Below are 57,671 nucleotides of genomic sequence, written 5' to 3'. Positions count from 1 at the left end.
ATTTCATAATTTCCGGAGCGCAGCCCTTGTGAAAAAGAATTTACACTATCCCAGAACAATTTTTTATGAGCACCAATAGTCTTAACAATATATTGTTTTCCACTGTCTGTATGCACCAGACTAAAGGTAATGGTTGAACCACCTCTATTTTTGGCAAAAATTTTAAGATGCCCGTATCCCGGATCTAATACAAAACGTGATACTGGGTCCTTTTTGTCGAAAATGTCCTCAAAAACATCTCTTGATTTTTGAGGAGTTATGACTTGGTCACTAATAGTTGATTTACCAGCATTTTTGGTCGCAATACTAGATGTATTTGCAGAATCAGACGCATCTGAACTTGCACAGATCACACTCGGCACAACAACAGCCCCCAACAAACTAATAGATAAGGCTGATGAAAAAATTTTTTTTTTTCTTTTTCACCAATATCATTTCTCCTTTGAGTTATAAACGAAGCAAGGAAAGCTTCAAACCGAATGGCCTGAAGCTTTCCTTGCTTCGTTGCAGTATAAGAAACTTCTCCAATCAAGCGAGCTACCAGTTAGCTTTTCTTATACAAAACTTTATAGCTTGGTTTAATTAAAGTTCATCTGGGTTAGTGGCTGATATAGCCCATGCTGAGGCGTCTACATAAGCTCCGCCGGCACGCCACTGTATTTCATATTTACCTGAGCGCAATCCGCTTGAAAACCCATCCGTGCTATACCAATTAAATGTATCACCAGCACCCACATACTTGGTAAAATAATCTTTCCCACTGTCGACATGCTTTAAGGTAAAAGTGAGCGTAGCTTTGGTGTTGTTTCTTACACGAATCTTAACATGACCATATCCAGGATCTATGGAGAACTCTGTTAATGGCGACTTGCCGTCAAGGTTCACATTAAAAAGATCTTTTGTTCTAAAAAGACTTATATCATGATTGCCAGGTGTTTTCACCTCATCGTGGGTCGCGTACGTCGATGTATTTGCGGAATTAGTTGCAGCATCTGAATCCGCAAAGATCGCACTGGGTACAGCAATAGCTCCTCCTAGCAAACCTAAAGATAAGGCTGACGCAATTAAATGTTTCTTCTTCATAATACTTCTATTCCTCCTTAATATATTAAACTACCACCTCATTCTACTAAAAGATTCCATGTTTCTAATTTCTTTTACAATAAAATCTTAATGTTGTTTAATAAATCCATATTTATGCATTAACTAACAAGATTATTATATGCTTTTACAACTCATCCTTTTGAAGCTTTATATCCAGCTCAATTAGACGATCCAAGTCCTGGACCGTCTGCATTTTTATATTTCCAGCTTGCAGGTCTTTGACCCACTGAGCTATGCCAGCCTTAACAATCTTCCGGTACTGCGCCTTGCTTTCAAGGATACCTTCTATGATTTCAATCTCGCGTTGTAATGCTGTGTTGTATTGTTCGTCTGCTGTTCCCATTGTCGTATCCCTCGGCTTTCCTATATACTGGAATGCGAGATAGCGGATGTCTGCAAAATGCCACGCGTGGCGGGCCGCTATCTCAGCCGGGGGATACCCTGGATTGGGGGGAGGACGTTAGCGCGTCCTCCTTTTTCCTATGCTACGGGTTTAGCCCGATGCAACAGGACTGGTTCAATACCAGTACTCTCCAGGAATCGTTTTTTAATTACATCGCAGAAGATCGGGTCCAGTTCCAATGTCCGGCATGTCCGGTCCATCTGCTCACATGTCATAAGCATGGAGCCGCTGCCGCCAAAGAAATCGACAACCTCGTCACCACGCTGGCTGCTATTCTTAATTGGAATGGCCAATAGATCAAGAGGCTTATGACTTTTCGAATGTAATGGGCATTGTGACTATTCTTACAAATCAGAATTTAACTCGAGGCGAGGTAGTAGACATCAATTCAGGTTTGATAAGTTCTCTTTCTAATAAAACTTCCGAAAACGAGAAGAAAATTACAAAGAATAATATTGAGTATAAAATTATGATAACCAAGTACGGAATTATTTTTAGAGCAAGCAGAGCTGAGTAATTCTAAATATAAGGAAAATTCTCAAACGTTTGGAATTTTTGTACAATAAAATTAGTTCAAATCATTCACAGCTAAAGCCCTTCTGGGCTTTTCTTTTCACTATTAAAGCGAACATTTGTACCTATATAAGGAGATAGAATGTATGGCATCCTTCACTAAAATTAAAGCAAACAACAAACAGGGCTATAAGTGGATTTGTACAGTAGACGGCCTACCTAAGCCTGTAACTGGTAAGAGAAATCAGATTGCACGTCGAGGTGATACTAAAAAGCAAGCTGAGGAGCGGGTACAGAAAGTCTTAGATGCCCAAAAAAATCATGGAATAGATACAAAAAAAATCAAGAAGCTAACGTTCGAACAGGTAGCCTGGGATTGGTTAAAAACTTATTCCAAGAGCAAAGTAAAGAAAAACACCGTGAGAGTTAGAGAAAAAGAGATTAAGATCCTACTAAGATATATTGCTAAGGTCATAATAGACAAATTTACACATAAACAGTATCAGAATATCTTAAACGATTTAGATGATAAAGAATATGCTAGGACAACCATTGAGGGCGTACATGTAACTGCAAATATGATTATGAAATATGCAATAAAAAACAAAATGAGATTGGATAATCCATGTTCGGGTGCAATTATTCCGGCGAAAATGCTGACGGTAGAGGCATTGAAAATAGTACAATCGAGGATGGTTACTTAGAAAAACATGAGCTGGCTGAATTTTTAAATGCAGTGAAAGAACACGGTTTACCTTGTGACATTGAAATCTTTCACTTGCTTGCCTTTTCAGGGATGCGATCTGGGGAACTCTGTGCTTTAAAAGATACGGATTTTAACTTTGAGTTAAATGAGTTACGAATAACCAAAACACTTTACAATCCTGATAATAACATGCGTAAATACACTCTAACTCCACCCAAATCTACAGGATCTATTCGTAAATTTAATGTAATTGATATTGTTATGAATTTGCTTCAAGAACACATTGTTAAACAGCGAACGCTCAGACTTGAATACAAAAAATTATTTACTGACTATCATGAAAACAACTTTGTTTTTGCTCACAAGAATGGCTACCCGCTCATTCAGAAAAATATATTAATCCGAATGGAACGCATTCTCAAGAAGACCTCCATTACAAAGAAAGCAACTCCTCACATTTTTCGGCACACCCATATATCAATGCTGACTGAAGCTGAAGTCGATCTCAAAACAATCATGAAGAGAGTTGGCCATGATGACGCAAAAACTACACTTAAAATCTACACACACGTCACAGAAAAAATGAAGAAAGATGCCAATGAAAAGATTAAAAATCACTTTTCCGACATCCTTCAAATCTGACTCCGTGCAGAGAATGTGATTTTTATGTGATTTTATAGAAAAGGGCTCCCTCTCGGGAGCCTTTTAAATAGCGGTATTACAGGGTTTTTCAAACCTATTACATCATTCCACCCATACCACCCATGCCGCCCATGTCAGGCATTGCAGCCTTTTCTGGTTCTGGCTTGTCAGCGATAACCGCTTCGGTAGTCAGGAACATTGCTGCTACGGAAGCAGCGTTTTGCAATGCATAGCGAGTTACTTTTGCAGGGTCAACGATACCAGCGTCGATCATGTTTACCCAGTCGCCAGTAGCTGCGTTAAAGCCTACGCCAACTTCTTCGCGTTTCAGACGCTCAACGATTACAGAGCCTTCTTCACCTGCATTAGCAGCGATGGTGCGGATTGGAGCTTCCAGAGCGCGCAACACGATGTTCACGCCTGTTTGCTCGTCGCCTTGCAGTTCAACAGCTGCAACTGCTTTGTATACGTTCAGGAGCGCTACACCACCACCGGATACGATACCTTCTTCAACCGCAGCACGGGTTGCGTTCAGGGCATCTTCGATGCGCAGTTTGCGTTCTTTCAATTCTGTTTCAGTTGCCGCACCGACTTTGATGACTGCTACGCCGCCGGACAATTTAGCCAGACGCTCTTGCAGTTTCTCTTTGTCGAACTCAGAAGTGGTTTCTTCCAGTTGCGTACGGATTTGGCTAACACGAGCATCGATGTCGGCTTTGTTTCCAGCACCGTCAACCACAATCGTATTTTCTTTTGTGATACGCACTTGACGTGCTGTACCCAGTTGGTCTACGGAAGCTGTTTTCAGGTCTAGACCCAGTTCTTCCGTGATCACTTGACCGCCTGTCAGGGCAGCGATATCTTGCAGCATTGCTTTACGACGGTCACCAAAGCCTGGAGCTTTAACAGCTACAGCGTTGAATGTACCACGCAGTTTGTTGACAACGAGCATAGCCAGCGCTTCGCCTTCGATGTCTTCAGCGATCAGAACGAGTGGCTTGCCTTGTTGTACGATTTTTTCAAGCAATGGCAGGATTTCTTGTGTGTTTGTGATTTTTTTGTCTGTGATCAGGATATATGGATTGTCCAGTACAGCTTCCATTTTGTCCGTATCTGTAATCATGTACGGGGAAATGTAGCCACGGTCAAATTGCATACCTTCAACCACTTCCAACTCTGTTGCAAAACCGCGGGATTCTTCAACCGTGATTACACCGTCTTTGCCCACTTTTTCCATAGCTTCAGCGATCAGTTCGCCTACTTCGTCATCAGCAGCGGAAATACCAGCTACTTGAGCAATGGATTGTTTGCTTTCGATTGGTTTGGAGATGGCTTGCAGTTCAGCAACAGCTGCTTTAACCGCTTTGTCAATCCCTTTACGGATACCGATTGGGCTTGCGCCCGCAGTTACGTTTTTCAGGCCTTCTGTGATGAGGGCTTGAGCCAAAACAGTAGCAGTAGTCGTACCATCACCAGCTACATCGTTCGTTTTGGTTGCTACTTCTTTAACCAGTTGAGCGCCCATGTTTTCAAACGCATCTTCCAGCTCGATTTCTTTTGCAATCGTTACACCGTCATTGGTGATGAGCGGGCTACCGAATTTTTTCTCCAGTACAACGTTACGGCCTTTCGGTCCGAGTGTTACTTTAACAGCATTAGCCAATGCGTCAACCCCGCGCAGCATAGAGCGACGAGCGTCTTCACTAAATTTAATATCTTTAGCCATTTGTGATAAACCTCCCTATGGATTATGAATGATTTGTTTCAATTCCTATATTCAGGTCTTGTCCGGGTTCCGGTTAACCGATGATCGCGTGAATATCGCTTTCTTTCATAATCAAATATTCTTTACCTTCATATTTGATTTCCGTTCCAGCGTATTTAGAGAAAATGACACGGTCGCCTTCTTTTACTTCCAGAGGAATACGGGCACCGTCTTTCAATGCGCCTGCGCCAACCGCGATAATTTTGCCTTCTTGCGGCTTTTCCTTGGCAGAGTCAGGAAGTACGATCCCGAAGGAAGTCGTTGTCTCTTGCTCAATTGCTTCCACCAATACGCGTTCACCCAAAGGTTTGATCATGAAAAAATAGCCTCCTTATTAAGTGTTTTATCCTGTAATTTGGTTGTTATGTTGTATGTATTAGCACTCGACAGTCGTCAGTGCTAACAACCAACTTTATGATACTCAACTTGAGATTGAATTTCAAGTCCCTAATGTATTTTTTATGGGAATTTTTATGGACAGCCCTTCTCGATTATTTCCATCTGACTTAAAAATAACCGCTGACCCAAGGCTAATGCTTATTTTTAGGGCAGCTAAGCTGCTGCTGTTCATACTCTGTAAATAGTTATGATATACAAATGCTATTCATCATGTGCAAGTTGCCATGTAGCGCGGACCCGAATAAATTGTTTACTGAGCCATTCAGGTCCTGCCTTTTTATTCCGAAGCTACACGCAACTGGGCCTCACGTTCCTCCTGCGCACGCAGCTGCCTGCGGTACACGACCGAAGATAAATACACGCTCACTTCATATAGCACCAGCAACGGAATCGCCACCAAAAAATCGGAAATAAAGTCCGGCGGGGTAATGACAACCGCGACGAACACAAGCAGAAAATAAGAAATCTTCCGCCATTTGCGAAGCCGCATTGGTGTTATAACATGAATCCCCGTCAGAAACATGATAAGCAGTGGGAGCTCAAACAACAGCGCTACAGGCAGTACAATATTAAACATAAAGGTGAAATATTGTGCGATCCCGTACGTTTCCTGTAATCCCATACTTTTGGTGACAGACGATGTAAACTGAATCGCCATTGGGAAAATAATGAAATAAGCAAAAGCTGCCCCAATGATGAACAAAAGCAGCACATAAGGCACATACCGCAAAGTCGCACTCCGTTCTTGCGGTCTTAAGCCCGGGCTGACAAACTTCCACAGTTGGTAGCAGGCAAACGGTAGCGCCACCGCAATCCCGATGATCATGGCGATCTTCATGTAGATACCAATCCCGTCCCAAAAGGAAAACGCGTTTAACTGAAAAGCTTGCGCCGAACCGGAGCGAATAAGCCAGTCATAGACAGAACCCGCCGCGAACAGACCACCAGCCAGTGCCAATACAAATACAATTAGCACATAAATAATTCTGCGGCGAAGCTCTCCCAGATGTTCCATTAACGGCATTTCATGCTCTGATGGGGTCAAGTCCATTCCTCCTTTCTGAACGGAACGCAGCAGCGCCTCCTAAAAAATAAAGCCCTTCACTGAAGAAGAGGCTCTTGTTTATTGTACAAGCATCAAGAATTATAACTAAATCTATGACAAGCGTTTATCCTCAGGCTGAGGTTGAACTTCTGAAGACGTCGTTTGTGATGCTTTGACCACACTATCTTTGCTGTCTTTACGCTCAGTCCGTTCATCTTCTGATAAAATATCGCGTGCCCCGTTTTTAAACTCACGGAATGTACGCCCTACAGCTCGACCCAGCTCAGGCAGCTTGTTCGGACCAAATAACAGCAGCGCCAGAATAATCAACAAAATATAACCCGGTGCTCCAATATTGGGCATGTGTAGTAATCCTCCTTATGATGACGGACAAAATAAGAATCTTTGCCCGTATACGGCCTTATAAATTCTTATAGGTATCATACCACACACGATGTGCTGCCTTCTACCGGAACTGGCCTGTCACCATAAGCAACGCTTCTGGAAGTTGGTCCATTATCGCCGCCAAATTTTCATGCACACCTTTGGGCGTTCCTGGCAAATTGACGATCAGTGTACGTCCGCGTATTCCCACGATTCCACGGAATAGCATAGCCGCTGGATTTTTCTGCATCACGATCATTCTCATGGCTTCCGCCATGCCTGGCACTTCCCGTTCCACAACCCGCCTAGTCGCCTCGGGTGTCACATCACGGATCGCCAGCTCAGTTCCGCCCGTAGTTAGTACCAGGTCTGCATGAAAATAATCGGTCATTTCGATTAAAGCTGCAATAATTTCATCCGGTTCATCGGGAACGATCCGGTATTCCACAATCTCTCCGCCCAGTTCTTCTTCGATGAGTTCCCGGATGACCTGTGCGCTTGTATCCTCACGCTCTCCCCTTGCCCCTTTATCACTGGCTGTTAGGATCGCCGTTTTCCACACCATAAGATCACCCTTCTCCTATCATGAAAGAATACTTTCTCTCCTGAAAATCAGAAACAGCCACGCTGCATCCTCCATCACATCACAGTACCCTCTCGGCGACAATGTTGTCTATGTCAAGGTTCCCGGTGGTCCTCCCTTTGAAAATCCCCATGCTTGCCACCTGTTTTGGATTGCAGCATGGTAGGGCCGATGATCATATCTTTTTGCAGCGCCTTGCACATATCATACACGGTTAACGCTGCGGCTGAAGCCGCTGTCAAAGCTTCCATTTCTACACCTGTCTTACCTTCGGTCTTCACTTCAACTTCAATATGAAGCACATCATGTTCATTATCGGAAAAAGTAATGTTCACGCCTGTCAGGGCCAGTGGATGACACATCGGTATCCAGTCTGACGTTTTTTTCGCACCTTGAATCCCTGCGACCTGGGCCACAGCAAGAACATCACCCTTGCCGATTCTTCCTTCTTTTACAGCCGTCAATGTAGCCGGATTCATCGTAATCTGAGTCACGGCAACTGCTGTACGAATCGTAGACGTTTTACCCGAAATATCCACCATCCGAGCCCGTCCCTGTTCGTTAAAATGAGTAAAGGAATCCACGACTCCCTCACAGCTCCTTTCACATACCCAACTTTACTTCATTCATCATTTGTCAATTTTGCATAATCACAATCTAAGCGTCCATCCAGAGTAAACAGCACGTCCACTCGCAAATCCCTTGGCTCCATAGGCACCTGTGTCAGCAATTGTCCCGGCAGCAGCAGCGAGACATAAAGCGGACCTACGTGACTGTTGTTACGCTTCTCTGCCTCTGCCTGTACGGTAAAGCGGTCATAATAGCCTCCGCCGTAGCCGATCCTGCCCCCACGACGATCAAAGGCCAAGCCAGGCACAACAACCCAGTCAATTCCCGCCCACATTTCAGGCGACCATTCCTTGCATGTCAAAGCAGGCTCAGGGATGTTCCAGATACCGGGTACAATATCTCCGTACTGATCCATCTCCCTCAGCTCCATAGTCCAGGTTACCGGATCCACTCTTGGGGCCAGGACACGATCTCCCTGTGACCAGCAATGCTCAATGAGGGGGGTCGTCGAAATCTCGCTGCCAAAAGAGAGATAACTAAATAATGTTAGCTTATCTCCGTTTCTGTCTATTCTAAGCTGCTCCCATGCCTCGATTGCATGCCGACAGGCCACAGCCGATGCCTTCTGCCTTGTCAGCGGGTCCATGGAGTCACGCGCTTCCCGTTGCTGCAAACGCAGCGCGTTCTTCACATCACAGACATCCATCACATCCGCCCTCCCGCACAATCGTCGATAATCTTTAAAACGTTGCTATTGTCCCATTTGTCAGTAAGTGTTGTACGTTGCAAGTTTTTTTCATTCTTTTTCACTTCTCGTTTAAGTTTATCATTGTTTATACAAATTGACTACACGCGGCTCAAGGGTTTACAGGGTGAAAGCAGTGCAATAGTGGGTAATTTCATGTAAACTGGAAGGAAGGTACCTGCGAAGAAAGCAGGTAGAACTGTGCAAAATGTAATGGAGGAACGATACGCTATGCTATTGCAAGTAACCGGAATTACTAAATCCTATGGAATTGAGCCCGTTCTGGACGGGATTAACCTTCAAATATTGGAACGTGAACGTATTGGACTCGTAGGTGTGAACGGTGCAGGCAAATCGACCCTGCTCAAAATCATTGCTGGTGAAATATCCTATGACAGTGGACAAATTTTCAAGGCGAAGGAGACCAGCATCGGTTATCTGGCGCAAAACAGCGGCTTGAATTCTGATCGTTCTATCTGGGGGGAAATGATGCTGGTGTTCACTCCCCTGATTGAAGCGGAACGGGAACTGCGGCAAATGGAACAGGACATCGCTGACCTGGCCAATGCTCAAAACGAAAAACGCTACGCAGATCTGCTGGAACGCTATGCACGTCGTTCAGACTGGTTCAAGGATCACGGTGGTTATGAAATGGAGACCCGTATTCGCAGCGTGCTGCACGGCATGGGCTTTGGTTCATTTGCACCTGAGACGCCTGTAGCTACTCTGAGCGGAGGACAGAAAACCCGGCTTGCGCTAGCGCGCATCCTACTGCTCGCCCCAGATGTCCTTATGCTCGATGAGCCTACCAACTATCTGGATATTCAAACACTGACCTGGTTGGAGGACTATTTGCGCGGCTACTCCGGTTCTCTGCTGGTTGTATCACATGACCGTTATTTTCTGGACCGACTGGTAACGACGATTATTGAAATCGAACGCCATCGTTCTACCCGATATACAGGCAACTACAGCCGCTACATGGAGTTGAAGGCTGCCGAGTACGAAACGAACCTGAAACATTACGAAAAGCAGCAAGGAGAAATTGCCCGTTTAGAAGCATTCGTACAACGTAATATCGTACGGGCTTCCACGACCAAACGCGCTCAAAGTCGGCGCAAGCAGTTAGATAAAATGGAGCGTATGGATCGGCCCATGGGAGACTTGAAAAAGGCTCATTTTTCCTTTGACACAGCCCATATGTCAGGTAAGGAAGTGCTGGAGGTACGTGACCTCTCTGTGGGGTATGAAGGTAAAAAGCCTTTATTCCAGCACGCATCGTTCGACTTAAAACGTGGAGATACCGTGGCACTGATTGGTCCGAACGGGATCGGAAAATCGACGTTGCTCAAATGTCTGACCGGATCACTTAAACCTGCTGCTGGCTCCATCCACTGGGGCACAAAAATCAAAATCGGCCTGTATGACCAGGAGCAGACGAACCTGAACCCCGCCAATACCGTACTGGAGGAGTTGTGGAGCGAATACCCTCATATGGAAGAAGCACGTATTCGTACAGTGCTGGGTAATTTCCTGTTTAGCGGTGACGATGTACTGAAAAAAGTAGCTGCATTAAGCGGAGGGGAAAAAGCCCGCGTTTCTCTGGCCAAGCTCATGCTGCGCGAAGCCAACGTATTAATTCTAGATGAGCCTACCAACCATCTGGATTTGTTTAGCAAGGAAGTGCTGGAAGCAGCTTTGATGGACTATGACGGTACACTGTTGTTCATTTCCCATGACCGTTATTTCCTGAACAAAATGGCGGAACGTGTCATCGAGCTGCATCCTGAAGGGATAGAACATTTCCTGGGGAATTATGATGACTATGTAGCCAAAAAGCAGGAGTTAGAGGAAATTGCGCTGGAAGCTCTGGAGGCAAATCAGGCCACACGCGGCAAAACATCGGCTGCCTCTGCATCCGTGACAGACGAGACCACGTCCAAATCACGCGCCGCCACCTATGCGGCGGACAAACAAGCCAAAAGCGAGGAACGCAGCCGTCAACGCAAGCTGGAGGCATTGGAAAACCAGATTAAAACGCTGGAAGAACAAATTTTAGGGCTGGAGGAACAAATGACCCTGCCTGAGATCTATCAGGATTACACAGCGCTTCAGAATATTCAGGCACAACTCGACACCCATAAACAGGAATTGACTGAAACCTATACCGCTTGGGAAGAGCTGTTAGAAGAATAAACACTACTGCATAAAATCTTAGCCTTAAAAAATTCACATTCTCCTCTTTTGTATTTTTGTACACAAGATTATCCACAGCTTATGTGTATGAATGAGATTGAAAAATGGCCTTTTGGGCCATTTTTTTATTGATAAAAAGCCGTTTTCAAATGAAAACCAAATTTATCCACCCTTTTATCCACATTATCCACAGATTTCACAAGAACTAAAGGTGTTACATATCCCCCAACTTGCTATCTCCAAAAAGTCTTATCCTGCTTGCTTCGGGCTCGGTTGTCCACATTCGAAGCGGTATATGTGGATAACTTTGTTCACAACTTGACAAATCACATCATTATTCGGGCAGTATCAAAATTCCAGATTTTTTTGATGAATCATGAAAAATCGTGAACAATTGTGACGAATAATGTGAGGGAATGAGATACTGCCATTCATTTGCTCAAACTCCTGTATTTTATCCTCTTGAATTTATATTTTTATGATAGTTATGGAACGGAACAAAAAAGACACGACTCAACTGTGCCGTGTCTTGCTCATTCTTCTTCAATTAAGTTTGGACAGACCATTCTTCCAGAGACAGTCCTGGATCAGCCTTCATATCCAATGAGGTAAATTCCCCGCGCTTCCATTTGGCGTAGGCCGCAGCGCCGATCATCGCTGCATTATCTGTGCAATATTTCATCGATGGTACAAGCAGCTCAATTCCTTCGCGCTCACAGCGCTCACGCAATGCTGTACGCAGTCCGCGATTAGCAGCCACACCGCCACAAAGCAGGAGCTGCTTCGCACCGTATTCACGCATGGCACGAATCGCCTTTTCCACCAGCACCTCGACGACCGACTCTTGAAAGCCTCTTGCGATCGCTCCGACATGAACAGTTTCTCCGCGCATTTTCGTCTGGTTAATTACATTCAGCACTGCAGATTTCAAACCGCTAAAGCTAAAATCATAAGAATCCGGCTCCAACCATGCACGCGGCAAAGTAACCACTTCCTCCGATTCATGAGCCACACGATCCACATGCGGACCGCCGGGATACGGAAATCCAATGGCTCTCGCTACTTTGTCGTAGGCTTCTCCAACCGCATCATCCCTTGTACGACCAATGAGTTGAAAATGACCTTCGGACTCCATCAGCACCAGCTCTGTATGTCCTCCTGACACAACGAGAGCAATGCACGGATATACGATATCATGCTCCAGCTGATTGGCATAAATATGTCCCGCGATATGATGCGTCCCGATTAATGGCTTGCCGAACGCCAAAGCAGCGCTCTTAGCGGCGACAATACCAACCAGCAATGCACCAACCAGTCCTGGTCCTTGTGTCACGGCAACCGCCGAAATCTCGCGTGGGGTAATTCCTGATGTTTGCATGGCCTCGTCCAGCATGTAGGTGATGCTCTCCACATGTTTGCGTGAAGCCACCTCTGGCACAACACCACCAAAGGCTTTGTGTGTTTCAATTTGACTGGAAATCAGATTCGAGAGCACCTCTGTGCCATTTTTCACGACAGAAACAGCCGTCTCATCACAACTCGTTTCCACTGCCAGTATATAGCAAGGCTCGCCGGAGGCGGAGCCTGTACCTGCTTTTTCCTCTTGCGTCATTGCTTCTGCACGCTTCCTTCCTGTTCACCGGATGCCCCATGCGCGGGAAGATCCGCCCACATGATCACAGCATCCTCGTTATTATCCGAATAATAGCCTTTGCGCACACCTGCGGGCTTAAAGCCTTTTTTCTCATACAAGCCTTGAGCGATCTGGTTCGTTACCCGCACCTCCAGCGTCATACGTTCCATCCCTAAATAAGAGGCGGTCTGCATCAGCTCATCCAACAGCTTGTCTCCAAGCTTACGTCCGCGATAAGCCTCACGAATCGCAATATTCGTAATATGGGCCTCATCCATAATCGTCCACATGCCTGCGTAACCAATGGCTTGTCCGTCTAGTTCCATAATCATATATTTAGCGAAATGATTCATCGTCAGCTCATTGCGGAATGCTTCCTCTGTCCACGGTAGCGTGAACGCTTCATGCTCAATCTCCAGCACATCGGGAATATCATTCAGTTGCATCAAGCGAAACTCAAGTTTCTCTTCCCGCTGTATGTTCTTTGCCATGTTGTTCACCGCTCTCTTCAGCGCTTGCGAAGCAGATTGGCTTCCGCCTCCGCCAGCTGGGTATAATTAGGAACCAGCGTATGTAGCTCGTCATGTTCTTGACGAAGCAGCTTATCCGCCCCAAGGCGGCCAACCCATCTTCCTTCCAGCTCATAAGGTACGATACGAAGCTCGCTCCATGCACGCAAGCGATCGGCTGTTTCGGCGTGAACCGTCGTTTCACCGACTAGCCAAATGACTGGAGGACGCTCTTCAGAGGGCAAAGACTCCAGCCGTTGCAGCAGGTCATCGGTCCAAGCAGTCATCAACCGGATTGCATCTGGCTCCAGCCGTTGCGGACTCTCGACGTCGTCAACTGTACTCACGGCGAACAGCCCCGTGTAAACCTGACCACGGCGCGCATCCAGTACGGGCACAATCCAGTCTGCTGCCTGTGCTCCGGACGAACCGTTATTCACAGACTCATTTTTACCTTCTTGCCCCTTCATCTCGATGCCGCGATTCCAACCACCCCACGCCAAAGCGTGCAAAGTGGATATGGACGTCACCGGGACACCCCAGGCCCAAGCGAGTGTTTTGGCTGCGGTCACGGCAATCCGGATACCAGTATAAGACCCCGGTCCAACACCAACTGCAATGCCGTCTACATCATCTCGTGTCAGCCCTTCTTCATTCAGCAGTCGCTCCAGCTCGGAAATCACATGCACGGAGTGATTACGTTCGCCATAGACGTTGCTTTCTCCCAGCAGTTCTCTTCCGTTCATCAGAGCGGCCGCCATCACGGTCGTCGCTGTATCTAACGTCAAAAACCGCTCACGCGGCTTTACATTCACATCTGTATGCTCTCTTTGCATGGTTCAAACTCCATTCTCCCGCAAACTGCGGCACCATTGTTCATAAGGCTCGCCGTACCCGGTCAGGTGAATCAAGCGCTCCCCGACATCCGTTGTTTCTATATACATGTGAAGCCGCTGCTCCGGCAATATATCCGGTATAATACTACCCCATTCCACCAGACATACTCCTGTCCCGTAAAAATATTCGTCCAGCCCGAGATCCTCTGCCTCGTCCTGGGAAATCCGGTACACATCCATATGATACAAAGGCAATCGGCCCTCGTACTCCTTAATGAGGGTAAAGGTTGGACTATTTACGATACCCGGCACACCTAAATGGCTGGCAAAAGCCTTGGAAAAAGCAGTTTTGCCCGCTCCCAGATCTCCATCCAGCACAATCACCGTTTCGGGGACCGCTTTGGCTGCCAAAAAACCTGCCAATGCCCCGGTCTGTGCCTCTGAGACAGAACGGAACATAAACTGCTCCTGCGAAATTGTCATATATTTTAATCACCTTTCGTCCGAATCGGACCGTTCCAACTTGTTCTTTATTATATAGTTCACCTTATGTCGCCGCAAGGCATGAAGACATGCTATTGTAAGTTAGATGATACACACAGGGAGGGATTGAAACGATGGGGCAAACCGTTTTACTCATGATTGATGTTCAGCAGGCTATGTTCATGTATGATGAGAAGCTGTATCGTGAACAGGAAGTTGTAGCGCATTTGCAGCAGCTTTTGGACAAAGCCAGAGCTACAGGTACACCGGTGATTTTTGTACAGCATACCGATGAAGCGGATGAGGATTTCCGGGAAAACAGTGTAGGCTGGGCCATCGCCGACGAGGTGCGTCCTCTTCCTCATGAACGAATTGTCCGTAAATCATCTTGGGACAGCTTCTACCAAACTGAATTGGGCCATGTGCTAAAGGAACTGGGGGCCGATCAACTCGTAATCGCGGGGATGCAGACCGAGTTTTGCCTCGACACAACTTGCCGAAGCGCCTATAGTCTGGGATACCAGAACAACGTGCTCGTATTAGATGCGCATAGTACATTTAATAGCAAGGTGCTGAGCAGTGAACAAATTGTAGCGCATCATAATGGGATGCTTGGCAATCGTTTTGTGCGTTTACTCGCGACAGCGGATGTACATTTTTCGTGAGTTGTTGAAGTTTTATGTTCCAAGCCGATTGCTTTCAAGCAAGTCGGCTTCTTTTATTGTTCATACGAAAAAACCGCCCTTTCAAGTGACACCGTTAACAAGAAGCAAGCTGGCACAATATAACGAAGATTATGAATATTGAAAGGCAAATCCGTCTTCAGAACATTCTGGAGGCTTTTTTTTATTTCCCAGCGATGAGTTAGATGATATTTGCGAGGAAAACTTTTTCACGTATGGATTGTAACTTTCATTTTTAACAGAAAATTCAATTTATGATCATGATTTTCAGAAAAATTAAGAAATTAACAGAAAACGTTAGAATGGCCTAATTATTGTGGCCTATATGGCTCTATAAACATCTGTACATAGATATGTGTATATTTTTGAACATTGAGCAAAATCTGCATTAGAACTATGATGAAACTGGTTTTAATTTCCAACGAGAGAAGGCGATCGAACCGTCACACTCACTGTCTTAGGCACCATGATATGCCCGCAAGCAAATGTATCTTGCAGTCGCTACATCTCGTAGGTTAAGAACGGAAATTACGAATTGAAGTGCAATCATGGATGTATTGTGTCTTGAACACAACGAAAGGAATGTGAGTTTTTAATGAAAAAAGTAGCTTTAGTAAGCCCGTTGAGAACAGCGGTCGGCTCTTTTAACAAAACCCTTGCGCCTCTAAGCGCTCCTGAACTGGGAGCAACTGTGATGACAGCATGCCTTCAGCAAAGTAAATTAGAGCCTTCTTTGATTGATCAAATTTATTTGGGAAATGTTCTTCAGGCGGGCAATGGCCAAAATCCTGCCAGACAGGCGGCACTAAAAGCCGGTATCCCTATTGATGTACCCGAAACAACGATAAACACAGTTTGCGGTTCAGGACTCCATGCCGTTGCTTTAGCTTACAATTCAATATTGGCGGAACAAGGCAACATCGTCTTGGCCGGAGGCATGGAGAGCATGTCGAATGCCCCTTACCTGCTAAGAAATGCAAGAAACGGCTACAAACTTGGCAACGGTGAGTTGGTAGACTCCCTGGTGGCCGACGGTCTTACGTGCCCGATCAACCATTACCATATGGGAATTACCGCAGAAAATGTTGCCGAGAAATATGGAATTTCAAGACTTGAGCAGGATGAATTTTCCTATCAAAGCCAGATAAAGGCCGTAGAAGCTAAAAACAAGGAGCTTTTTGAAGAGCAGATTGTTCCAGTCATGATTAAAAACAAAAAAGAAACTATTTCTTTCACGGAGGACGAACACATAAGAGGAAATACAACGAAAGAAAAACTTGCTCAATTAAAACCTGCGTTTAAGGAGAACGGAACAGTTACCGCCGGAAATGCTTCAGGAATCAATGATGGCGCAGCGGCTATGCTTGTAGTGTCGGAAGACAAATGTAAGGAACATGCGTTAAAGCCGTTGGCATATATCAAGGGTTATTCACTTGTTGGCGTTGACCCTGCATATATGGGAATGGGACCGGTGAAGGCCATTTCGTCACTTCTGAAGCAACAGGGAATGTCTATTGATGACATCGATCTTTTTGAAATTAATGAAGCGTTCGCCGCACAAGCACTAGCGGTATTGAAAGAGCTTGGAATCAATCCTGAGAAGGTGAATGTCAATGGCGGCGCGATCGCGATCGGGCATCCTGTCGGTGCAAGCGGTGCTAGGGTATTGGTTACGCTGGTTCATGAAATGGTGCGAAGATCTTCACGTTACGGCATCGCCTCGTTATGCATCGGAACGGGAATGGGAATAGCGATGCTAGTTGAAAATGCGCTCATTTAAAGTGCGAGTTCAGGATGACTTTTAGAACTACCTCTTAAAAGGAAGGGAGATCGCTATGAATCAAAAAGAAGTACTTTCACTCCAATCCATGCCTGCGGCTAGCGGCAGCTACGGGCGCCCACCATACCGCTTCATCAACCGGGAATTTTTTATCATTACCTACGAGACTGATCCCGCTGCGATTAGACAGGCGGTCCCGGAGCCTCTTCAGCCGGATGGAAGCAATACCGTTTCCTATGAATGGATCAAGATGCCCGATTCATCCGGGTTAGGAAGCTATGAGGAAAGCGGTATTGTCATTCCGTGTACTTTTCATGGAGAACCCTGTAATTTTGTTGCCCAAATGTATTTGGATAACGCGCCTGCTATTCTGGGAGGACGTGAAATCTGGGGATTTCCGAAAAAATGGGCGAAGCCTCGCTTGATCGTTGAGGAGACGGAAACGCTGACGGGTACATTGCATTACAACAACGTCCTGGTGGCCACGGGAACCATGCCTTTCAAATATAACATTCTTGATGAAAAGGAAACGGCTAAAGCCATCGCAAAAACGCAAGTTAATTTGAAATTAATTCCTGATGTTGACGGTACCCCTAAAATTGCTCAGTTGGTAGCGTATAATCTCGAAAACATTACGGTTAAAGGCGCCTGGTCAGGGCCTGCGAGGTTAAGCCTGATTCCCCATGTCAACGCTCCTGTGGCAGATTTGCCGGTAAAAGCTTATATTGGCGGAAAACATTTTATTGCCGATTTAACGCTTCCATATGGAAGAGTCCTCTATGATTATCTCCAATAAAGTTGCTTTCCTAAAAATATATATATAAGGAGAAGGAACCATGAATAACAAAGTAATCTCCGCTGAAGAAGCAGTTAAGCAGATCAAAGACGGAGACACGGTGATGGTCGGAGGTTTTCTGGCAGGAGGCTTTCCGGAGGAACTTGTACGTGCGCTTGTCGACACCAATCCCGCCAGCAATCTTACGATTATATCCAATGATACAGGCACACCGGAATTATCTATCTATAAGCTTGTAAAAAGCGGCAGAGTAAAGCGGATTTTTGCATCCTATATTGGCTCTAATCCAGAAACGGGAAGGCTCCTGATGACGAAAGAAGCGGAGGTTCAACTCTTCCCGCAAGGTACGCTCGCTGAAAAAATACGTGCAGGAGGAGCAGGCTTGGGCGGTGTTTTAACACCTGTAGGTGTAGGCACCATTGTAGAGGAAGGAAAAAAGAAAATCCAAATTGACGGGAGAGAATATTTGCTCGAACTGCCGCTCAAAGCGGATGTGGCGCTAATCAGAGCTCATAAGGCTGATGAAGCGGGAAATCTTGTCATCAACGGCTCTTCACGTAACTTCAATTTGGTAATGGCTACAGCGGCAGAGTATGTAGTTGCTCAGACAGACGAATACGTAAAGACGGGAGAAATTGACCCCAATCATGTCAACGTTCCCGGAATATTTGTCGACGCAATTGTAAAGGTGGGTGAAAACGCATGAATAACAGAGAATTCATTGCTCGAAGAATAGCCCAGGAATTTAAAAATGGCGAAGTTGTCAACCTTGGTGTTGGAATGCCTACAATGGTGGTAGACTATATCCCCGAAAACATTCATATTATGCTGCAGGCTGAGAACGGAATCCTCGGTGTAGGCCCAAAAGCGACTCAGGGGAAAGAAAGACTCGATTGTATCGATTCAGGCGGAAACTATGTTACAACTATGGAAGGAGCTTGCTTTTTCGACAGTTCGCTTTCATTTTCTATCATCCGTGGAGGGCATGTGGATATCACCGTGTTGGGCGCCCTGGAGGTCGATGAGAAAGGCAACCTTGCAAGCTGGATGATCCCAGGGAAAAAGGTTCCGGGCATGGGGGGAGCCATGGATTTGGTGGTCGGAGCCAAGAGAGTGATTGTAGCCATGGAGCATGTGAACAAAAATGGAGCGCCGAAAATACTGGAACAATGTAAACTGCCCCTCACCGCTGTAAATGTTGTAAAGACCATCGTAACCGAAAAGGCTGTCATCGATGTTATTCCAGGTAGTGGACTGATGCTGAAGGAAATTGCGCCGGGTTTATCGGTGGAAGACGTTCAATTGGCAACTGAGGCTAAACTGATGATTTCACCACATTTAAAGGCCATTGCAGTATAAAGTCATGTAAAGGAACCAACTCCACCTTCAAATTAACTTGTCTGGCGTTTAACTTGTTCCCTCGACTGCATTTATTATTACAAATAAGGTTCGCTAATTGCTCATTGAGCAATTGCGAGCCTTTTAGGGTTGAAGCGGGATCATTCAAGCAGCATTCTACGATGAAAGCCTACAGCTGTCCAAGATCTTTCTAAAGCTATACCCCATACTATGGGAAAAATCTGGTTTGGTGCCCCTCTTCTATTGTTCTTCCAGACGATCCACACGGACGGTTTGGGTATTGCCGGGTCTGCTACCTATCTGTACCGTTGCCATACCGTTTGCTTGGTCTACATGCTCAATCCAGATCGGTTTACCATCCAATTGTACGGCAATATTTTCGGATGAATCATAAATAGCTTTTGCTCGTTCCACGTTCATGTTATTCTTCCCCTCCTGTTTGTTGTTGTGTGCATTCATTCAGAAATATAGTTCACCTAGTCTTCATCTATAATCCGTTCAACGTCTAATGAAGGGATGCTATGAGAAGGCGAAGTTGAAACTACAGCCTCCAAATCCACATGAGCCACAGCTACGGGAAAAGGCGGACGGATTCCATGTGAAAGAGCGAACTCGGGCGGCAATGCATCCTGTTCGCCTCCAGCCGGGCCCCGAAAGGCGATTTGGCTTTGACCCACACGATGCCTGATTTGCTGAGGATAGGATTTTCCGGACATAAATTGTGTACCCCCTTTTGAATCGGATATGCCTTACTATGTACCAAAATTGCTGTAACCATGCGCATGCGGGAGCAATTCGCAGTCTTCATTCACAACTCATACAAATCCTTTGTACGAAGCATAAAAATGATTTGCTCACAGCCAAGGCGTTGGAATCGAAGGATGCAGATGCGGATAGCTCATCACTATGCGATGCTCGGTAATCGTTTAGTGCGTTTGCTTGCGACGACGGATGTACATTTTTCGTGAATTTAAACATAAAACAGCCCCAGCTTCTCACGAAGACCGGGGCTATCTATGATTCCATCCCATAAATGAGGTGCGTATTATTTTTATGCTTTAGCTGCCCAAATTTCAATTTCAATTTTTATTTCAGGCAATCCTAGAGCAGTAAGGTAGCCGATAGTCATTGCAGGATAATCATTCCCGAATAACTTTTCCCATTGGGAATACATGTAATCCCAATCTATCTGCTCAGTTGCCCATACATTTACTTTTATAATATTGTCAGCGGTTAATTGTTCGGCGTCCAAAACTGATTTAATGTTATTAAAAGTATTGCTGATTTGTAGGTTAAAGCTTTCTGGGAATTGGCCATTCTGATCTACTCCAACTTGACCCGAAGTCACGAATAGCTCTGAATTTCTTGGAACTTTAGTTATATGTGTGTAATTCCCTACTGGTTTCGGCATACCTGCCGGATTTTTTCTAGTTATTTTTTCATTTTTCATTTAATCGACCTCGTCATTTTTAAATTTTTCTACCGTTTCTTCTAACCATTTTTAGGCAGACTCCACCAATAAAAATGATTTTAGAAAAAAACAGCAGTAGAGTATCCATATCCAAAAGATATAAAGTTTAATGATCTTTTCTTCATGACATGAACACTCCTTTCTTATAAAATGTCAAAATCGTTGGTTATCCCTTATCTTAATATAACTAATGTAACTTAACAACTTCATATCATTGTGTTATGCGATGTAGTCATACCTCAGAATGCAGATTAGTTGGCTTGCTCTTTTCTTTACACCTCATACATTCCTTTCTCCGAAGCATACTAAGTGAAAAATCTAAGTGAAAAATGGATATGCTCACAGCCGAGCGTTGGAATCGAAGGATACAAAATGCGGATTAAAGAAAAGGAGGAGCGGCGGTATGCATACGGTCTGGAAAGGCGCGATCAGTTTTGGGCTGGTTCATGTGCCCGTTAAAATGTTTTCTGCGACTGAGGATAAGGACATTTCCATGCGTTATATTCACAAGGAGTGTGGAAGCCCACTTAGCTATGTACGAAAGTGTCCCGTTTGTGACAAGGAGGTCGAATGGGAGGAAATTGGAAAAGGATACGAATATGAAAAAGGAAAATTTGTCATGTTCGACAAGGAGGAACTGGAGCAAGTTAGCGGACAAGCGGATAAAAATATTGTTATTTTAGATTTTGTGGATTTGCAGGAAATTGATCCGATTTACTTTCAGAAAACGTATTATCTGTCCCCGGATCAAGCTGGCTCCAATGCGTATAAGCTGCTCATGAATGCGATGAAGGATACCGGGAAAATCGGGATTGCCCAAATCTCCATCCGCTCTAAAAGCAGCCTGGCGGCTATTCGGGTGTTGGATGAATGTTTGGCGGTGGAGACGATGTTTTACCCCGATGAAATTCGCCCCATTGCTCAAGTGCCTAACTTACCGGGGCAGGAGGAGGTTAAAGAGAAGGAGCTGACCATGGCAAAAATGCTAATCGAGCAGCTATCTACACCTTTTGATGCAGCAAAGTATACGGATCAGTACCGCGAGCGTCTGCTGGATCTCATTCAACATAAAGTGGCTGGTGAAGAGGTGCGAATCGCCCCAACACAGCCTCAGACCAATGTAGTAGATTTAATGGCCGCCCTTCAGGCCAGCATCGAGGCAGTGCAACCTGTCGTTACCGATCCCGGCCCTGCTGCGAAAAAACGCCCTGCGCGTAAACCAGCGGCCCCAACAGCACAGCAGGCTGTTGCAGGCGAGAACATCTCTCCGACTCCAGTCAAAAAGAAAAGAAGCACTGCCAAACGTAAAGAAACTTAAGCTGAGTTACAGAAAAGTCTGGTTAAGGGGTGGCGGTGACACTGCTTTGATACGATAGTAGCTGACTGAACGCCCCCCGCTCCTCTTGTTCCAGTTGGTGGTAGTTCCCCTGCTGTATGACCTCGCCTTGATCCAGTACGACAATTTGATCCGCATGTCTGATGGTTGACAGGCGGTGAGCAATGACGATCAACGTCATTTGACCTTTCATCCGTTCCAGTGCTGCCTGAATTGCGGCTTCATGCTCACCATCCAGCGCACTTGTCGCTTCATCTAGTATAAGTACCGAAGGATGATGCAAGACAGCCCGTGCTAATACTAGCCGTTGACGTTCTCCTCCAGACAGACGAATCCCGCGATCTCCAATTACTGTGTCCAGCCCTTCGGGCAATCTGGATACAAAGTTGTCTGCGGCGGCAAAATGTAACGCCTCCCATAGCTGCTGCTCACTAGCATCCTTATCTGCCAGCATCAAATTTTCGCGGACAGTCGCGTGAAATAAAAATGGGTCTTGTGACACGTAGCCAAACGACTGCCGCCACTGGAGCAACAATTCGTCGTCCAGAACAAGCCCGTCTATTGTAATCTGCCCCCCAGTTGGACGTAAAAAACCCATCAGGACATCGACCATTGTACTTTTACCTGCTCCCGATTTCCCTACAATGGCTGTCATTCCCCGAGCGGGTATGAACAAGTTAATATGACGCAGCGCAGACTCTGCTGCACCATCGTAGCGATAATCCAGATGGCTGCATTCGATCCCATGACGAAGGGACAGGGGTTGCCGTACAGATGCAGATACAATCAATGACGGATCTGTGAAAGCTTCGCACTCCTGTTGCACCTTGGTGACACTCTCAAAAGCGGAGATCATAGACATGATGTATTCCAGACTCGCTTGAATAAGAGCAAATCGGGGCCATAAGCGTGAAAATATAAGAATCAGCACAATCAGTTTTTCAGGAGTAACATGCAGCCACTGCAGCGATGTAAATATGACACAAGCGACAAAAACAGCTGCCGCTGTACGATGAAAAAACTGTGTGGTCGCATTTTGCCGGACAAATTGGGTCGTATTATCCTCCATGCGTTGTGTCAGGGAGCGAAACCAATGGATATTCGCCGCTTCCAACAGATTGCTTTTAATATCTTTCATGCCGTTCATGTGATCCGTAATCCCAGCAAAATAAACCTGCGACAGCTCAGTGGTACGATCACCTAATTGTTTGGCATTTCGAATGGAGCGGCGGAACACGACAAACAGCCCCAATCCACTCAGAAATACCAGCCCGGTTAAAGAGGGGGATAACCAAAAAGCCAACGCAATCTGGATCATCGTAAACATGACAGCAGTAGTCAGTTGAAGAAGCAAATTCGTTCCCTGACTGACACGCGCCAGCTCGGTCGTCATCACATGGCTAAAATCAGATTTACGCTGACGCAAATAAAATGCCCACTGCGCCTTCATAAAGGAAGTGTACACGTCTATTCGCAAAGAGCGCATAAAACGCTGCTGAATCCGCGAATTCAGGATGGATTGGTAACGCTGAAGCAAAGCCTGCCCTGTAAGCAGCACTATAAAAACCATCAACATCCCCGGCAACAGCCAGCTTTTAGGAATGAACGGCAAAAAATGTTCCAATCCACCAGACAGAAATGGCATCCCTGAATGACCAACAAATACGCCGATAGCCGCCAGCATAGGAACAAGCATATAAATGCCAAAACCCTCCAGCAGGCTGACAATGATCATACATCCAATATTGAGAAATAACGCACCGCCGTTCACGCTATACAGCTTTGTCATATATAATCGCAGGTGAACCATAATGCACACTCCTTATCCAGGATTTTGAAAAATTCGATTCCAGTCGCTCCAAAGTGCAATATATAGACGAACTAGACCATTTCGATCTATATATTGTTCATTGAAAGTCGCTTATTGGATTTTTGCAAAATCCTCTATCGAGTCAGTGCTTTGAAAATCGCCGCTTCAGCCAAAGAAATGGACGTAAAGGGATATACAAAAAATGCAGCTGGCGAGGCAGTGGAAAAACGGCCGAATCCCCCGTAGAAGGAAACAAACGGCTGATGAGGTACCATAGTCTGTGTCTTGGCTCTTTTAAGGAAAGCAAGTAAGTGCGGCTGACCGGCTGATGGGCAGCCGCCGTGTTTCTGGTCATGACTTGGCTGGAGGCGACAGCTGGAGTAATGGGGGCACAACTGGTAGCAGTGCTCATCGGGCTATGATCGGCGTTACTGGCATCTTCCGTGATGCTAGTAACGCCACTGGTGGCAAGCATGGCTGCTTCGCCACAGGTACCGCATACCGAAGCACCGCCATCCGGAGGGGCGGCCTCCGCTTGCTCCGCCAAAGCTCTGCTATGCAGCAGCTCTGATGGAGCAAGCCTACCTGTACTCGGCCCGTGGGCAATCGGGTACGGTGCGGGAACGCTGGCCTGCATGAAGGCCAGCGCGCTCAGCGCGAGCCTGTGCGCCTGCCGGGTAGCCGATACCGGACGCATCGACTCCGGTATCGGCGTACCCAACAGCGCAGCGGCGAGTGCCCAAGCCTGCCCCCCAGCAGGCAGGCCCCCGTAGCGGCGCATCATCGGCAGTAGCGCCTCCCAATCGACAGCACATACCGCAAGCCTGTCGATGTCAACCAGCCAGCGCAGCCTGAACCAGCCGTGACGCGCACCATGCGCGCTCAAGTACAGAAATTGATGCTCGCTGCCAAGCGTATACATACAGGACGTCATCACAGTCCTGTTGTCGGCAGATCCCAACGGTACCTGCCGACTGGTTCCTGCAGCTTTGCCCATTTTCCGGCAGTTCCACAGCTCGTCAAAAGAGGGTTCCCCACCCCCATCCGGGTGAAGCCGCCAATGCAACTCAATCTCTACCCGTTTTTGCGGATGGAGGTAGGATGCATGATGGTCCTTCCATTTCCAACTGCCAAGGACACGCACTTCTCCGCTCTTGGACGCATATCCGGCTTCCTTCATCCAATGCTCAGCCTCATCCATATCGTCAGGGGCAATGAGTAAATCTATATCCTTGGAGGTACGCAGAGAAACATCCCCGTACAATTGCTGCGCCAGAGCAGGACCCTTCAACATAAGTACACGAATTCCATGAGCTATGAAGAGCCTGGTCAGACGCTCGGCTTCTGCTTGAAGATGGAGCATGCGAAGCGTGTTTCGATGATACTGCGCCTGAAGGTTTCGCAACAATTCTGCGGGAACGAACGGATGATTCAATGTTTTCAGTTGGAGATACACCGTAGGTACCACTCGATGGTGCTCGGTCAGACGTAAAAAGCGGACCCAATCCATCTCTCGCAGCTGGGTAGCAGCAGTCTTATCCTGCCAATGAGAAACGTCTTTCCCCAATAGAGAGAGTAACAACGTTAATTCTTGATCCTCATTCCAATTCGCAAGTTCCAAAACAGACTTGGTGGGCATGCATTCTTCTCCTTCTTGTCTCATCGCATTAAAGCAAAGAACCGCCTTTATCTTTCATTTTTTGTATTTGTAGCCATCACAGCACGTCTCCCGAATATCCCCACCACCGTAAATGCTTCCATCTCCCGTTTCCCCGTAACATAAATCGGTCCGCTACGTACCCATGCATGTGCGGCCAAGCGTCCAGCGGCATTTTTGGCTGTGCCCAGATACAGCGTGCAGTCCAGTTTTCTGCGCCCCAGCAACGTCATCGCCGCAGCGGCTTGTACAAGACAACTACTGCGCCAAGGAGTATAACGGCTTGCCAGCTCCACAGCGTGCGAAATCTGCTGAATGCACTTCTCCTGCCTGACATCACACTTCCATGGAGTTTCTTCCATACATATGCCCCAAACCCTTGAGTAATCCCCAAAAGAACGACGCTGGCGAAACCTCGCCCATCCCAGCTCCAGCCAGGCTTCCGGCAACAATCTCCTAACCTCTGGAGACAGGAGAAGAAGCCGTTGTATCCGCATGTTATACCGACTCCCGTAGAAGCTTCAACAGTCCTTCCCGCTCCAACTCAGCCACAAAGGTATGTACCTGCTGTCTGCACTGTTCCTCGTCCACCTCATATTCATTCGTCAGGACAGTTACGATATCGCCAAGGGAAGGACCGGATTCTGCCAGTTCCCAGATTCGTCCTCCTGTGAAGCCCAAGTTATAATATTTACCAGTGTTAATGCTCATCATCACTTTTTCTCCGTCCATATCACTGACATAGACCTCTTCACCGTAAATGACGCGATAATGGTCTTTAGCTGGATTAGTGGCTGCCATAACTCTTTTCCTCCTTACGAATGATATCAAGTACCCGTTGTACAACCTCGGACGCAGTAAAGACAGAACTATCCCTCAGCAGCCGCCAGCACTCTACTTTACGAGCCATCCTAGCCGCTGTATCAAACGACCATTCACTCAAACCCATTCGCGGAATAATCACCCTACGATATGTATGTTGTAGTAATGTATGCAAGCACTCCAGAACGTTCAAGGGCTGTTCCGTAACCGCCATTAGCTCCCCTTCGCGCATCAACGCACGGATTGGAGAATCTGCCACAAGCTCGAATACGCCCCCTAAGGGCAGCGGATCGTTAAAAAATTCATCTACGGCGGGTACGGCATATTTATTCAGTTCACCTGCAAGCATACGCAGATCACTGTATTGTGGCATTACAGAATTGCCATCAGTTAGGGACCGTATGTTATTTCTTTTGCGTGCATGCTTGTTCTCCCGTAAAGCCTCCAGTTGGAGCAAGCTATCCAACCCCAGCTTTTGCTGCGGATAAGCTGGATACACGATGGCTGAGGAAGCCGTAGCTTTTACAGCAATCACGTCATCACTAACCATCTGATAACCTGCCTGCCTAAAAGCAGCAGCCAGTGTCGATTTGCCCGTACCCGATTCACCCACAAATGCATAGGCCCTCTCCCCGATGACGACCGCACTTCCGTGAATAGGTAATATTCGTCTTTGCATCAGCAGAACACCCATGCATGTACCCAGCACAAACAGCCGCACGGTGTCAGGATCGGCCCCGGAGAATATGCTTACCTCGATCTCCTTGCCTTCCCTGACGGCATAAATGGCCGTGCCTGGTATTTGGAATATAAATCGCTCATCTAGCATCACAAAATTGGCCTGCTCCAGCTGACCACTCCATGCAGTTAAATCAGCCTGTCGAATGACTACATCCTCTACTGCTTCCGGTGCTGCCAGGATCAGCTCAGGCAGATTCAGCTCACTGGCAATTCTGAGTCCAAAGGCTATATATTTCGTCCAACTGACATTTGCACTCCTGTCATGCACGATAGGACTCACTCCTCTGTCCTTAAAAATCCCGTCTTTATTTCTTGGGCAGTACCTCTAACCCGAAGAAATAAAGACGGCTTTGTATTGAATACGAGTCCAATGGATTATGCTATTCTCGTTCATTCAGTCGTTATCGGACCAGTTTTTTGCTTCCAGCCCAACATCGGCTGCATGTATAACCATGTGTTAGCTTGGATTATGAAGATCGGCATCGTGGTCAGACACCCAGTCAATCTGTTTCCAGCCTTTACCCGCCATAGTCTGGTTAATATCCAGCACCTCTATCGTCGGTTCCTGCCATTCTTTTTTACTCATCTCATCACCTCCCCTCCAACGAATGGCGAACTGTCTGACCGGATAGGTTCGATCAGTTCAATCTACAGAGAAAACGGTACACGATCAGGCTATGCATTAGTAGTCGTATATTCGGATCAGACGCCTGCTCAGGGCGGGGGTGGTGAAGTTTCGCCATAGCCGTCTTAATAAACTCAATATTGAGATATTCGGCGGCTCGTAAATCATGACACATCAGTTGAAGCTCTCCCATAAACGTATCCCAGCAAGGAAGCATTCGATGTAGCCAATCTGCAGGCTGTACACCGCGTACCCGCTGGTTCAACCGAACATCATCAGGTAGATGATCACGCATGGCCGTACGAATGAGGGCACGGTCCCGACCGTTTTGCACATACTGTTCAAAAGGCACCGATAAGCAAAAGCGAATCACTCGGCTGTCTCCGGTCGGATCACGTTCCCACAGGCCATACCGTAGTGAAAGTTTGGTCGCGACCACACCATTTTTGTTAGCAATCGCCAAATTCGAAAATTTCTCTTTTCTCGTCTGATCGGCGTTTTTCATCCAGCCTGTTCCGCTCAATACAGGAATATCTTCTACATGCATCCGTTTGGCAAACTCCGGGTGGATCAGTGAAGGAACGGGACTTCGATTGCTACGCCGCAGCCATGAACGAGATTCAAGCGAAGTCGCTTTTTTCAACATCACAGGGAGTAGATGAGACATACGCCTGCCCGTAAGCTTGCTGTACCGCCACAACCCCTGAAAGGATTGCAACCAGTGCAAACGACGAAACTGCCGGGCATAATAGTCTAGTGCAGGGCCCCACGATACGGTAAAATTGCCTCGTGCCCCGGTCAACAGTACACCGACATTGTGCTCCTGTGCTTTTTCATAAAAACCTCTGATCCAGAAGGAGTTTTCAAAATATTTGTAGGGTGCTTCCATGAGTTCCAGCCAAATATCAATTTCAGAAAACGGACTTTTACCCTCAAAATCCATATAATTCTCGTGAATGTTGCCTACATAGCGAGCCGTAGACTGAATATAGCTTCGTTCGTTCGCCAGCAATGTAGGCGGTGTCCAGTCTGTAAAATCTTGAACAGGCACATAGCTGTAGGCATGCAGTGGCTTTTGTTGCAAGTGCAGCGATGGTGCGGCAAAGCTGGCAACCGCTCCGGAATCCAGCCCTCCGCTCAAGGCAGCCCCTACAGCGCGATGCGTCCGTAGTCGGGCAGTGACCGCCTGTGTGAACACCTCGCGGAAAGCTTCTATGTACTCGCCCCCTGTTTTGAGCCGCAGTGGCTCTACCTTATCCAGACATGCATATTTATGAAGGGTTCGCTTCCCCTCCTCCATAGTGAACCAATGTGCAGGAGGAAGCTGGTTTATATGCTTGTATGCGGTCGTTCCGATATCAACGGATTCCTGCATGGCACGGATGGACAAAAATTCGGCCAGCCACGGTTCATGCAGTTCTTTTCGCAGAGAGGGCAGGGACAAAAGTGGAGCGACCACCGTGCTAAACGCGAATCCTCGGTCATGTTGGTACATGTACAGCGTACGATTTCCTGTCACATCTCGAGCACCATATAATCGATGTTCCTTGGCATCCCAAATGACAAAGGCAAAATCACCTATCAGATAACTGGCTGCTTCCACTCCCCATTTGTCATATGCCAGCAAAATCAGCTCGCTGTCCGTGATATCTTGCCGCCGTTCCTGCTCAACTCCCAGCCGTTCAAACAGCTCGGAACGATTGTCAATAATCGCATCCGCCGTGATTGCCAAATCTCTTAGCTCATCATAGAAGGGAAGACGCTCATGAACAGATTCCGGGGTCACATGCTGGGCATGACAACCCAAAAATATTGAGCCTTCGCACCAAGCGCATACGCGGTCAGCGGGATATTTTCGCAGGGCTTGCATCATTTTCCCGCCTTCTTCGGTGCTTACGGACTCATGTCCAAAGCTATAGATTCCGGCAATCGCACTCACGTTCTTCCCCCTTTTTCTTTTCCTATGCTTGATAACGCTACAGACGCCAAGCGCCCGAGCTTACGGGCAAAGAGGCTGCGAGATCGGAGACTTTGATTTGGGCGTTGATAGCTTTGGAGCTGAGCGATAAGACGGTTCCGCTCCTCATAGCTATGTGCCAACCTGTTTTCCAGTGATTGGATCCGCCGATCGTTCACGATCTGGTCCACCTCCATCCTTGCCAGATCTTGAGGTACAGTATGATGGGTTGCATTTATCACAAGTTCTCTGTTATCTGCATCTTGGTCTTCCAGCATCCGATAAGCTGCCTTCCATTCAAAGCCGCTTTGTTGGAGAAATTGTTGTGTACGTTGACTCAGCAGCTCTATATCCGGCTCATCTTCAAAGCGGACTCCAGTCATCTGCTCAGCCTGCTCCAACGCTTCCGCGTACCCAAGCTGCCTAAACATGCGGGACCCAATGCTTCTGCAATACAGCTCAATTTCCGTTTTACTCAACAAATGTTGCCAGCTATGTACCGAATCCTGATGCGCCTGCTCATGCTCTCCTACGAATGGATCACCCGCTCCCATACTATAAAAAAGACTGGATTTGGGCGTATCCGCAAAGTCTCCGTACTTTTCCATCCCCGGCTCATACTTGATCCCCAGAAAACCGCACAGCTTCTCGATCTCCATCGTTGGATTGGATACGAGTTGTTCATACCTAAGCGGGTATGCAAGTGGATGAGGTGTAGCAAAATAATGAGCATAACGGAACAAACCAACCGTAATATCCGTCATTTTCATATTAAAATGCGGACTCCCCAGTTCCTCCAGCAGTTGAAAACGTCCATTCCGTAGCTGATTGACCTTTTTGAATGAGGCCACAATGGCTAAAGGATTCCGGATAAGCCACAGCCTGCGGGCATCAGGGAATAAACGGTCTATAAATTCCAGCACCGTATAGTAACGCGGGGATTTGTCGATAAGCATATCTGCTGTAGTTCCTTGAAGCAGACCATTATATATTTCAAGTGCATACGAACGGGAGGCCTGCTCCAGTACATCGGAGGAAACCATACCTTTAAAAAATTGCCGAAGTATCCCTGTTCCTCCATATGGCCGTGCATGTGACTGAGGAAGATCATATAAACTGAGCAGAAACCACATTTCCTGTGTGGCAAACAGGCGGGAATGGTTTTGCAAAATGGCGGTAAGCAGCGAGCTTCCACTCCGAGGGACACTTAACAGGAATACCAGCCCTCCGCCTTGCTTTTCAATCAAGCAAACTCCTCCTCTACCTCTGCTCAAGACACTTTAATAGATACATATCGTATTTTTTATTATAAATTTATGATACATAATGTATCTTGTCAATCCCTTTGATGGATAAATTCAGCACTTCACGTTCATGTTAAACCATATGTAGATCTATAAGTGCAACAATCAGCCTGTAAATAAAGATTTTGCTGCATGTTAGCCAAAGGAGGATAGCATTATGGGACAAGCTGTTAAAGGTACTATTACCATTGAAGGTCAGGAAATTCCTATCACAAACCCGGATAAACCGCTGTGGCCTGAAGCAGGCGTGACTAAGGCGCTATATCTTCGCAAGCTCGCGGTATTGGCTCCCTTCCTGCTCAAATATTGCCATCATCGCCTACTGACCGTCATCCGCTGGCCACATGGGATTCACGGTGATTTTTTTTATCAGAAAAATGCCCCACGTCCTCGGCCGGACTATATTGAAACCGCTCTGCATGATGGTATTGAATATATCGTGCTCGGCAAATTGCCACAACTTCTCTGGCTTGGTAATCAAGCTGCGTTGGAATTCCACCCCTCTCTGCATGAAGCGGGAAGCAAGCTGCCCTGTGAATGGATGATTGACCTTGATCCATCCAGAGAGGTGGAGCCACGTATTATGGAGGCAGCCTCTATTGTCGGTGAAGTACTGGCTTCGCTTGGTTTGGATTCCGTCCCCAAAACTTCCGGGGCCACAGGTGTACAAATTATCGTTCCGATCCGTACAGGCATAACCTTCGACGAACTTCGCAGCATCGGGCTATTAGTTGGACAGTTTGTGACAGAAAAGCACCCGCATCTGTTCACACTCGAACGGTTAAAGAAGGATCGGGGAACAGCCATCTATTTTGATTATTTGCAGCATTATCAGGGGAAAACTCTGGCCGCTCCTTATACCCCGCGGGCACGCCCCGGCGCTACGGTCTCCACTCCGCTAACATGGGAAGAGGTACGGCAAGATGTATCACCACTTGACTACCATTTGCTGAATATTGAAGAACGACTAAACCAGGTAGGTGACTTGATCGACAAGGTTCCTCCCCAGCCCGTAGAAGACGTCCTCAAGCATATGCGCACCAATGCACACCGAACCTGATCCATGCTTGGAAGAACAAAAAAGGGGACGAACCCCGCAGCCATTAGGCTGAGAAATTGTCCCCTTGCGCTAGTGTATTCCTTTTTTCTTAAAGCGTCCGCCCTTCACATCGTGAATGTTACCGATCGCAACGAAAGCGTGCGGGTCCCAATCTTCAACGATGCTCTTCAGCTTCGCTTCCTCCAGTCGGGTAATGACGACGAAAATCACTTTCTTGCTTTCGCCCGTAAAGCCGCCTTCACCTTCCAGATAAGTTACGCCCCGTCCAAGACGGTCTGTCAGGGCATCCCCGATATCACGGTATTTTTCACTAATAATCCAGACCGATTTGGACTGATCCAGACCTTCAATCGTAATATCAATCATTTTCATGGCAATATAATAAGCAATCATGGAATACAGGGCATTCGGCCAACCGAACACAAAACCTGCACTTCCCAGAATGAAGATATTAACGAACAGTACGATCTCACCGACCGAAAAAGGAGTTTTTTCACTGACGAGAATAGCTACGATCTCTGTCCCATCCAGCGAGCCGCCGGACCGAATCACAAGACCCACCCCAACGCCGAGAATGACGCCCCCAAAGATAGCACCCAATAGTGGTTCGCCAGGAGTCAATGCACTTACATTGTGAAGTAACGCGGTACCGATGGACATCACGATAATGCCGAATAATGTGGATAAAGCGAAGGTTTTACCGATTTGTTTGTATCCGATAAGTAAAAATGGAAGGTTCAACAGGGTCAGGAAAATACCGAGTGGATAGCCAGTAATCTTGGAGGCCATAATGGAAATACCTGTGACGCCTCCGTCGATAACGCCGTTAGGAACCAGAAATATTTCGAGGCCCACTGCCATAAGCGTCGCACCAAAAATAATCATGGCCGCACGCTGAAACAGGCGTTTTGCTTTGTTCTTCGGATTAGCTGGAATTTTGCTGATCTTGGTCAACTCTCCGGTTACATCTGTGATTTCAGACAGATTTTGAACTTCCTTGCTCACTACACTCATATATAAATCCCCCCGTTACAGTATGGTATATTGGACCGAAAAAGGGGCTGCTATCCGCAGTCCCCTCTCCTTTACCGCGCTTGTGTTATATGAATAGTATACCATAAAACTGTGATTTTGCGCAAAAAAGTTAGCAAAGAGCACATAAATCACAATAAAGCGGGATTATATCGATAAAAACGGCGAAAACCGCCTTTAAAGGAGTGGAGAGAGCATGCGAGTTAGAATTTCAGCTATTTTCTGAGATCGAGGCCGTCTGCGGAACACGTTTAAATCTATGCGTGAGGAGTTGGAAATGTCCTCTACAAAATCTTCCGAAAGCCGTTCCAGTGCTGAATTAGCAAAAACTATAGCGGTCAACTCAAAATTATAGAAAAAGCTGCGCATGTCCATATTGGCGGTCCCGACCGAGCCGAGTAAATCATCGACAATCACCACTTTGGCGTGAATAAATCCTTTTCGATATTGGTAGAACTCCACCCCTGCCTCCAGCAATTCTTGCACATAGGATAAAGACGCCAGATGAACCAGCTTCGAATCGGATTGGTAGGGAATAATAATTTTCACATCTACGCCACTGACTGCTGCTAGCTTGAGCGCCTCATAAATCCCCAGATCGGGAATAAAATACGGCGTCGTAATCCAAATCCGCTTTTTGGCAACTGTGAGCGCTCCAAAACACATTTCCTGAATCGTATCCCAAACCTGATCGGGACCGCTGCTCAAAATCTGTACTTCCTCATCCCCAGTGCAGGTATGTGGAGGAAATAAATTCACATCCATCAGCCTTTCCCCTGAGGCCAGCTTCCAGTCGCTAAGAAATGCATTTTGCAGAAAATAAACGCTATCTCCTTCAATCTGCAAATGCGTATCCCTCCAAAATCCCACTTTGGGGTATTTTCCGAGATAATCGTCGCCTACATTAATCCCTCCCACAAATCCGATCATGCCGTCCACCACCACGATTTTCCTGTGATTGCGATAGTTAATCCGGCGGTCCAACGTGGCGAAAAACGGAGGTAGAAAATAATGAAATTCCACTCCTGCCTCACTACAGGTACGAATAAAGGAATAGGGCAAATGGTAGCTTCCTACACCGTCCACAACGAATCGTACCTTTACTCCCTCACGTGCCTTGCGGATCATGACCTCTTGAAACTTTCTTCCGATTTCGTCGGCCCGAAATATGTAAAACTCCACATGGATATGATGTTGTGCATGTTCCATCGCTGTCAGCATAGCTTCGAAGGTTTCTTCACCGTTCGTCAGCACACGTGTGCGATTACATCCAGTCAACGGGTTTTCCGACATACGAATTAACTGGTTAAACAGTCGCTCCTGATGCTTGAAATGAGGATTATGCATTTGCTCCACATGTTCAATCACTTTGGATTGCGCCCACAGACGCTCGCGAAACTCACGAAACAGCTGCGATCCCCCTTTTCGAACCATTTTGCGCTTCTGATAATCCTGTGCAACAAAGTAGTACACGACAAAGCCAATGAGCGGGAAGCAAAACAAAATAAAAAGCCAGGCTACCGCTTTGGACGGCTTGCGAAATTCAAAGAGCAGGATCGTCCCGGTCTGAAAAATAAAAACAATTAAAACCAACAGCAACCACAGCATGTCTAAGCCTCCTTATATATCTCAGGATTTTGCAAAATCCTCATCTACGTTTTATACTAAGCTCCAATTTTTTTGACATGTTTGCCTCTTAAGCTGAATAGATAGTAACCAAGCACTATAGAAGCGATGTCCGGAAAGGAGCGATTATGAAAAAAGGAAGCCTAAATCGCCGGATGACCCTGCTTGTTATTCGGGATGCACAGCAACCGCCCAAGCAGCTACAATGCTCTACAGCCGCTGTCATTCTCGTCCCAACTCTTGTGATCGCGTCTATCTCTACACTCGTGATCGGGCTGCAAATCCGTTCTTCCCATATTATCTCCCAAATGGAAACGAATCTTGCTGTCCAGAGTTTGCAGATGGAGGTCACGGTAGCGGACAAGGATGCAGCCATTGGGCGACTACGGCAGGAAGTCATGGAGCTGACGAATCAAGCCACCAATATTCGTGAACGCCTCCAGCGTGTAACGGAGCTGGAACAGCAAATGCAGCAATTCATTCGTAAACACGGAAACTCATCTGCCACAAGTAACCATAAAAAGACCATGACTCCGCTCTCCTGGGATGCTTCCGGCCATATCGGGGGCGAGCTGATCGCAGTGCATGAAAATACTGCCCTCCTAACTCGCCAGGCAATGGATGATTTTCAGGAGATCGAATCTCTGTTGGACACGGTGGAACGTACGGTTCCCCGCTCTATTCAGCAAGCAAATGCCGTACAGCAGAATCTGGAGCGCAAACAAGCCGCACAGCTACTCCAGACTCGTAGACTTGCTCTTGCCGAGCAAGGGAATCCCTCCGTTTGGCCTGTAGGTTCACGGCGAATGACCTCCAGCTTCGGCTATCGCAGCGACCCTTTTACAGGCAGATCTGCCTTCCATTCAGGCGTGGACATTGCCGGACAAACCGGTGATCCTGTCTATGCAGCAGGAGCTGGCACCGTCTTGGAGGCTGCTTCTAGCGGAGCCCGCGGCAAGTGCATCATCATCCAGCATCCTGACGGACTCCAGAGCTGGTATATGCACCTGAGCGGCATGCAGGTGGCTCCGGGGGATCGTGTCCACAAAGGACAGACCATCGGTCTGCTGGGAAGTACTGGGAGAAGCACAGGACCTCATCTTCATTTTCAGATCGTCAAGCATAACCAACCTGTCGATCCATTACTGTATGTACAATGAGGATTTTTGAAAATATTTACAATAAAAGATTGGGGGAAAACCATCATGTTCAAGGAATCCAAAAAAAAGCTCTCCGCCCCAGCTATGGATACACTGCTCGCTAATGGCACCAGCTTTGAAGGTACAGTTGAGGCAGAGGCCAATATTCGGATTGACGGTCATTTTCAGGGCGATATCCGCAGCACTCGTACTGTCGTCATTGGAGAATCTGCTGTTGTACGTTCGGATATCATCGCACAAGACGTCATTCTTGCCGGTAAGGTGTTTGGCAGCATTACTACAGAAGGACGACTGACCATTACGCCGACAGGTGAACTGTACGGAAATACCGCGACCACTGCATTGGTCATTTCTGAAGGCGGTATACTGGACGGCACAATTCAAATGAACCGAACAAAGGATGTAGAGTTGTCAACTTCTACGGATGAGTCAAACGACGAAACCCAATCTAGTTTCAGCAAAAACAAGGAGGATAGCCAAGCCGCTCTGCAATCCGAAGCAGGATAAAGTCAGTATATACTCCTTTAAATCCAGTGCATTCTCCATTCATTCCATAATATCCTCCACTCTGCGTTCCAAAAATAATTGGTACACCTTGCGTATGACGATTTTTCCGCACATATACAATGGAATCACCAAAATGATACCCAGAATCCCGAGCAGGTCGCCACCAACTAACAGTAAAATAACGACAGTCAACGGATGAATATCCAGCTGCTTGCCAAAAACTATAGGTGACAGCCAATTATCCTGAATTTGCTGTGCAGCGATCACCACGACCAGGGACCAGAGTGCCATCGAAGGTGATTCGAGTAATCCAATAATAACCACAGGTATAGAAGCAGCCACTGCCCCCACATAGGGAATAAAATTAAGAAAAATCGAAATAACGGCAAGCAGCAAGGCATAAGGCAAGCCAATAATTAAAAATCCAAGAAACATCATCACACCCAACGCGACATTAATCAGCACCCGACTCACGATAAAGCTGCTGAGTGCACTATCGATATCTTCCATAACCTCCAATGCGTCCTTGTGATATTTTTTTGGAAAGAAGTTTAGCATTTTAGGGCCAAACTTGCTCCCTTCCTTCAGCATGTAATAGAGCAATATTGGAAAGGTAGCCAATACAATAAAAAAGTAGGACACGAACGATACCAGCTTTACCGAATAATCAGACAGTGTCGAAAAAGCTTCGTTCAACGTATCTGACAGTTGTGACAGCGGGTCTTCACCCGGAGGCAGCACTTGTCTCAAGGATTGATTATGCCGCCATTGGCTCAATTGATCAACCAGACTTTTAATGAGCTTCGGCGCATTTTCAAATAAATTGGTAACTTGATCACGCAGCGTAGGCCACACACCCCATGAGAAAACAAACAATAACACTCCAATGACCAAATAAATCAGCAAGATGGAGATAGATCGTTTGATTTTTCTCCGTTCCATTACATCTACAATCGGCCTCAATAAATAATAGAGGAAAAAAGATAGCATCAACGGTACAACCAGCAAGCTGACCAAAGATACGAGAGGACTGAATATAAAGCTTACTTTGGTGCCCAAGTAAATGATGAGTAATAGCATGACAATACCCGTAGTCAGACGAAAAAAACGATTATTTTGCAGCATATCATGCGGCCCCCCTCTGTTCTGTTTCTCTCTACCTCTTTAAACGCAAAGTGACCCTATTGATTGATTCTTGCTGAAAATAGATTACAATATACCCCTGCACGTAGAATGTGTAGTAAAAAATGACATATATACAGGATAAAATAGTCTTAAATGAGGATTTTGTAAAATTCTTAAATAACAAAAGGACGTCCAAATGCTAGGCATTTGAACGTCCTTTGTGTTACTCTATGGCACTTCGATTTAGGTCGAAACATCCCGTTTTACGAAAACCACCCAGGCAATGGCGATAAAAATCACATAATAGGCGGCCAGCACGGTGAGCGAAAAGGTTAGACTGGAACTTACTGTACCCGGCGGCATATCTAAATATTTTTTCAGATCCATATGCGTAAATAGAACGTATTTGGTCCATTCAAAACGATCTGTGCTGAACAAGCCAATCGTGTTATAAACTGTTTTGGTGAACATCATGAACAGTGACAGCCCAATCGCCAAGGCACTGGAACGGAAAACAGCGGACAGCATAAAAGCAAAGGCCATCGTCACGAATAAGGCGATATAGCTATACAAGAAGTTCAGTGTTACGTAAGATATCGGATCACTGAACAGCGGAACAGAACCCGCTGGTGCATCCTTGGATAACATCAGCCATGAGGACAGCGTAACCATCAAAATCAAAATGATCGTTCCGAGCAAACTGAACAAAATCACGGATATATACTTGGACAACAATATTTTGCTGCGAGTCCAAGGTCGGATGAGCAGCAGCTTAATCGTTCCCCAAGTAAATTCACCAGCCACCGAATCAGCGGCTACAATGACCGTAAACGTCGTATTGAGGAAAAATGTAAACAACGTCGTCAACGCAATCCCATCCCACACACTGACCTGATCGGAAACCAAGGAAATCAGCATCGGAATCACAGCAGTGATGACCGCCAGCAATCCCAGCATAATCCATGTGCGCACACGCAGGTAAATTTTCAGATTTTCGTTATGTACCAGCTTGAAGAAATCACCCAATGACCCCGCCTCCCGTCACTTCCAAAAATTGATCTTCCAGCGTACGGGCAACCGGGCGAATCGCATATACTTTAATGCCATTTGCAGCCAGCAGGCTGTTCATCTCTGCAATCTGTTCCCGCTCCAGGTGAAGCAGCAGTTGATTACCTTCGACGCGCCCTGCTCCAGCAAGCGCATAAGCTTGTTCGGCATCATTTACCTCAAAAGCAATTTCCGCCTTATGCACTTCCTCCCCTGTATTCTTCAGTTGCTTGATATCAACCAGCCGTCCGCTCTGAATAATAGCTACACGGTCGCACATCAGCTCCATCTCGGACAACAAATGGCTTGATACGAATACAGTAATTCCTTCCGTACGGGTCAATTGACGCAAATAATCCCGCAGTTCACGAATACCCTGCGGGTCCAAGCCATTGGTCGGCTCGTCCAGCACAAGCAGCTTCGGTCGATGCAAAATCGCCTGAGCTACCCCAAGTCGCTGCCGCATCCCGAGCGAGTAGGTTTTTACTTTATCGTGAATCCGATTTCCGAGTCCCACCAGACGAATCGCTTCTTCCACGCGCTCTTGGGTCACCCCAGGAGACATTCGCGCAAAATGCTGCAAATTTTGATAGCCTGTCAAAAACTTGTACATCTCCGGGTTCTCAACAATCGCGCCGACATGGGCAACGGCCTTTTCAAAATCGGTATTAATGCTGTCTCCACAAATATGAATATCGCCCTTGCTGATCGAAATCAGGCCAACCATCATACGGATGGTGGTCGTTTTTCCCGCACCATTGGGTCCAAGGAAACCAAATACCTGCCCCGCCGGAACCTCCAGCGTCAGATCATCCACGATCGCTTTTGAGGAAATGATTTTACTCACACCCTCCATACGTATGACGGGAACCTGTCCTGTCGCTTGCTGCATGCTTTGAAACTCCTTCCATCCGGAGTGAAGCTGTGATCCATTTTACTGTACATTTCCGGTTTTGGAAGTATTGTACCATATTTAACCTTTTAGAAACACCACGCAACCTCTATTCCTTGTCCTTATATATCCAAAGCACCCGCCATTTCTCATCTTCCTGCGTCACATAACAAGGCTGTACGATATCAAAGTTGCCGAATCGGGTCTTGTAATGCTGAGTGACCGTAATACGGTAAACTTTCCCTAACTCTTCTCCATTCTGATCGGTACGAATGTCATATTCAGCCTGCGGCTCCCCCAGTTCAAACGTGAACGTATCCGTCCCCATATCCTGCATAAAAACGTGCGCACGCTGCTGTACATACGTGGACTTCTCGAATTTCTTTTTCATTTGCGAATGAAAAAGCTCCCATGAGCCTCCGAAATTTCCCGATTGCTCCATAGTGTAGAACTCGTTCAGTGCTTCTACCGCTTGATCGCCCTCGCCTGTAGACATCACCCCATGCAGACCCAGCCACAGCAACCATAACAATCCACATATGATTGCAAAATATAATAGCTTACGGACGAACGCCGAAGCCGCTCTCCTTCTAAACAGCACACATTGCCCCTCCCTCTGTTGGACTATACCGAATTCTCTACAGATGTATGTGGGACAAGCCTTTTTTAGAAGACTTTATAAGAAAATAACGGGTGACCTCCCAATAGGGCACCCGTCTACATAAGGCTTACCTAAGGCGATATGGCCTCGGTAAGCATGTGCTTCTCCAGCACTCCATGGATACGCTGGCGTTCCTGCTCATCCACAATGTAATAATACACACCGTTGATTTTACGCCCATGTCCCTTCAGCTCAACGGTATCCGTCTGCTTGAGGGACGGACCGATCCGGGTCAGGAAGGTGGTCATATCGTCAAAGGTAATGTCTGTGCGAATCTGCTCCCCCGCTGCCTCCAGTATCGGTTTTACCCTCAACAGCCCTTCCTTGCTGATGGACTGGGCAAGAATTTGCTTGAGTAGCTCCCGCTGGCGAGCATTTCTTCCGAGATCCCCACGTGGATCATCAAAACGCATACGGGCGTAGGCCAACGCCTCAGCCCCGTTCAAGTTCAAATTACCCTGCGCAAAATGATGGCCCTCATATTGAAAATCAAGTGGGTTATGAACCTCGACTCCCCCCACAAGGTCCACCATTTTCGCAAACCCTTCCATGTTCATCTGTACATAGTAATCTATCGGATGGTTCAAAAAATGCTCTACCGTACGGATCGACATATCCACGCCCCCAAAAGCAAAAGCGTGATTGATTTTGTCCTCACGCCCCCTGCCGATCAACTCTGTTCGCGTATCACGTGGGATGTTGAACATCAACATAGAGCCTTCGGCAGGGTTAACAGACAAGACGATCATCGTATCCGATCGTCCTGGATCGTGAGGCCGCCGATCTACGCCCAGTACCAGCACGGTGAACGGCTTGAACTGGGAGATGGCTGCCGGATTGGGTGTACTTGATCCAGAGTCTGTATCTACGGATCGCCCTGCTCCGCCCGTTGCAAGGGTAGAAACCGACCCAGGCTGCACGATGCTGCGCGGATGATACATCGCATTCGCCGCTGTTTTAAAGGAATGATACACATAAGCGGTGTAGGCAGTAGCCCCTACGACCAATAACGCCGCAGCCCCCAATGTCATCTTCAGCCATCGTTTCATATGCAGCCTCCCCTTTACGGATTTACTACAGACTGATAACGATCTACATCCAGATTGTTCATCTGTGGCCTACCGACAGAATAGTATGCAAAGGGGGATTGTCTGATTTGCTCCTCGCTGTACACATTGCGTCCGTCAATCATAATAGGATATTTCATAAGCTCATTCAGCTCACCCAGCCCGATTTCACCAAACTCCTCCCATTCCGTCAATAGACACAGTGCGTCGCATCCCTCTGCTGCTTCCCGTGCGCTTTCTGCCCACGTTACTTCCGAGCTGTCCAGCAGTCTGCGGAAGTTAGCGGTAGCGATCGGGTCATATGCACGAATTTGCGCCCCTGCCTCCAGCAGCGACTGCATAATATCCAGCGCCGGGGCATCTCTTACATCATCTGTATTCGGTTTAAAGGCCAGCCCCCATATGCCAATCGTGGCTCCTTCCAGATCACCCAGCGCCTCTTTTAGCTTACGAATCACGTTAAAACGTTGCCCCTGATTCACTTCCACCACAGATTTCAGCAGCTTGAATTCATAGTCCACGTTGCCAGCAATTTGGATCAGAGCTTGTGTATCCTTGGGAAAACAGGAACCCCCATAGCCGATACCAGCAGACAAAAAGGAGGAACCGATCCGCTGATCCAGCCCCATACCGTGTGACACGCGTGTAACGTCTGCGCCCACCTTTTCACAAATATTTGCAATCTCATTAATAAACGAAATTTTGGTCGCCAAAAAAGCATTCGACGCGTACTTGATCATCTCCGCCGAACGGATATCCGTGGTTACGATATTTGTCGTCAACGGTTCGTGCAGTGTAGTCAGCACAGTGGACACATGCGGATCGGAAGCTCCGATGATGATTCGATCTGGCTGTAGGGTGTCTATGACTGCTGAACCTTCACGTAAAAATTCGGGAACCGAAGCCACACCAAACGGATTATTTGTGCGGCTCGCAATCCAATTTTGAATACGTTCGTTCGTTCCGACAGGCACCGTGCTTTTGGTGACAATTATTTTGTAGCCATTCATGGCGTCTGCCACCTCGCAGGCGGCTTCTTCAATATAGGACAGGTTCGCTTCTCCGCCTGGCAGCGAAGGCGTGCCGACCGCCAAAATAACAATTTCAGCTGCCTCCACCGAAGCTGCCGTATCTGTTGTAAAGCTTAGTCGACCTTGTTCTACATTATCTTTAATTAGAGCCTTTAATCCCGGTTCATAAATCGGCACCCCACCTGCACGCAGCTGATGAATTTTGTCCTCATTCTGATCTACACAGACGACGGTATTCCCGAGTGCGGCAAAACAGACCCCCGACACCAGCCCGACATACCCTGCACCAATTACACATAACTTCAAAGCAACTCCCCCTTTTACATGCTGTCTCATTGCATCCTGCTTTTACCGACTTCACTTCTCTATATCTCTTCCTGCAGGCCGATTATGATAAAGCGTAAGCCGTTTGTTTTGCCGATAAGATTTTAGAAAACGATATACATACATCGGATTGTTATAGGCATACCTCTTCCATAATCGCTTCGGTTCACAGATCAGACGGTACAGCCACTCCAGCCCCAGCTTTTGTATCGCTAGTGGCGGTCTACGAACCTTTCCAGTGATATAGTCAAAGGCCGCCCCTACTCCAATCATCACGCCATGAATGCGGTCTTTGTTTCGATGCATCCATATTTCCTGCTTCGGGCAGCCTAAGCTGACGAATATGATATGCGCGCCGGACGCATTGATTTCATCAATGATCCGCTCCTCCTCATCTGGGTGAAGCTCACGAAATGGTGGTGAAAAGCTGCCCGAGATGCGGATTCCAGGGTAATCCTGTTCTACTCTTTCTTTTAAGCTATCCAGCGTATCCGGCGTACTGCCGTAAAAATATATACTCACCTTCGTCTGTGGCGCACGTTCGCACAACTTGAGCATCAGACTGGGACCATCTACCCGATCCTGACGCTCAAATCCGTACAGCTTAAGCGCCCATACCAACGGCATACCGTCCGGAGTACACAAATCGGCTTGAGTGAGCGCTTTGTGGAACTCGGAATGATTCCCGGCTGTGACAATGGAATGCGTGTTGCAAATACATACATAGCCGTCCTTTCGTTCGACTGCCCATTGTTCCAGCATGTGTACCGTCTCCTGAAACGTAAGTGCTGCAATATCTGCATCCGCAATCCTTCCGACTCTATATTGGGGCAGCTGTTTCATAATCACGCTCCTCCATCGCCTCGCTATATATCGCCATCAGCTGCTTTACATTCACTTCTTCCGTATAGCGTGCAGCATAATTTTCCGACACCTTCTGTCTCATAGCTGCATAGTTTTCATAGGCTACTGCACAGCGAATCACAGTCTTTATATTTTCCAAATCATCATGTTGAAAATGGAAACCCGTCACCCCGTCCTCCACGACTTCCTCCAGTGCACCGAGCCGGCTGCATAATACCGGAGTTCCAACAGAAAAAGACTCTACAATGGTCATGGGAAATCCTTCATACCAAATGGAAGGCACCATGACATACATGGCCCGGCTCATGCAATCCAGTACCGTGTCTCCATCCTGCTTACCGAGAAACCGAACATCTTCCTGCGGATAAGCAGCGGCCAATTCAGCCTTTTCCGGACCATCCCCAATGATGACCAGTCTAAATCCCCCCCGATCTTCCAACTGTGACCAGGCTTGCAGCAGATTGCGAACCCCTTTTTCAGCAGAAATCCGCCCCACGAACAACAAATAACGATCATTCGGGTCATACTGGGTTTTCACTTTTTTATGATGGATAAAATTCGGCTTTACCGCGATACGATCCAGCGGAATACCGCTTTCGGCAAATTTGTCCCGTGCAAACTCCGTCAGCGCAATATAGCGACTTACCTTGTGCTGCCATGTGCCGATCAGATCGTTGAACTTAATCATCGCCGCCACCGGAATCGTCTGAAGCTGTGAACCTCGATAGCATCCATGACGGATGGAGTGCAGCAGCGTGCCGTGAAGGCATTTTTCACAAACCTTATTCCCTCGCATAAAGGTTGCCGCCGGACAAATCAGCCTGTAATTATGCAGTGTCTGGACAACCGGAATCCCCAGCCGTTCACAAGCATGATAGACCGAAGGAGATATAACTGGGAAAAAATTATGCACATGCACCACATCCGGCTTCACCTGTAAAAGCAGCTTCTTAATTCTTTTGAATTCCGGCAGGGACCATGCCGCCTCTACTGCCAGCTTTGCCATGTTCGCTAGCCCTCTGCTTTGAATGCTGTCGTTGTGCACATAGTAATGCTCTGTCTCTATTCCTCTGGAACGCAGCATAGCCGATTCTTGCTCGACAACCTTGTCTTCTCCCCCGCTTTGCTGATAAAAGTTATGGATGATCAGCACCTTGCTTACAGGAGGGTTCATCTGTCTGCTGACCTGTTGGCTCACGTGGCTGCCCCTCTTTCCTGCGTTGATTGCATAACGTGGTTAGAATTCCCGGGCTTGATCCCTTGATGGCTTACTATTTCATCCGCAATGCGATCCCACGACATACGCTCGACCGTAAGGAAGGCCTTCTCCGCCATACTTCGTCTCAGCTCAGCATTATCCAGCAAAGCGCCTATCCGACCAGACCATTCCTCTTCTGAAAAGCTTCTCAGCATCACTCCGCTCACTCCGTCCTCAATCAAGGTAACCGAGCCCCCGTTTACCGAAGAGATAATCGGGACGCGAAACAGCATGCTTTCCAGCAGCACCATACCAAAAATATCGTATTGGGTCGGAAACAGCATCACATCCGCCGCTCCATAAACCTGCCACAGATGACGTTGCTCCACTCTTGAAAAATGTATAATACTGTCCGTTATTCCCAGCTCATGAGCATATGTCCAATAGCGGTCTGTGTCCGTCTTCCGTCCATTCCCGACCATTAACAAAAGGCAGCTAGGATGCTTTTGGAGTACCCTTTTGAACGTACTCAGCATAAAACGTATATTTCTCCGTTCCTCCAGTACACCAACATACAGTAGCACCGGACGATCTCCGATTCGACGCAGCTCATTCGCGACCTCACGGTTTTCCTCACGTTCTCCGCTTATGTCTTCACTGTTGTTACTGGTTTCACTGTTGAATGCTCTCTCTACTTTACTGCGATCCAGTCCGACTCCAATCGTAACCACGTTGTCAAAACCTTTATTCTCCAAATAGCACTTGGCAAGATCGGATTTGACATAGGTACGGCGTAGAGATTTTGCTACCTTCGGCAGCAGCATAATATCGTACAGTTTGCGGATCAGCGCGTGCGTGTTATCTCGGTATGGGCCGTGATACAACGCCAGCTTATCAGGACATTTGCGAGAAAGCAGATAGGTCATGATCTGGTTGTATTCTGTAGTAATGACCAGACCATAAGCATCCAGAAAAGAATCTTTGAGAACATCTCTGTAGATGCTGTTGCTTAAGAACTTAAACCCGTGGAGCCAGATAATACGCAAGGTGCATCCTTCGTGACGGTAGACCTGTTCCAGATGGGTTTCTTTACGATCGTTGTAGTAAACAATATCGCAATCATAGCCTTTTCGAACGAGTGCTTTGCCCAAACCGACTTCCTGTAAATTGTATGAGTCCCCGTTCACCTTGCTAGCAAAATTGCGGAGATACAATATTTTTTGAATCATCATCAGGGCTCCTGCCATTTCATATTGGGTGAGTTATGGAGCACGGAGGGTTCAGAGAACGCTGCGCGTTCCATTTGATCTTCCGATCGCTGTTGCAGTGGGATTCCTGGATATATAAAACATTCCGAGGTAAGAATCCCACTGCAAAGGCGAACGCTAGCGCTTCTTCAGATTCAAATGGACCGCTCCGCTGCTGACCGCCGTTTCCATAAAGTCACCCCATTTAAAAAAGGGAATGCTGGGCATGAAGTGCCTTCGCTGCGCGGATATACGCGAGCGAATGCATGCAGCCGTTGACTACGCTAACTTGTATACCGGTCACATAGCGATAAACGATTGAACAGCATAGAGCTACTACCGCAGGGCTGACCACGAGACCTTAGCTAGGCTTGATTGTTGCCTGCTAAAAGATTGATATCCACTGAACGCTGTCACTTTGACAGAGAACTGTGCTGAGTGTGCCCTATACGGGCATGCATGCCCGGCGTTCGCGGCGATAAGGCGAAGCTATCGCCAGGCGGCTCTTACCTTCTCCACCTTATGGGCTGGGGGAAATTCTTTTTGGCGGCGGTGGGTAGCGGAGGGTAAGGATTTGAATCTGGAGAAGCGTCAGCGTTCGCCTTTGACGTGGGATTCCGCCCTCTGTAGGGCTTTATTCAAACAAAGGAATCCCACATCAACAGCGATCGGAAGATCAAATCCGTCCCGAAGCGGCCTTCCATCCACAATAGTTGCTCCAGGATCAAACCCGCCCCGAAGCGGCCTTTCCCCTCCAACTTGAATGTTCACGCTGCCTTTCCTCCATCATCTGCATATTAAAATGGTCTGCCCCTTTGAGCTGGGCAGCTGCCATATCCGCCACTAAAGTCACACTCGATTCCATCGGCACAAAGCGGTATTTGTAGGCCGTAAGCCGATGATCGGTTTCGTGAAATAAAATATCCTGAGCGTAATTCCCCCATCGGTCCTTGGGCATCAAATCAATAGTCATGCCAGCATGCGCAGAGGGCAGCAGCATATTAGAGCCGTGGATGCCGATCACTAATCGGCTGGCTGCGTATACCTCGCAGACCCGCAGCTCACTTTCCCGGTCAAAGCGTGTGACACGCTCATCAGAAATCCATGCCGGGAAGCTCCCGGTACGCCCAAGTCCAGCGACTGTAAAACGATGATCTGGGAAGCTTTCTCTCAGCCTGCGGAACAGTCGTATGATTTTACTGCGCTGATGATAAATTAGCGGTTTTAGCCCACGCTTGAGCTGCGGAAATTTCTGTACCGCTCTTGCGATATGATGGCTGCCGCTCCACAAGCGATCTTCCCTCCATACGAAGGTAATGCGCGGCTCCGACTCACGCCTCTCGTCATAGCGGGAGACACCTGTAAACTGCTCAATATCAAACTGATTGGGATGTGAATATGCCGGGCTGACATACACCTCATCAAAGCGCATCAGTTCCTCAATCATCCGATGATGTAGCACAGGATAAAAGTTTCGTGCCCTGCTGAACGGCACATCAACCGTCCAAATTTCAGACACATATGCTGGCACCATCCATTCCAGCGACTTTTGCACAATGACGATGATGCCCAGGTCCGGCGATTGCTCGTATTCGCGTTGCACATTGAGCAGCTTGAGCAAAGCATGGCCATACAAATAATCCATTGTGTTGATGATAATCACACGTGTAGAAGCTTTCATTTTATGCACAGTCATGCCGACTGCTAAGTCATAGGAAGGATTCATCAACGATTGCCGCAAAGGCTCTCCGAGCCATTTTCTCGACTTCGCATCACCGGTCAGAATATAGTCAGGCATTTCTACACGATAAGGTGAATACGTGGCATGACCGACCCTCATGTCCTCGAGATATTCGCGTCCGCACCCCTCACACGCAGTGCTGACACATACATGGATTCCCTGCCACAGCACCTCTCCACCACGTACCTTACTTCCACAATGCGGGCACTGTTCCTCATGCCGAACAAACGGTTTAATGGGTATCATGATTGTTCTCTCCAACTTTCGGTACTGTAATATGAACACGCCAGAAGGTCAGGATGGACTTCATCATCCAACCCAAATTAGATTTAACTTCCTTAAATAGCAAATCTAATAGAAATACAGATATCGTAAAGGACAAGATCGTCGCCACTAACGACCCTCGGACACCAAGCAACGGGATTAGCGCGTAATTGAAAGCGATATTCGTGACCGCCCCCACCACCGAGGTCAGCAGCGTGTATCTGAACAAATTTTCATTGGTAATAAACAAGCTTTTAGCAACACTGAAGTTAGTGAAAAACAGACGAATCGCAAACAGAGACAACAGCGAACCTGCTTCGGTAAATTCTTTCCCATACAGCACAACCACTACCCATTGGGATAGAAAAAATAAAGGTACCGAGGTCACAAGAAAGCATATAAACATCAGGCGATACACCGTAGACAATGTCTGTCTGTATTCGTCGCTTCCTTTCTGCTTGGAGCGGGTTACTACTGGAGCATAGGCCGTTGTCAGAACAACCGGAATGAAGCCCAGCACTTCGATGAGTCGGAGTGCAACGGAGTATTGCCCAACCGCAGCGTTCCCCAGCAGTTCACCGATAATGACTTGATCGATCCGTGCCTGTACATATACAGCGGAAGATGACAGTATAAGCGGCCAGCTGTGATTCATAATTCGCCGAGCTGTGGCTAAGCGGAACGTCCATCGCTTCACACGTCGTCCTTCCTTACGGAAGAAATACAGCAGCAGCAGGCTCCCCAACAGAAACTCTCCATGAGCACACAACGCCACCACCCATATCGGAACACCGGACAACAACAGAATGATTTTAATGGTGGAGCCGAGAACAAAGGCGGTATTCTTGGCAACGACCGTGTATTTGGACAGCATCTGCGCACGAAACCAGTAGTCGATGATATCAAACAATTGAAATACCGAGGCCGTAGCCAAGATCAGATTGATCAACCGCACCGAACTGTCTTCCGGTCTGAGCAGTGAAATGAAAGAATAGGACAGTACAATGGCTATCAGAGTACCTACCAATTTCAGCAGAACCGCCGTACCCAATAGCTCATGCTCATCCTTGGGGTCTTTGACAAGATCGCGTACTAATATAGAATCAAAGCCAAGGGTCGTGAAAATCAGAAACATCCCGAAAAAGGATTCCGCATAATTCCACTTTCCCAGTTCCTCTGGTCCCAACACTCTCGCCATGATGATGCTGACTGCCAGGCCGAACACCATGCGAATCATTTTGTCACCGAACAGCCATGATGTATTCACCAGCAAACTTCTGCGCGGTTTGGCGCGTTTTTCGACTAATGTCATAGGTTTTACTCCATCTTGAAAAATGACCTTGCGTACAGCGAAGAGACCCCCGCCCAGGCGGATGGCCTCTCCATCTCTTACACGACGACAGAAGCTTCAACTGCAGCCTGCCTTTTTACCCGCTCCAAGTCTGTATCCACCATCATATGAATGAGCTGCTCGAAGCCTACTTCCAATCGCCAGCCCAGCTTTTCTTTCGCCTTGGCACAATCGCCGAGCAATAGATCTACCTCTGCCGGACGGACAAACTGAGGATCGATCACGACGTAATCCTCGTAATTTAGGCCTACATGGGAAAAGGCAATTTGCAGCAGTTCACGCACAGAATGCATTTCTCCCGTGGAAATGACGTAATCATCCGGTTGATCCTGCTGAAGCATCAGCCACATCGCCTTTACATAATCCCCTGCAAAACCCCAGTCTCGCAGTGAATCCAAATTTCCCATGCGCAGCTCCTGCTGCAACCCCAGCTTGATACGAGCTACCGCATCCGACACCTTACGCGTTACAAATTCCAGTCCTCGGCGTGGGGATTCGTGATTGAACAGAATGCCAGAGCAAGCAAACATATTAAAGCTTTCGCGATAGTTCACTGTAATCCAATGGCCGTACACTTTGGCGACACCGTAGGGACTACGTGGGTAAAACGGAGTCGTTTCTGTCTGCGGTGTCTCCAGCACCTTACCGAACATCTCGCTGCTTGACGCCTGATAAAAGCGCGCTTCCGGTTTGGCAATTCGAACCGCCTCCAGCATATTGGTGACAGACAGCGCTGTAATCTGACCTGTAGCCAACGGCTGCGGCCATGAGGCCGCTACGAAGGATTGAGCAGCCAAGTTGTAGACCTCATCCGGGTCGGACTGACGGACGGCTTCGATCAATGAAGCCAGATCGGTCATATCACCGGAAAGCCAGTGGATGTCATTCTGGATATGCGCTACATTTTCAAAGTTCGGTGTGCTGGTTCGTCTGCGCACCCCGTACACCTCATAATCCTTGGACAGCAGCAACTCAGCCAGATAGGACCCGTCTTGTCCGGTAATCCCTGTGATCAGCGCTTTTTTCATTCCCATTCCCCCACCGTTTTTTTATTGTTCAACCAGATCCAGACCTTGAAATGCCTGATACACAGACTTTAATCCCTCTTCTAGTGAAATACGCGCCGACCAACCCAGCTCGGAAATTCGGGATACATCTACCAACTTACGCGGCGTTCCATCAGGAGCGGAGGTGTTAAAGGTAATTTCTCCCTCATAGTCGACTACATTCTTCACTCGTTCAGCCAGCTCACGAATAGAGATATCCTCACCTACGCCGATATTTACAATTTCATTTCCCTCATAATTGTTCATCAGGAACAGACAGGCTTCAGCCAAATCATCAGAATGAAGAAATTCTCGCCGCGGCGTACCTGAGCCCCATACTTCGACAGTCGGAGATTGATTCAGCTTGGCTTCATGAAACTTGCGGATGAGCGCAGGCAGCACATGAGAGGTCTGGAGATCAAAGTTGTCGCCCGGACCGTATAAATTCGTCGGCATCACAGAAATAAACCGGGTTCCATACTGACGGTTGTAAGACTGACACATTTTAATCCCGGCAATTTTAGCAATTGCATAGGCCTCATTAGTAGGCTCCAGTTCACCTGTAAGCAGATATTCTTCCCGCAACGGCTGCGGAGCAAATTTAGGATAGATACAAGTAGAGCCGAGGAATAACAGCTTGCCTACATTCGCCCGGTATGCCGCATCAATCACATTCGTTTGTATAAGCAGATTGTCACGGATAAAATCAGCCGGATATTCGTTATTCGCCAAAATCCCACCAACCTTGGCCGCTGCCAGAAATACATAATCCACAGGCTCTGTTTCAAAAAAATGATCTACTGCCTCTTTATTGCGTAGATCCAGCTCACGGCTTGTGCGAGTAATAATATGACGGTAACCCGCATCCTGAAGCGCTCGGACAATAGCGGAACCCACCAGTCCGTTATGCCCTGCTACATATATGTTGGAATGAAGATCCATACTTATCCCCTACCTTCTTCGTGAAAATGAAAGACTTTAATACGCATCCTTGGAGCCTAGCAGCACACGAAATGTTTTCAGCATAATGATCATATCTGTGCGGAAACTGCGTCTGGATATGTACTCCAAATCCAGTTCTACCATCTGGTTAAAGCTTAGATGATTACGACCGCTGATCTGCCATAGACCAGTGCAGCCCGGTGTAACCGTCAGACGCAGCTTATCCCTCACTGTGTAATCATGGACTTCTCTTGGCAATGGGGGTCTGGGTCCTACCAGACTCATCTGCCCACGTAGTACATTGAACAGTTGTGGCAGCTCGTCGATGCTCGTTCTGCGAAGAAAGCGACCCACACGGGTAATTCGGGGATCGTCCCGCATTTTGAACATCGCACCCTCAATTTCATTTTCCACCAGCAGTGCAGACAATCTGGCTTCGGCATCAGACACCATAGAACGAAATTTGATCATGCGAAACGGCCGCTCGTTTTTTCCAATACGTACTTGATAAAATATTGCACTGCCTTTTGGGTCCTCCAGCTTAATCAGCAAAATGACAAGCAGAAATACTGGGCATAGCACGATGATTCCAATGAAAGACAATATAATATCCATGCTTCGCTTCACGAACGGGTATACGTTCCATCCTTGCCGCCGTTCAAGCCCATGAGCAACCGAATAAACATCCACTGACGCGCCCAGCACTTCGGCCTCGTTCGAGCGGGAAGAAGACACGTCTCATCACCTCGCTCCTTATTGATAAGTATTATTTATACATTGTTAAAAGAATTTTATATACTATCATTTTCCTCCTTTTTATTCATGTCAGATTGCGTTCCTCCATCCCCCGCTCGGCGCGGGTATTCGAACGCTTCACATTATTAAGTACTACACCCAGAATGCGCGCCTTTACTCTTTCCAAATTCGCTTTTGCTTTCTTGACGATATCCTTTTTGACTTTCCCTGCCTGCACCACCAGAATGACTCCGTCACACATAGCGCTTATAATTAAGCCATCCGGAAAGGACAGCAACGGCGGCGTATCCATTAAGATCACGTCATAATGTTCTTTTAGGTCAACCAGCAGAGCATTCATTCTGCGGGAACTGAGCATCTCGGACGGATTGGGCGGGTTCGGTCCGGCTGTAATTGCATGCAGATGGTCAATCCCGGTTTCCTGAACCACATCCTGCCATGCCTGTTGATTGGCAAGCACCCGTGTCAGCCCCGTGTGATTACGCAAACCAAACATATGGTGCAAAGAGGAACGACGCAGATCCATATCCATAATCAGCACCTTTTTCCCCTCTTGCGCATAGGTTACAGCCAAATTGCTAATCGTGACCGTTCTACCTTCACCCGCCTGAGCGGACGCCACCATCATAACCTCAATCGGCTCGTCTATAGAAGAAAACTGGATGTTAGTACGAAGCATGCGGTACTCCTCCGAAACGGAAGACTGAGCATGTAGGGATGTAACGAGCTGATTATTGATTAATCGCGGCATATTGCCCTTCACCTACCTGTTTAGGAGTTGTAGTGGAGCTGTCGGAGCGTTTATCTTCTTTTTTCATTTTCGTAATCAGGGATAGGGTAGGCAGACCGAGTTCTTTTTCAATATCCTCTTCATTCTTAAATGTATCATCCAGTACCTCCAGCAAAAACGCCAAGCCTATTCCCAACAATAAAGAGGTGGCAAAAGCAATAAATATCTGTATAGCGGGATTACTGTTCACGGGAACTGCTGGATCATTCAGACTGGCTTCGCTTAGGATGGTGACATTGTCCATTTTCATGATAGAGGGGATTTGCCGTTTGAATACTTTGGCTACCGCATTGACGGTTTTCACAGCCTTCGTATACGATAAATCGCGGATTGTTACATCCATGACCTGTGAATCACCTGCGGTGTTCACTCTTAATTTTGACGCCAAAGCTGACGGAGTGACCTTAAGGTCGGGGAAGCTGGCGACCACCTGATCCATAATCGCCGAGGAGATCATAATTTGCTTATAGGAGTTCGTTAAGGCTATATTCGTTTGAACTACACTGTAATCAACGACACCTGCACGATCCGGTCGTGGCGTCTGGTTGATAATGAGCTTTGCGGTAGCTTCGTAAATCTGCGGGGTAAAATATACATTTTTTATGCCCACTACAGTACATACCAGCAATACGATGCTACCAATCAACCACATTCTTTTACGGATCAAACGGATGTACTCTTTCAACTGCACAAGACCAGTCCTCCCTGATTGACTTGTTTTCGATGCAATAACGCTTGTACTGATCCTCTGCATAACGGGGAAAAGAACGATGCATGACCCTCTAATCTATAGTAAAATGTTGTATAATAGCGCATAGAAGGTCCAGCCAGCGAATAAGCACAAAATGCTCAATCATCGGTGGCCTCTTAGGGTATATAAACGAAGACATAAGTGAAAACTATGAAATAAAGATACGTTATGTAACTTACATAACTAATTTATGATACAAAACGTATCTTGTCAAGCGTAAAATTGCTTTTTTACCTTTCTTAACCTTGCCTTCAGGAGGAAAAACAGATGAATTATGGCACCCGCATCGCTGAATTACGAGAACATAAGGGATTAAAACAAGAGGAACTAGCGCAATCCCTCGGAATTACGCGGGCAGCTCTTTCTCACTATGAAAAAAATAGGCGCAAGCCAGATTTTGAGATCCTGACCAAGCTCGCTGATATTTTTGGGGTAACGATTGACTACTTGGTGGGACGTACGAGCCATCCGGCGGCAATATTGGATTCAGATGTGAGGGAATTTGTGGACCAGCTTGAACTGTCCGACGAGGATATTCTGCGACGTTTCAACCTGACCATTGACGGACGCACCTTGTCTGAGGAAGAAGCCAAACGTTTTATTGCATTTGTCCGAATGGAACGAATGATGGAATAAAGAACGCGGCCGACTGCCTTACGTCTCAATCAAGTAAGACCAGCCGTTGGAATTTACACGCGCTTGTCCTTCCGGTATGTGGTTTCATCAGCGTCGCTTTCTAGCCATTCTGGTATCGTGATACCACATTGGAGCAAGATGTCCCGGATGTCCAAGTGGATGGCAGCTTTGTCTGCTTTCTGTACGTTGTTTCGAAAAAGAGGGTTGTTCACCCCTAATTCTGTCTCCTTGTTCATTCAGCACTAACCTCGCTTTATTATTCTTGGTCACCGGAAAGAGATTTCCCACAAACCATGTATGTATAGTCATGAACAAAACTATTATATATGAATACATACCTGCAATGTTGTCGTCTTATGACGAGAATATAAAAGGATTTTCTTATTTTTTTCTTCATTATACGTAAAGTATTGGCAAATCAGAACGATTTTCCAACAAAAAAGAACCTGTCAGGTCCTATTTTCTCCTGATAGGTTCTTTTTTGTTTTAATTCGAAATGATGTTAGGTATTCGTTATCTAAGGTCCTATATACATTCCGATCTAATATTAAGCGACCTCGGCTGCCTGGGAAACCTGAGTGCCTCCGGTCGCCCGAACTTTGTAGACATAGTGACCTCCGGCTTTTACCGTCCGATCTGTATACGTGCTTCCCGCTACTTGCGAGGCAATCACCTGATAAGCCCCGTCGGTCCCGTCAGCACGCAGCACATCATAGGAAGATACGCCTTCTGCCTGAAGCCAATTAATCTTTACTGCCCCATCCTGAACAGAGGCTGCCTTCACCCCTGTTGGAGCTGAAGCTGCGGTTTGATCTGTACTTTTTAATTCCAAAATATATTGTACCGCTTCACCAGGACCCAGCTTTTCTTCAAAATCAAGGGCAGGAGAAGCCTTGAGTCCTGATATGGAACGTTGTGCCTGACTGTAAGTAGAACCCGCTCCAAAACGTTCACCCGTGTACAAACCGGCTTTCGGCATCGTTACCCGTACACGAACTGTCTGCGTGGTAGCTTCGAAATTCACTAGATTCACCAGCAATTTGTCTGAGGTAGCGCCGCTACCTGCCAGCGGTTTAAGCTTGGACGTATCCACCGCACGAACATACACCATCTTATCCTTGGTTTCCTCTGGATTCAGCACTGTATAAGTCAGAGGTTTTCCATGGGTGGCATAGGCTAAGCTCAAGCGTCTCATGATCTTAACGCGGGTGTCCTGTCCTTGCCCGAACGGATAAATTTCTGTGTTGGCCGGGTTATGACTTTGCAGATCGAAGCCTGTTTTAAACAGCGTATAATCTTTATAAAAAGCAGCGTGCTGGATAAACATATCGGCAAACCCAATTTGCGAACGCATAATCCGGTCGAATGCAGCTGCTTGTGGCTGACTAGCCCCGTAATCTGGATTGTCTCGATGCGTATCATTGGTACCGAACTCTGTGTTCAGCATCTTTTTCGCCAGTCCATTGCTCGAACCGCCGAAGGTTTTCAAATTTTGGACGAAGCTGCCCCCGCCCTCTTCATTATACGATTCACCATAGGCGTGTCCATTGGTCAGGTCGGTGACTTCCTCCAGCTGTTTACGTTGCGCCGGGTCCCGTTCCCATCCATCTGGGTCACCGCATTTTTGCGTACCACTGGTTTGATTTTTGCATGCCTTGGTAGAGTACGTTGGCCAGTAGGCCCAGCCCGGTGCTACGGTTTTGAGATGCGGTGCCAATTGCTTGCCTTCTGTATTCAACCACTTGGCCACAGCCAGGTTTACCGCCTTGGAGCGATTAAATAATCCAGGTTCGTTATCTACTTCATAATATTGAAGATAAGAACCGTATTTTTTTACATAATCGCGCAACTTTTGCTTGGCCGTCTCTGGTAGAGAACCATCTTTTTGCAGCTTAATATCACCTGTATATAAATACAAAGCAGACGATTGCATATTATACTGCTTTAACGTTTGATAGTAATCATCCACGTCTGTACAGGCCTTGCCCACATTACTGGCACAGGTGACCCTCATGACGTTGCCACTATAAGCAATGCCCAGCCACTTGAGAACGTATGGTAAATGCTTAACTGCACCCTGATCATAATAAAATTCTTTATTGTTCACATTTGTTCCGGTCAGTATATATTTACCGTGTACCGGTTCGGTCGCAGGTGAAGCTAACGTCTCCAAGCTCAAGTCATCCCAAGTCCACCACACATTTTTATCTTCTGCAGAGGAGCAGTATAGGCAGCGCGCTGTCTTTAGCTTGAGTACGTTAACACCGCTTTGCAATTGCTCTTTGGGTATATACAGCTCGTAGTTGTTTTTGAAATTATAAGTACTCCCAGTACCGGAAACCCCGGCAATCTGAATAATACCGGACAGCTGATGATTTGAAAATACAGCCAATTGCGGGACTGCTTTGCCCGCATCCAAAATCCGAACACGGAATATCATACCATTGGGAGGAATCTGATTCAGCTTATACTGGAGTGTCAGTTCAGGGTTCGTGGACGCATTCAAACCGGGAGGAATATCTCCACTGCTGAGCAATACCGGAACTGTTGTACTCTCTGCTTCCGACAATGCTGACAATGATCCTTTAGCAGATGATTCGGTAGAGGCAGCTGCTGTAGAAATATCGATATTATCCCTACCGACCACACCTTTGAATTCCGCTGAAGAGTCATCCCTCTGACCCAGCTTCCATACTGGACTGGCAGCCGCTACTTTATCCGTCTGCAATTCTGCGCTTCTTGAAGGCGTGTATATAAACCAAGCGATCATCGCTATAGCTACGACCGCTAGTAGTCCAGATAAAACTACTGTATACCTATGGGATAACCATTTTTTTATCATATGATCCACCCTCTCTCCTCAAATTTTTTGACCGGGAAAGAGTATCAATCAAGGAAGAAACAAAGCGTTTCCGGGAATCACCGCTTTCGCTTCATGCTGACTTTCCCACATTAGACGTGCCATCGCGTCGCCTTTTTCATCATAGTATTCCACTTTTAAATCTACCATTTTGCCTGCTTCCAAAGTAATACTACCTTTACGCTCTGTCCAGCTTTGTTTGAACCAGCTGTCAATAACCAACTTGCCGTCTACCCATACACGGATACCGTCATCGGATATCGTTGTGAACGTATAGGTCTCGCTATATTGCGGTTTGATTTTACCCGTCCAGCGAACCGAGAACTGATCGGCATTCACCTTTGGATCAGCTGCATTGGCACGCCAGTTGTAGTCCAGCTTGCTATCTGTACGGATCAAAGCAGGACTTCCGCTCAAATTCATATTGTTAAAATATTCGCCCTGCAGCCCGTTCACATATACCCCATCAGGAACGGAAGGAGGAGTCGGAGTCGGGATAGGCTCACTTTGCCCCTCGTCCGGTAAGGTCGGTACGTCTGTCCCAGGTTGTTCGATTGCTGCCAGCCCATTTTTCACATCATCCCGCGTCAAACTCTTCGAATCATTCATATAATCCTGAATTTGATTTGTTGTGTTATTCTCAGTCAGCATCTTGCCCCAAGTCATGGAATATACCCATTTAGGTTGAGCCTGCAATACCTCAGAACTAGGCATCTCACCGTGCTCCCCAATGGCAATCGGCTTATTCCGTGCCAGCCCGAGCAGACCTTCGTAATGACTTTGCTTAAAATCATTGTTGTAAATGTCTACTGCCAAAATGTCCACTTTGTCATCCC

Annotated in this window: 57 protein-coding genes and 2 pseudogenes (2 of these 59 running past the window's edge); 12 read left to right on the top strand and 47 right to left on the bottom strand. The window is 47.0% G+C overall.

From position 1 onward, the window contains the following. From ACM1ND_RS06595 to ACM1ND_RS06580, 4 genes and pseudogenes are all read right to left on the bottom strand, one after another. Positions 1-362: the start of a hypothetical protein gene (locus ACM1ND_RS06595; RefSeq protein ID WP_256704466.1), read on the bottom strand. The gene continues 457 nt to the left of window position 1, outside the view; 362 of the gene's 819 nt are visible here — the first part of the coding sequence; its start codon is at positions 360-362; its stop codon lies off the left edge, out of view. Positions 363-582: 220 nt separating this feature from the next. Next, complete coding sequence (locus ACM1ND_RS06590) at positions 583-1,083, bottom strand: hypothetical protein (RefSeq protein ID WP_076294993.1); 501 nt, start codon at positions 1,081-1,083, stop codon at positions 583-585. 145 nt (positions 1,084-1,228) lie between these two features. After that, complete coding sequence (locus tag ACM1ND_RS06585) at positions 1,229-1,447, bottom strand: hypothetical protein (protein WP_076294994.1); 219 nt, start codon at positions 1,445-1,447, stop codon at positions 1,229-1,231. 137 nt (positions 1,448-1,584) lie between these two features. Continuing rightward, positions 1,585-1,821, bottom strand: a pseudogene (locus tag ACM1ND_RS06580) (DNA methyltransferase); the annotation flags it as partial. Positions 1,822-2,166: 345 nt separating this feature from the next. Here ACM1ND_RS06580 and ACM1ND_RS06575 point away from each other — a divergent pair. Beyond that, a pseudogene (locus tag ACM1ND_RS06575) lies at positions 2,167-3,368 on the top strand (tyrosine-type recombinase/integrase). Between the two features lie 97 nt (positions 3,369-3,465). Here the strand turns inward: ACM1ND_RS06575 and groL are convergent. From groL to ACM1ND_RS06540, 7 genes are all read right to left on the bottom strand, one after another. Beyond that, positions 3,466-5,094 carry a chaperonin GroEL gene (gene groL, locus ACM1ND_RS06570; protein WP_013309215.1) on the bottom strand — a complete coding sequence of 543 codons (1,629 nt, stop codon included), beginning with the start codon at positions 5,092-5,094 and terminating at the stop codon, positions 3,466-3,468. Between the two features lie 73 nt (positions 5,095-5,167). Continuing rightward, positions 5,168-5,449: a co-chaperone GroES gene (gene groES / locus ACM1ND_RS06565; RefSeq protein ID WP_007429271.1), complete on the bottom strand. Its 282-nt coding sequence runs from the start codon at positions 5,447-5,449 to the stop codon at positions 5,168-5,170. A gap of 360 nt (positions 5,450-5,809) precedes the next feature. Next, a complete protein-coding gene (gene tatC / locus ACM1ND_RS06560; protein ID WP_023987474.1) occupies positions 5,810-6,577 on the bottom strand; it encodes a twin-arginine translocase subunit TatC in 768 nt (255 codons plus the stop codon). A 111-nt stretch (positions 6,578-6,688) separates the two neighbouring features. Further along, positions 6,689-6,940 (bottom strand): twin-arginine translocase TatA/TatE family subunit, encoded by a 252-nt coding sequence (locus tag ACM1ND_RS06555; RefSeq protein WP_013309213.1) that lies wholly within the window; start codon positions 6,938-6,940, stop codon positions 6,689-6,691. 103 nt (positions 6,941-7,043) lie between these two features. Beyond that, complete coding sequence (locus ACM1ND_RS06550; RefSeq protein ID WP_013309212.1) at positions 7,044-7,526, bottom strand: MogA/MoaB family molybdenum cofactor biosynthesis protein; 483 nt, start codon at positions 7,524-7,526, stop codon at positions 7,044-7,046. 113 nt (positions 7,527-7,639) lie between these two features. Further along, positions 7,640-8,128, bottom strand: coding sequence for a cyclic pyranopterin monophosphate synthase MoaC (moaC, locus tag ACM1ND_RS06545; RefSeq protein ID WP_254347723.1), 489 nt, complete (start codon positions 8,126-8,128; stop codon positions 7,640-7,642). 38 nt (positions 8,129-8,166) lie between these two features. Beyond that, the gene (locus tag ACM1ND_RS06540) at positions 8,167-8,820 is read right to left on the bottom strand and encodes a 5-formyltetrahydrofolate cyclo-ligase (RefSeq protein WP_418028017.1); all 654 of its coding nucleotides are present in this window, start codon (positions 8,818-8,820) and stop codon (positions 8,167-8,169) included. Positions 8,821-9,090: 270 nt separating this feature from the next. Between ACM1ND_RS06540 and ACM1ND_RS06535 the strand changes: the two genes are divergently transcribed. Then, on the top strand, positions 9,091-11,055 hold the full coding sequence (locus tag ACM1ND_RS06535; protein WP_418028015.1) for an ABC-F family ATP-binding cassette domain-containing protein: 1,965 nt from the start codon (positions 9,091-9,093) through the stop codon (positions 11,053-11,055). Positions 11,056-11,602: 547 nt separating this feature from the next. Here ACM1ND_RS06535 and tsaD read toward each other — a convergent pair. The 4 genes from tsaD to tsaE are packed head-to-tail and all read right to left on the bottom strand — an operon-like array spanning position 11,603 to position 14,516. Further along, positions 11,603-12,667, bottom strand: coding sequence for a tRNA (adenosine(37)-N6)-threonylcarbamoyltransferase complex transferase subunit TsaD (gene tsaD, locus ACM1ND_RS06530; RefSeq protein ID WP_023987471.1), 1,065 nt, complete (start codon positions 12,665-12,667; stop codon positions 11,603-11,605). Beyond that, positions 12,664-13,179, bottom strand: a complete 516-nt coding sequence (gene rimI, locus ACM1ND_RS06525; protein WP_023987470.1) for a ribosomal protein S18-alanine N-acetyltransferase — start codon at positions 13,177-13,179, stop codon at positions 12,664-12,666. The genes tsaD and rimI overlap by 4 nt, the downstream gene beginning before the upstream one ends. A 17-nt stretch (positions 13,180-13,196) precedes the next feature. Next, positions 13,197-14,033: a tRNA (adenosine(37)-N6)-threonylcarbamoyltransferase complex dimerization subunit type 1 TsaB gene (gene tsaB / locus ACM1ND_RS06520; RefSeq protein WP_418027338.1), complete on the bottom strand. Its 837-nt coding sequence runs from the start codon at positions 14,031-14,033 to the stop codon at positions 13,197-13,199. 3 nt (positions 14,034-14,036) lie between these two features. Then, complete coding sequence (tsaE, locus tag ACM1ND_RS06515; RefSeq protein WP_076295001.1) at positions 14,037-14,516, bottom strand: tRNA (adenosine(37)-N6)-threonylcarbamoyltransferase complex ATPase subunit type 1 TsaE; 480 nt, start codon at positions 14,514-14,516, stop codon at positions 14,037-14,039. Positions 14,517-14,650: 134 nt separating this feature from the next. Here tsaE and ACM1ND_RS06510 point away from each other — a divergent pair, with 134 nt between their 5' ends. From ACM1ND_RS06510 to ACM1ND_RS06490, 5 genes are all read left to right on the top strand, one after another. Continuing rightward, the gene (locus ACM1ND_RS06510) at positions 14,651-15,181 is read left to right on the top strand and encodes a cysteine hydrolase family protein (RefSeq protein ID WP_418027336.1); all 531 of its coding nucleotides are present in this window, start codon (positions 14,651-14,653) and stop codon (positions 15,179-15,181) included. 613 nt (positions 15,182-15,794) lie between these two features. Then, on the top strand, positions 15,795-16,979 hold the full coding sequence (locus tag ACM1ND_RS06505; protein WP_418027334.1) for an acetyl-CoA C-acetyltransferase: 1,185 nt from the start codon (positions 15,795-15,797) through the stop codon (positions 16,977-16,979). A 55-nt stretch (positions 16,980-17,034) separates the two neighbouring features. Further along, entirely contained in the window at positions 17,035-17,775 is a 741-nt protein-coding gene (locus tag ACM1ND_RS06500) for an acetoacetate decarboxylase (protein ID WP_418027332.1), read from the top strand. Between the two features lie 40 nt (positions 17,776-17,815). Further along, positions 17,816-18,481, top strand: coding sequence for a CoA transferase subunit A (locus tag ACM1ND_RS06495; protein ID WP_023987464.1), 666 nt, complete (start codon positions 17,816-17,818; stop codon positions 18,479-18,481). Next, on the top strand, positions 18,478-19,134 hold the full coding sequence (locus ACM1ND_RS06490) for a 3-oxoacid CoA-transferase subunit B (protein ID WP_023987463.1): 657 nt from the start codon (positions 18,478-18,480) through the stop codon (positions 19,132-19,134). The genes ACM1ND_RS06495 and ACM1ND_RS06490 overlap by 4 nt, the downstream gene beginning before the upstream one ends. 240 nt (positions 19,135-19,374) lie before the next feature. Here ACM1ND_RS06490 and ACM1ND_RS06485 read toward each other — a convergent pair whose 3' ends face one another. From ACM1ND_RS06485 to ACM1ND_RS06475, 3 genes are all read right to left on the bottom strand, one after another. Continuing rightward, complete coding sequence (locus ACM1ND_RS06485; RefSeq protein ID WP_023987462.1) at positions 19,375-19,554, bottom strand: H-type small acid-soluble spore protein; 180 nt, start codon at positions 19,552-19,554, stop codon at positions 19,375-19,377. Positions 19,555-19,610: 56 nt separating this feature from the next. Beyond that, on the bottom strand, positions 19,611-19,850 hold the full coding sequence (locus tag ACM1ND_RS06480; RefSeq protein WP_023987461.1) for a hypothetical protein: 240 nt from the start codon (positions 19,848-19,850) through the stop codon (positions 19,611-19,613). A gap of 335 nt (positions 19,851-20,185) precedes the next feature. After that, a complete protein-coding gene (locus ACM1ND_RS06475) occupies positions 20,186-20,584 on the bottom strand; it encodes a RidA family protein (RefSeq protein ID WP_023987460.1) in 399 nt (132 codons plus the stop codon). Between the two features lie 424 nt (positions 20,585-21,008). Between ACM1ND_RS06475 and ACM1ND_RS06470 the strand changes: the two genes are divergently transcribed. Further along, a complete protein-coding gene (locus ACM1ND_RS06470; protein ID WP_013309197.1) occupies positions 21,009-21,923 on the top strand; it encodes a Ku protein in 915 nt (304 codons plus the stop codon). Positions 21,924-21,945: 22 nt separating this feature from the next. Here the strand turns inward: ACM1ND_RS06470 and ACM1ND_RS06465 are convergent, their stop codons facing one another. From ACM1ND_RS06465 to ACM1ND_RS06430, 8 genes are all read right to left on the bottom strand, one after another. Next, positions 21,946-23,751, bottom strand: a complete 1,806-nt coding sequence (locus ACM1ND_RS06465) for an ABC transporter ATP-binding protein (protein WP_069081005.1) — start codon at positions 23,749-23,751, stop codon at positions 21,946-21,948. A gap of 142 nt (positions 23,752-23,893) precedes the next feature. Next, positions 23,894-25,390 carry a nucleotidyltransferase family protein gene (locus ACM1ND_RS06460; protein ID WP_418027328.1) on the bottom strand — a complete coding sequence of 499 codons (1,497 nt, stop codon included), beginning with the start codon at positions 25,388-25,390 and terminating at the stop codon, positions 23,894-23,896. A gap of 47 nt (positions 25,391-25,437) precedes the next feature. Beyond that, positions 25,438-25,905 (bottom strand): lasso peptide biosynthesis B2 protein, encoded by a 468-nt coding sequence (locus ACM1ND_RS06455; RefSeq protein WP_418027326.1) that lies wholly within the window; start codon positions 25,903-25,905, stop codon positions 25,438-25,440. Position 25,906: 1 nt separating this feature from the next. Next, on the bottom strand, positions 25,907-26,209 hold the full coding sequence (locus tag ACM1ND_RS06450; protein WP_025720436.1) for a lasso peptide biosynthesis PqqD family chaperone: 303 nt from the start codon (positions 26,207-26,209) through the stop codon (positions 25,907-25,909). Next, positions 26,196-27,239, bottom strand: coding sequence for a dephospho-CoA kinase (locus ACM1ND_RS06445; RefSeq protein WP_076264377.1), 1,044 nt, complete (start codon positions 27,237-27,239; stop codon positions 26,196-26,198). The genes ACM1ND_RS06450 and ACM1ND_RS06445 overlap by 14 nt, the downstream gene beginning before the upstream one ends. A 189-nt stretch (positions 27,240-27,428) precedes the next feature. Continuing rightward, positions 27,429-27,557, bottom strand: coding sequence for a paeninodin family lasso peptide (locus ACM1ND_RS06440; RefSeq protein WP_023987454.1), 129 nt, complete (start codon positions 27,555-27,557; stop codon positions 27,429-27,431). A gap of 52 nt (positions 27,558-27,609) precedes the next feature. Further along, the gene (locus tag ACM1ND_RS06435; protein WP_418027323.1) at positions 27,610-29,535 is read right to left on the bottom strand and encodes an asparagine synthase-related protein; all 1,926 of its coding nucleotides are present in this window, start codon (positions 29,533-29,535) and stop codon (positions 27,610-27,612) included. Then, the gene (locus tag ACM1ND_RS06430; RefSeq protein ID WP_418027321.1) at positions 29,532-30,800 is read right to left on the bottom strand and encodes a sulfotransferase family protein; all 1,269 of its coding nucleotides are present in this window, start codon (positions 30,798-30,800) and stop codon (positions 29,532-29,534) included. Before ACM1ND_RS06430 ends, ACM1ND_RS06435 begins: the two co-directional genes overlap by 4 nt. 214 nt (positions 30,801-31,014) lie before the next feature. On the opposite strand from ACM1ND_RS06430, the gene ligD reads away from it, so the two are divergent. Continuing rightward, positions 31,015-31,917 (top strand): non-homologous end-joining DNA ligase, encoded by a 903-nt coding sequence (gene ligD, locus ACM1ND_RS06425; protein WP_053324865.1) that lies wholly within the window; start codon positions 31,015-31,017, stop codon positions 31,915-31,917. A 69-nt stretch (positions 31,918-31,986) separates the two neighbouring features. Here ligD and ACM1ND_RS06420 read toward each other — a convergent pair whose 3' ends face one another. Together ACM1ND_RS06420 and cls are read right to left on the bottom strand one after the other, a co-directional pair. Continuing rightward, on the bottom strand, positions 31,987-32,931 hold the full coding sequence (locus ACM1ND_RS06420; RefSeq protein ID WP_023987451.1) for a YitT family protein: 945 nt from the start codon (positions 32,929-32,931) through the stop codon (positions 31,987-31,989). 195 nt (positions 32,932-33,126) lie between these two features. Next, entirely contained in the window at positions 33,127-34,557 is a 1,431-nt protein-coding gene (gene cls / locus ACM1ND_RS06415) for a cardiolipin synthase (protein WP_028543093.1), read from the bottom strand. Between the two features lie 146 nt (positions 34,558-34,703). On the opposite strand from cls, the gene ACM1ND_RS06410 reads away from it, so the two are divergent. Both ACM1ND_RS06410 and ACM1ND_RS06405 read left to right on the top strand, forming a co-directional pair. Continuing rightward, positions 34,704-35,735 (top strand): M23 family metallopeptidase, encoded by a 1,032-nt coding sequence (locus ACM1ND_RS06410; protein WP_023987449.1) that lies wholly within the window; start codon positions 34,704-34,706, stop codon positions 35,733-35,735. A gap of 45 nt (positions 35,736-35,780) precedes the next feature. Further along, entirely contained in the window at positions 35,781-36,242 is a 462-nt protein-coding gene (locus ACM1ND_RS06405) for a bactofilin family protein (protein ID WP_053324862.1), read from the top strand. A 39-nt stretch (positions 36,243-36,281) separates the two neighbouring features. On the opposite strand, the gene ACM1ND_RS06400 is transcribed toward ACM1ND_RS06405, so the two are convergent. From ACM1ND_RS06400 to ACM1ND_RS06325, 16 genes are all read right to left on the bottom strand, one after another. After that, entirely contained in the window at positions 36,282-37,367 is a 1,086-nt protein-coding gene (locus ACM1ND_RS06400; RefSeq protein WP_023987447.1) for an AI-2E family transporter, read from the bottom strand. A 243-nt stretch (positions 37,368-37,610) separates the two neighbouring features. Continuing rightward, a complete protein-coding gene (locus tag ACM1ND_RS06395) occupies positions 37,611-38,393 on the bottom strand; it encodes an ABC transporter permease (RefSeq protein ID WP_023987446.1) in 783 nt (260 codons plus the stop codon). Beyond that, complete coding sequence (locus ACM1ND_RS06390) at positions 38,386-39,306, bottom strand: ABC transporter ATP-binding protein (RefSeq protein ID WP_068938660.1); 921 nt, start codon at positions 39,304-39,306, stop codon at positions 38,386-38,388. The genes ACM1ND_RS06395 and ACM1ND_RS06390 overlap by 8 nt, the downstream gene beginning before the upstream one ends. Positions 39,307-39,415: 109 nt before the next feature. Then, complete coding sequence (locus ACM1ND_RS06385) at positions 39,416-39,907, bottom strand: hypothetical protein (protein WP_023987444.1); 492 nt, start codon at positions 39,905-39,907, stop codon at positions 39,416-39,418. 131 nt (positions 39,908-40,038) lie between these two features. After that, positions 40,039-41,016, bottom strand: coding sequence for an LCP family protein (locus ACM1ND_RS06380; RefSeq protein ID WP_068938662.1), 978 nt, complete (start codon positions 41,014-41,016; stop codon positions 40,039-40,041). A gap of 14 nt (positions 41,017-41,030) precedes the next feature. Then, positions 41,031-42,371 (bottom strand): UDP-glucose dehydrogenase family protein, encoded by a 1,341-nt coding sequence (locus tag ACM1ND_RS06375; protein ID WP_418027317.1) that lies wholly within the window; start codon positions 42,369-42,371, stop codon positions 41,031-41,033. A 51-nt stretch (positions 42,372-42,422) separates the two neighbouring features. After that, positions 42,423-43,232: a WecB/TagA/CpsF family glycosyltransferase gene (locus ACM1ND_RS06370; protein ID WP_081326339.1), complete on the bottom strand. Its 810-nt coding sequence runs from the start codon at positions 43,230-43,232 to the stop codon at positions 42,423-42,425. Further along, positions 43,210-44,451 carry a glycosyltransferase family 4 protein gene (locus tag ACM1ND_RS06365; protein WP_075153891.1) on the bottom strand — a complete coding sequence of 414 codons (1,242 nt, stop codon included), beginning with the start codon at positions 44,449-44,451 and terminating at the stop codon, positions 43,210-43,212. Before ACM1ND_RS06365 ends, ACM1ND_RS06370 begins: the two co-directional genes overlap by 23 nt. Further along, complete coding sequence (locus tag ACM1ND_RS06360) at positions 44,448-45,680, bottom strand: glycosyltransferase family 4 protein (RefSeq protein WP_053324856.1); 1,233 nt, start codon at positions 45,678-45,680, stop codon at positions 44,448-44,450. The genes ACM1ND_RS06365 and ACM1ND_RS06360 overlap by 4 nt, the downstream gene beginning before the upstream one ends. Positions 45,681-46,422: 742 nt before the next feature. Next, the gene (locus ACM1ND_RS06355) at positions 46,423-47,685 is read right to left on the bottom strand and encodes a hypothetical protein (RefSeq protein ID WP_340858924.1); all 1,263 of its coding nucleotides are present in this window, start codon (positions 47,683-47,685) and stop codon (positions 46,423-46,425) included. Then, positions 47,672-49,015 carry a flippase gene (locus ACM1ND_RS06350; RefSeq protein ID WP_023987437.1) on the bottom strand — a complete coding sequence of 448 codons (1,344 nt, stop codon included), beginning with the start codon at positions 49,013-49,015 and terminating at the stop codon, positions 47,672-47,674. The genes ACM1ND_RS06355 and ACM1ND_RS06350 overlap by 14 nt, the downstream gene beginning before the upstream one ends. A 77-nt stretch (positions 49,016-49,092) precedes the next feature. Beyond that, positions 49,093-50,082, bottom strand: a complete 990-nt coding sequence (gmd, locus tag ACM1ND_RS06345) for a GDP-mannose 4,6-dehydratase (RefSeq protein WP_023987436.1) — start codon at positions 50,080-50,082, stop codon at positions 49,093-49,095. A 21-nt stretch (positions 50,083-50,103) separates the two neighbouring features. After that, positions 50,104-51,042 carry a GDP-L-fucose synthase gene (gene fcl, locus ACM1ND_RS06340; RefSeq protein ID WP_023987435.1) on the bottom strand — a complete coding sequence of 313 codons (939 nt, stop codon included), beginning with the start codon at positions 51,040-51,042 and terminating at the stop codon, positions 50,104-50,106. A 36-nt stretch (positions 51,043-51,078) separates the two neighbouring features. Beyond that, positions 51,079-51,777 (bottom strand): sugar transferase, encoded by a 699-nt coding sequence (locus ACM1ND_RS06335; RefSeq protein ID WP_023987434.1) that lies wholly within the window; start codon positions 51,775-51,777, stop codon positions 51,079-51,081. Between the two features lie 85 nt (positions 51,778-51,862). Further along, positions 51,863-52,549, bottom strand: a complete 687-nt coding sequence (locus tag ACM1ND_RS06330) for a CpsD/CapB family tyrosine-protein kinase (protein ID WP_023987433.1) — start codon at positions 52,547-52,549, stop codon at positions 51,863-51,865. Then, positions 52,530-53,279, bottom strand: coding sequence for a YveK family protein (locus tag ACM1ND_RS06325; RefSeq protein ID WP_023987432.1), 750 nt, complete (start codon positions 53,277-53,279; stop codon positions 52,530-52,532). Before ACM1ND_RS06325 ends, ACM1ND_RS06330 begins: the two co-directional genes overlap by 20 nt. A gap of 327 nt (positions 53,280-53,606) precedes the next feature. Between ACM1ND_RS06325 and ACM1ND_RS06320 the strand changes: the two genes are divergently transcribed. Further along, the gene (locus ACM1ND_RS06320; RefSeq protein WP_023987431.1) at positions 53,607-53,975 is read left to right on the top strand and encodes a helix-turn-helix domain-containing protein; all 369 of its coding nucleotides are present in this window, start codon (positions 53,607-53,609) and stop codon (positions 53,973-53,975) included. A gap of 53 nt (positions 53,976-54,028) precedes the next feature. Here the strand turns inward: ACM1ND_RS06320 and ACM1ND_RS06315 are convergent, their stop codons facing one another. The 3 genes from ACM1ND_RS06315 to ACM1ND_RS06305 all read right to left on the bottom strand — a co-directional run. After that, positions 54,029-54,211, bottom strand: coding sequence for a hypothetical protein (locus tag ACM1ND_RS06315; RefSeq protein ID WP_071559043.1), 183 nt, complete (start codon positions 54,209-54,211; stop codon positions 54,029-54,031). A gap of 311 nt (positions 54,212-54,522) precedes the next feature. Next, a complete protein-coding gene (locus ACM1ND_RS06310) occupies positions 54,523-56,817 on the bottom strand; it encodes a hypothetical protein (protein WP_418027313.1) in 2,295 nt (764 codons plus the stop codon). 48 nt (positions 56,818-56,865) lie between these two features. Next, positions 56,866-57,671, bottom strand: the 3' portion of a protein-coding gene (locus ACM1ND_RS06305) for a glycosyl hydrolase (RefSeq protein ID WP_418027311.1). The gene runs 769 nt beyond the window's last position; the window shows 806 of its 1,575 coding nt (coding positions 770-1,575); the start codon falls outside the window, past its right edge — the gene reads right to left on this strand; the stop codon is at positions 56,866-56,868.

Origin of the sequence: Paenibacillus sp. JJ1722, from assembly GCF_048282685.1 — a bacterium.
GTDB classification, from domain to species: Bacteria; Bacillota; Bacilli; order Paenibacillales; family Paenibacillaceae; genus Paenibacillus; species Paenibacillus polymyxa_B.
Note: the sequence above shows the minus strand (reverse complement) of the source record. Positions and strands in the feature narration are given on the sequence as shown.

Bases quoted from the DNA above. Each gene is read 5' to 3' on its own strand.
- ACM1ND_RS06590 (WP_076294993.1), bottom strand. From the start codon at position 1,083: ATGAAGAAGAAACATTTAATTGCGTCAGCCTTATCTTTAGGTTTGCTA.
- ACM1ND_RS06585 (WP_076294994.1), bottom strand. From the start codon at position 1,447: ATGGGAACAGCAGACGAACAATACAACACAGCATTACAACGCGAGATT.
- groL (WP_013309215.1), bottom strand. From the start codon at position 5,094: ATGGCTAAAGATATTAAATTTAGTGAAGACGCTCGTCGCTCTATGCTG.
- groES (WP_007429271.1), bottom strand. From the start codon at position 5,449: ATGATCAAACCTTTGGGTGAACGCGTATTGGTGGAAGCAATTGAGCAA.
- ACM1ND_RS06555 (WP_013309213.1), bottom strand. From the start codon at position 6,940: ATGCCCAATATTGGAGCACCGGGTTATATTTTGTTGATTATTCTGGCG.
- ACM1ND_RS06550 (WP_013309212.1), bottom strand. From the start codon at position 7,526: ATGGTGTGGAAAACGGCGATCCTAACAGCCAGTGATAAAGGGGCAAGG.
- ACM1ND_RS06540 (WP_418028017.1), bottom strand. From the start codon at position 8,820: ATGGATGTCTGTGATGTGAAGAACGCGCTGCGTTTGCAGCAACGGGAA.
- ACM1ND_RS06535 (WP_418028015.1), top strand. From the start codon at position 9,091: ATGCTATTGCAAGTAACCGGAATTACTAAATCCTATGGAATTGAGCCC.
- tsaD (WP_023987471.1), bottom strand. From the start codon at position 12,667: ATGACGCAAGAGGAAAAAGCAGGTACAGGCTCCGCCTCCGGCGAGCCT.
- rimI (WP_023987470.1), bottom strand. From the start codon at position 13,179: ATGGCAAAGAACATACAGCGGGAAGAGAAACTTGAGTTTCGCTTGATG.
- tsaB (WP_418027338.1), bottom strand. From the start codon at position 14,033: ATGCAAAGAGAGCATACAGATGTGAATGTAAAGCCGCGTGAGCGGTTT.
- tsaE (WP_076295001.1), bottom strand. From the start codon at position 14,516: ATGACAATTTCGCAGGAGCAGTTTATGTTCCGTTCTGTCTCAGAGGCA.
- ACM1ND_RS06510 (WP_418027336.1), top strand. From the start codon at position 14,651: ATGGGGCAAACCGTTTTACTCATGATTGATGTTCAGCAGGCTATGTTC.
- ACM1ND_RS06505 (WP_418027334.1), top strand. From the start codon at position 15,795: ATGAAAAAAGTAGCTTTAGTAAGCCCGTTGAGAACAGCGGTCGGCTCT.
- ACM1ND_RS06500 (WP_418027332.1), top strand. From the start codon at position 17,035: ATGAATCAAAAAGAAGTACTTTCACTCCAATCCATGCCTGCGGCTAGC.
- ACM1ND_RS06495 (WP_023987464.1), top strand. From the start codon at position 17,816: ATGAATAACAAAGTAATCTCCGCTGAAGAAGCAGTTAAGCAGATCAAA.
- ACM1ND_RS06490 (WP_023987463.1), top strand. From the start codon at position 18,478: ATGAATAACAGAGAATTCATTGCTCGAAGAATAGCCCAGGAATTTAAA.
- ACM1ND_RS06485 (WP_023987462.1), bottom strand. From the start codon at position 19,554: ATGAACGTGGAACGAGCAAAAGCTATTTATGATTCATCCGAAAATATT.
- ACM1ND_RS06480 (WP_023987461.1), bottom strand. From the start codon at position 19,850: ATGTCCGGAAAATCCTATCCTCAGCAAATCAGGCATCGTGTGGGTCAA.
- ACM1ND_RS06475 (WP_023987460.1), bottom strand. From the start codon at position 20,584: ATGAAAAATGAAAAAATAACTAGAAAAAATCCGGCAGGTATGCCGAAA.
- ACM1ND_RS06470 (WP_013309197.1), top strand. From the start codon at position 21,009: ATGCATACGGTCTGGAAAGGCGCGATCAGTTTTGGGCTGGTTCATGTG.
- ACM1ND_RS06465 (WP_069081005.1), bottom strand. From the start codon at position 23,751: ATGGTTCACCTGCGATTATATATGACAAAGCTGTATAGCGTGAACGGC.
- ACM1ND_RS06460 (WP_418027328.1), bottom strand. From the start codon at position 25,390: ATGCCCACCAAGTCTGTTTTGGAACTTGCGAATTGGAATGAGGATCAA.
- ACM1ND_RS06455 (WP_418027326.1), bottom strand. From the start codon at position 25,905: ATGCGGATACAACGGCTTCTTCTCCTGTCTCCAGAGGTTAGGAGATTG.
- ACM1ND_RS06450 (WP_025720436.1), bottom strand. From the start codon at position 26,209: ATGGCAGCCACTAATCCAGCTAAAGACCATTATCGCGTCATTTACGGT.
- ACM1ND_RS06440 (WP_023987454.1), bottom strand. From the start codon at position 27,557: ATGAGTAAAAAAGAATGGCAGGAACCGACGATAGAGGTGCTGGATATT.
- ligD (WP_053324865.1), top strand. From the start codon at position 31,015: ATGGGACAAGCTGTTAAAGGTACTATTACCATTGAAGGTCAGGAAATT.
- ACM1ND_RS06420 (WP_023987451.1), bottom strand. From the start codon at position 32,931: ATGAGTGTAGTGAGCAAGGAAGTTCAAAATCTGTCTGAAATCACAGAT.
- cls (WP_028543093.1), bottom strand. From the start codon at position 34,557: ATGCTGTGGTTGCTGTTGGTTTTAATTGTTTTTATTTTTCAGACCGGG.
- ACM1ND_RS06410 (WP_023987449.1), top strand. From the start codon at position 34,704: ATGAAAAAAGGAAGCCTAAATCGCCGGATGACCCTGCTTGTTATTCGG.
- ACM1ND_RS06405 (WP_053324862.1), top strand. From the start codon at position 35,781: ATGTTCAAGGAATCCAAAAAAAAGCTCTCCGCCCCAGCTATGGATACA.
- ACM1ND_RS06400 (WP_023987447.1), bottom strand. From the start codon at position 37,367: ATGCTGCAAAATAATCGTTTTTTTCGTCTGACTACGGGTATTGTCATG.
- ACM1ND_RS06390 (WP_068938660.1), bottom strand. From the start codon at position 39,306: ATGCAGCAAGCGACAGGACAGGTTCCCGTCATACGTATGGAGGGTGTG.
- ACM1ND_RS06380 (WP_068938662.1), bottom strand. From the start codon at position 41,016: ATGAAACGATGGCTGAAGATGACATTGGGGGCTGCGGCGTTATTGGTC.
- ACM1ND_RS06370 (WP_081326339.1), bottom strand. From the start codon at position 43,232: ATGAAACAGCTGCCCCAATATAGAGTCGGAAGGATTGCGGATGCAGAT.
- ACM1ND_RS06360 (WP_053324856.1), bottom strand. From the start codon at position 45,680: ATGATTCAAAAAATATTGTATCTCCGCAATTTTGCTAGCAAGGTGAAC.
- ACM1ND_RS06355 (WP_340858924.1), bottom strand. From the start codon at position 47,685: ATGATACCCATTAAACCGTTTGTTCGGCATGAGGAACAGTGCCCGCAT.
- ACM1ND_RS06350 (WP_023987437.1), bottom strand. From the start codon at position 49,015: ATGACATTAGTCGAAAAACGCGCCAAACCGCGCAGAAGTTTGCTGGTG.
- gmd (WP_023987436.1), bottom strand. From the start codon at position 50,082: ATGAAAAAAGCGCTGATCACAGGGATTACCGGACAAGACGGGTCCTAT.
- fcl (WP_023987435.1), bottom strand. From the start codon at position 51,042: ATGGATCTTCATTCCAACATATATGTAGCAGGGCATAACGGACTGGTG.
- ACM1ND_RS06330 (WP_023987433.1), bottom strand. From the start codon at position 52,549: ATGCCGCGATTAATCAATAATCAGCTCGTTACATCCCTACATGCTCAG.
- ACM1ND_RS06320 (WP_023987431.1), top strand. From the start codon at position 53,607: ATGAATTATGGCACCCGCATCGCTGAATTACGAGAACATAAGGGATTA.
- ACM1ND_RS06315 (WP_071559043.1), bottom strand. From the start codon at position 54,211: ATGAACAAGGAGACAGAATTAGGGGTGAACAACCCTCTTTTTCGAAAC.
- ACM1ND_RS06310 (WP_418027313.1), bottom strand. From the start codon at position 56,817: ATGATAAAAAAATGGTTATCCCATAGGTATACAGTAGTTTTATCTGGA.